Below are 49482 nucleotides of genomic sequence, written 5' to 3'. Positions count from 1 at the left end.
AATCCCTTGCTCTCTGTCTATCTATAACCTTAGATCCACTTGTCGTTTTACGCCACTCAGAAATGAAAAAAAGTAATAGATAATAATTTGAGCTTGCCTAGGTGGTGATGCCCGGACGCTCACGTTTTAAGTACTGTTGCTGCGTTAGCTGCGGTTGCTGCTAATAGTAAAGGCGCGGCAAGAGTGAAAATAATTTTTTTCATGTATTACGTTCCTTATTTAAGTAGAGGAGTGCATGTATTTATTTGTATCGCACGTTGTTGTTAAATTTAAGTTTCTCTATTTTGTATTGTTTTTCCTTCTTTACTGCCTAGTTACTGATTAGATGTCTTAATCGATAAACTTATTTCTTGAGATTTTTTAGTATTTTTTACCTTCTTTGCACATTCGGCCGGTATTTATAAAATCCAACTAAAAGTGCAAGATCTTGACGTTTTACCTTTGTAAAAAATACCTTTATTACATTAAAAATTAATAAAAAAGATAACTAAAACAATGACTAAAATTTATTAGTGTTTTGTATTGATTTGTCGCCAAGTCAGCTTCTAGCAAAGCTATTAGCAATCAATACGCTCGTTTTGCACATCATCACTTTTAGAATGCTTTGTGATAACCTGTAAGTAAAGGTAAGTTTTTGTAATGAAATGTCATTTTTTATGATTTATTTTGTTTTTATTTGATTCTCATTTTGTGTCTTCTTTAAAGATATTGCGTAAATTAAGTCGGACCGTAGTCTTTATTTTTTTGATGATTTTTTGGTGTGCGGCTAAAAACTGGTATATCTTGATAGTGTAAGGCTGCACTGGTCTTCGCCTTGGGTGTGCAAGGTTTTATGTTTTCTTTTGAATAGTGAGTGTGAGTTTTTATGCTAAAAGTCATCCAGCTTCTATCCATACTAATCGTCCCTTTTTATTTACTAGGTTGCGCGTCTGGCTCCTATGAATTAACGGGAAACAAGCGTCCCGCTATTAAACCTGAGCAGGTCACTATTTTTTCTCATAAACCTGATTTTACTTACGAAAGATTGGGTAAAGTGAAGGCGTCGAGTGAAAAGGGCTTTTCTGATGCCGGACGGCTGGAAAAGGCTAAAGAAGAGTTAAAAGATCAAGCCGCCAAAATTGGTGCTAATGGCATTATTTTAGACAGTATTTCAGAAGGTTCTTTTCAAAGCTTAGGGACTGGCTTGGGACTTTCACTTGGGACGGGTGGGCTAGGAGCCTCAATTGGTTCTGGTTTTTCTTTGCCAAAAGCGAAAGTATCAGGCGAAGCCATTTTTTATAGCGAGCCAGTCGAGAAAAGCCAAGAGCTTGTTCAATAAATAGGTGCTTACTTCTTTTACACATGGGTTTTCTAATGATATGGGTTATTAGTTGAACGGCTGGAACATCACCCGCTCAAAGTGGTTGATGTTCAGTGTATTTTGTTTTGATAGGTGCGTGAGAGACGGAGTCTTATATGAGAGTCAGTGAATGCATTCACCTTCCTGATATTTTAGAGTTGATGCTCGATGCTGTCTGCGTGGTTGATCGTGCGGGCAATTTTGTTTTTGTCAGTGCCGCGTTTGAAGATATGTTTGGCTATACGCCGGATGAAGTAATTGGTAAACCGATGGATATCATGCTGTTTTCAGAAGATGTAGAAAAAACTCATGAGGTGGTTGAGCATCTTTTAAAGGGAGAATTAAAGCCTCGCTTTGAGAATCGTTGGGTGCATAAAAGTGGTCGTGTTGTTCATGTTTTATGGTCTGCTCGATGGTCGGAAAAACACCAGTATCGCATTGCAGTTGCCCATGATATTACCGAGCGTAAGCAAATGGAGGCGCGTTTAGAGCGTATGGCGCGTCATGATCCTTTAACCGATTTGCCTAATCGTTCGTTGTTTTTAGATCGTTTACAAAATGGATTAAATCGAGCCCGTCGCGAAAAGACCCTGCTGTCTTTGCTGTTTATCGACATAGATGGTTTTAAAGAAATTAATGATGATTATAGCCATGCAATGGGTGACAAACTCTTGCAAGCGATTGCCGGTCGCTTGGCTTTGAGTGTGCGCGAATCGGACAGTGTTGCTAGGCAAGGCGGGGATGAGTTTCTGGTATTGCTAAATGGTATTAGCGTAACGAACGACAGCGATAAGGTAGCAGAGAAAATTCGTAAGGAAATTGCCGCTCCGTATTTCTTAGAGGGTTTTGAATTCAATGTAACGGCAAGTATTGGTATTGCTCATTATCCTGAGCATTCCAATGATGTGTTGGCTTTGATTCAACATGCGGATCATGCTATGTATCAATCCAAGCATGCCGGAGGTAATCAAATTTCTGTGTTTACCTTGTAACGCTCGTTGGGTTGTTAGTTCCCATGTTGTTTGTCACTCGTGCTTCATTCTTTTTATATCTCGCCTTTTGAGCTCTCTTAAATTGTTCAAATACGCAAAAATACTGAAAATAATTCATTTACGGGCAATGCTCTTTCTGATTCGCTTTCTTGCGGCACTAATCTGATTTACTATCGTTCATCATCGGGTGGGCTTTTTATACTAGGAGAGCTTTTTACCCGTTTATCAAGGCGATATTAGATCGTATTCATCTTACTTAATAGGACACAATAATGGCGGCTTTTGGTAGCGTGTTTTTGCCTAAGATGGCAATGACAACATTTGAAAATAATCAGTGGAGTAAAGCTGAGCTTGTTTCTGCAGAGAGTATTCAGTTACACCCAGGTGCTCATGTTCTACATTACTCAAGTACTTGTTTTGAAGGCTTAAAAGCATTTCGTCATGCAGATGGAAGTATTCATGTTTTCCGTATGGATCAAAACATCAATCGTTTTGCTCAAAGTAGTGAGTTATTGGCTTTGCCAGCGGTCGATAAAGAACAAGTCTCTCAAATGATTTTAGATGTCGTGGCCGAATACGCTGATGAAGTGCCTGAGCCACCAGGGTCTTTGTACATTCGCCCAACCCACATTGGGACTGAAGCCGCCATTGGTAAAGCTGCGACTCCTAGTATTGCTTCTATGATGTACGTTTTGTTGTCGCCAGTAGGAGACTATTTCACCGGTGGTGTTAAAGCCTTACGTTTGCTTTTGGAAGAAAATGGTATGCGTTGTGCACCACATATGGGCATGATTAAGAGTGGTGGTAACTACGCCAGTGCATTGGGCCCAACGATGAACGCCAAAGCAGAAGTGCAAGCGGACCAAATCTTGTTCTGCCCAAATGGCGACGTACAAGAAACAGGCGCGGCGAATTTCTTGCTAATCGATGGCAATGAAATCATCACCAAAGCACTGGATTCTAGCTTCCTTCATGGCGTAACACGTTCTTCTGTATTGACCTTGGCAGCGGATCTAGGGATGACGGTTACTGAGCGTGATATTACGGTTACTGAATTGCTTGAGCGTGCGGCAAAACCGGGTGTTGAAGCGGCATTGTCTGGTACGGCGGCCGTACTAACGTCTGTTGGCACTTTTATTCATAATGGCGAAGACATCAAGGTGGGTTCTGGTGAACCTGGGCCGGTTGTTGAAAAATTGCGTAAAGCATTGAATGACATTCAATGGGGCAATGCGCCAGATACGCATAACTGGTTAACAAAAATCGCTTAACTTGCGTGCATAAAATCGTGTTATAAAAAAGGCTAGAGGTTGTGTTCTCTGGCCTTTTTTTATGTTTTTTTAACCGTCGTAATCAACATCAGAAAAAAGGTGTGATATATGGGTAAAACCGCCGTGGTAATTGGCGCGACTGGTTTAGTAGGGCGTGCGCTGGTGGATCAGCTCGCGCGCATTGAATCGATTGATAGAATCGTAACCTTAACGCGCCGAGCTGTGTCTCATCCAGCGGCTAAGGTGGATAATCTACTGGTGGATTTTGATCGGCTGGAAGAGTATGAAGCGTATTTTAAAGCGGATATCTTGTTCTCTTGTTTGGGTACCACATTGAAACAAGCGGGATCGCTTCAGGCGCAGAGAAAAGTCGACCTTGATTATCAGCTGAATGCCGCGAAGCTCGCCTTTAAGCAAGGTGTATCACATTATCTTTTGGTGTCTTCAAGTGGTGCAAATGCCAGCAGCAGAAGTGCTTATTTATGTATGAAAGGTGAGCTTGAAGATCAAATTAAAGCGTTGTCTTTTCCTCGTGTCAGTGTCTTTCAACCATCTTTGTTGTTGGGGGAACGTGCGGATTTTCGTTTGGCTGAGACACTGGCAAGTTGGTTGACTCCGGTGATTGCAGGGTTGCCTTGGTTGCGCCGTTATCGTCCAATACTAGGCTCGGAGGTGGCGATGAAAATGGTTCAAGTGAGTCAATCCTCAGGGAGTAAGTTCGAATTATTAACGTTGAGCGACGTTTTTGTCGATTAGAGTATTTGTTTTTGAGTATCGGCATTTTTCTTGCTTGGTATTATGGTTACTTACTGTATTAACTATTCTAAGGTTATTATGAAAGCGTTATTAAAAAAATTATGTTCACCGCTGTTGGTGTCTTTTGAGAAAGGTGAAGGCGAGTATGTTTATAAGGACTCGCATAGAAAAATATTAATCATAATGGGACTGTTATTTCTTGCTATCTCGCTCGCCTCTTTGTTTTTAGCGATTAAATTTACGGAAGCAGGTGGGATTATTCCAATCGTTGTTTTTTTAGGTGTTGGTTTAGTTTGTGAAATAGTGGGCTTTCTAGGCAGTGATCGCGCTGTTTCTAAAATTTGGAAAAATAAGTAGCAGACTCGAATCTATTAAAAGCAAAAACTCGTTGGGATTAACGCTTAACACAAACAAAAATGGCATTACCTGAAACCTTGTTCCATGGTGTTATGCTCTCGTAATTATGCTCGAAAACATGGACGTCGAAATACGGCGTTAATAATGCTTCTAATTCATCAAAGTTGAGCGCCACCATGGGGTGTTCGTCTTGCCAGGTGAGTGTTTGTTGGTCAGTGGTTTTGTCGATCCGCACATTGAGTGTTTGTTTTTCGCTATCACCGACATAGTGCCAAGCGGAGCTAAAATGAAATAGATCTTGATCTTGTTGCACGCTGTGTTTGGCAAACAGGGTATTATCAATCTGACGTTTGTCCACTACGTTAAAATAAAATACTCCGCCGCTGGCGAGCGCTTGATGTGCGCTGGTTATGCAGCCTTTTAAGTTATTTAAATCCCCGCTGTAATGAATCGAATACAAGAAGCAGGTGATTAAATCAAACGTTTCTTCCGTATAAAAATCACACATATTGCCTTGCGCAAAATTAGCATCAGGACAACGTTGTTTGGCGATGTCTAACATGGGCTGATTAATGTCTAAACCACGACAAGTGAAGCCGTTTTGCGCTAGGTGAGCGATGTGAGGGCCAGTGCCGCAAGCTAAATCTAAATGCTGTTTTCCACCATTGCCAAAAATCTGATGAAGGCGCTGAGCGCTGCTACTTTGACCTTGATAGTCAATGTCGGCACACATGAGGTCGTAATAACCAGACAAGTCAGTGTATAACGCGTTATAAGACATAATTACCTTGCTAGGTGCCATGTAACCTATAGTGACAACGGCGATGAAAAAACAGTGGCGCATAATATATCAATCGCCGCCCTTTGCGAAGTCAAAATACGAGGAGTGAATGAATGGACGAGTTACTGGAAAGGGACATTTCTTGTCCTTACTGTGGTGAGGTTATTAGCGTGATGGTAGAAGTGCTAGAGGAAGAGCAGGAATATATAGAAGATTGTCAGGTCTGTTGTCGCCCAATAGTTTTTCATGTGGGTATCGGGTTTGATGGTTTGCCGATTGTGTCTGTGCATACAGAAAACGAGACTTTTTAGTCTCGTTGATTAAATGTAAAAAAGCGTCGCGGATTAAAGTTTTTCGATTTGATAACCGCTGGCGGCTAATTTGGCCAAGAGTCCATCTGGACCGGCAAGGTGCATGGTACCCACCATAATAAATTCAGTACCGTTGTCGTTGAGCATGGTTTTAATTTGCGGCAACCAATGATTATTTCGTTCTACCAAAAGCGTTTGGTAGATCTCTGGATAGTCTTCTTTGAAGTCGGTAATGGTGGCATCTGCCATGGCGGTCATATTGCCATCGCGCCAAATCTTTCGTAACTCATTAACTGTACTAGGCATGTCTTTTATGTCTTGCAGAGAATAGTCGATCATCTTACTTTCATCACCAGCGCCTAAGCTTTCTAATACATTGATTTGATCTTGTGGGGCTTCTAACCAAGCTTGGTTTTTATCATCCATAACGGCTTTGGCTGAATAGAATTGATCTACGCCTTCACTGGTAAAGCCAAGAGATTGCAGTTCTATCATGCTGAGTGTCATGGCGATAAGGCTGGGCTTCAATGTCGCCATTTTATCCATAGGGATATGGCGCTCTTCCAGAAACCGAGCCAGCGCCTGATAAGTGTCTGGCTTTAGTACTTGATCAATAGTGGTGCCGTCGGAGTAAGACAGCTGATTGACCAGTTTTTGCTGAAATTCACGGGAGTTAAGTGCTTGAATGTCCGTTTCGAATACCACTTTATCTGAGGCGCGATAGGCCTCATCGTACGCTTGTGGAAGAGGGTAGTCTTCTGGCGCTAAAATGTGAATGGTACCACCAAGATACAGGGTATGAGTGCCTGACATGACTTTCCAAACCGACGCTGCTTGAGTTTGAAACGCCGCGGCTGCAAACAATGTCAAACCACATTTTTTAATAAATGACATGTTGTGTACTCGTAATAGTGGCATAAAGATAAGCAGCATAGCGTGAATTGAATGGCCGGAGCAATTTTCATCTAGTGCTTGCGAGGTGTTGCCTTATTGATAGGAATTGATCAAAAGAATGATATGATTTGTCCTTTTTCATAGCGCCTTTTTTGTGGTGCTTCGTTATCTTAAGGTCTATTTACCCCACATGAATACTGATTTTGTTGCGATTGGATTAACAAACCCGAAAAGTACGTCTAATGTCGGTTCGGTGATGCGTGCGGCTGGCTGTTATCAGGTGGATCAAGTTTTGTATTCAGGGCAACGCTATGATCGCGCGGCTAAATTATCGACGGATACTAAAAAAGCCCATGCCTCGATCCCTTTAATTAATATTGAGTCGTTGGGTGCGCATGAATTGATTGATGCTGTGGATGCTGAGACAAAAATTGTCTGTGTGGATTTGATTCAAGGTGCAACACCACTGCCTGCCTTCGAGCACCCAGAAAAAGCCTTGTATGTGTTTGGACCTGAAGACGGCACTATCAGCCAAAAAGTCGTTGATCGTGCTGATTATGTGGTGTTTGTGCCAACGATAGGTTGCATGAACTTAGCGGCCTCGGTGAATGTTTTATTGTATGATCGCTTGGCGAAATCCGCTCGAGCAGTCGCCGATGATGAACTGATCAAACGCAGTAAAGATGTGAATAATAATGTCAAAGTGCGCACAACACGAGCGTAGTGTTTTGTTGTTTTTGTAGGAGTAAAAATGCGATATCAAGGTATTAAAGTTACCCTAATTACTGGGTTTTTAGGCGCGGGTAAAACCACCTTGATTCGTGACTTATTGGCTCAGGCGCCCCCTTATGAACGGTGGGCGGTGCTGGTTAATGAGTTTGGTGATATTGGTCTAGATGGGGCTTTACTTTCTGATACGGGTGTTGCCATCAAAGAAGTTCCAGGCGGTTGCGTTTGCTGTACGACGTCGGCGGCGTTTGCGCAGGGATTAAACCAATTGATACGGCAACAAAACCCAGATCGAATTATTATTGAGCCCTCTGGGTTGGGTCATCCTAAGCAAATTATTGACTCTTTAAAAGCGCAACAGTACCAAGATGTACTTTTGGTTACTGGTGTGTTTTGTGTGCTTGATGCGCGTAATTTGTCGGATAATCGTTATACACAGCATGTCACTTTTAACGATCAAATTGATTGCGCTGACACCATTGTTGCCAGCCATGTATCGTCATATCAACGGGCTGATATTGATAATTTAAAAGACTATTGTCAGTTGCGTTCGATTGATTCTGAACGAGTTCTAATCACAGACCCTATGTCGTTATTAAGTGTGAATTTAGACCCTCATCTCCATCGAAATGTCTCGTCTTCAGAAGTAAATAATGTCGAGACGAAGTCTCATACTCACGAACACCACGAACACCACGAACATCACGAACACCACGAACACCACGAACATCACGAACACCACGAACACCACGAACATCACGAACATCACGAACAAGCAGATATTCTCACTGCACATTATTTAAAACAGCAAGATGGTATGAAAGTCATCGGATGGCAGTGGCAACGGGAATGTGTATTTGATGAGTCCTTATTGCGTGTCGGTTTAAATGCTCTGATTTCTCTGTGTGATATTTATCGAATGAAGGGGGTTTTTGTCTTAGATTCTGGGCAAGCGCTTTTTATAAATGGATCTCGTGGTGAATTGTCTGTGAAAGTGTCAGTTTGGCAGCAAGATAGTCGCTTTGAGGTGATCGGTCTTGATGATGAACTTTGGGTGCAGAATGTGTTAGATTTTGTTTCTAAAATCGATTAATTTCTTCTAATATGCCGGTAAATCTTCTTTTAATGTCTTTGGTTTTTTATGCTTAATATTAAGCGGAAAATGCTAGTGATTAATTTTGTCATTAATCTTGGTGCCTTTTGTTATTGAGAGAAACTCGCTTATGGACGACTCTTTCAACCATAGAACTGGGTTTGTTTCATAAACCGAGGCAAGATAAAAACAAGAAGAGGTCAATAGGTTATGCCTGAGTATAAAGCACCCTTACGCGATATTAAATTTGTCACCGAAGAGCTGTTGGATATCCATAGTCATTATTCGACATTGCCTGGTGGAGAAGAAGCGACGCCAGATATGGTGTCTGCCATTCTAGAAGAAGGCGCCAAATTTTCAGAGCGAGTGCTGTCTCCTCTTAATAGAGTTGGAGATCAACAAGGTTGTCAGTTTAACGATGGTGTTGTTACGACACCTGATGGCTTTAAAGAAGCTTACCAACAGTATGTCGAAGGCGGCTGGCCTTCTTTGTCTCATCCTGAAGCGGTAGGTGGTCAAGGTCTTCCTGACTCTCTGGGTATGATGGTTACTGAAATGGTTGCGACAGCAAATTGGTCTTGGGGTATGTACCCAGGTTTGAGCCATGGTGCGATGAATACCATCGAGCAACATGGGACTGATGAACAAAAGCAAACGTATCTAACTAAGCTTGTCTCTGGTGAGTGGACTGGTACCATGTGCCTTACAGAATCTCATTGCGGTACGGATTTGGGTATGCTGAAAACCAAAGCCGAGCCACAAGCGGATGGCAGTTATTCATTAACTGGTACAAAGATTTTCATTTCTGCGGGTGAACATGATATGGCGGAAAATATCGTCCATATCGTATTGGCTCGACTTCCTGATGCGCCAGCAGGCACTAAAGGTATTTCTCTTTTCATCGTTCCAAAATTCAATGTAACAGAAGCCGGAGACATGGGTGATCGTAACCAAGTGGCTTGTGGTTCCATTGAACATAAAATGGGTATTCACGGTAATGCTACCTGTGTGATGAACTTCGACGGTGCTAAGGGTTTCCTAATCGGACAGCCAAACCGCGGCCTGAACTGTATGTTTACTTTTATGAATACGGCGCGTCTCGGTACGGCATTACAAGGTCTTGCTCATTCTGAATGGGCATTGCAAAACTCAGTCGCTTACGCGAAAGATCGTTTACAAATGCGTTCTTTATCTGGTGCAAAAACGCCTGATAAAGCCGCCGATGCGATTATCGTTCATCCTGATGTGCGTCGTATGCTACTGACACAAAAAGCCTTTGCTGAAGGCGGCCGTGCCATGATCCATTATTGTTCGTTATTGGTGGATAAAACCAAGCACGGTAATGATGATGAAAAAGCAGAAGCCGATGAATTAATGTCTCTCCTTACACCAATCGCTAAAGCTTTCTTAACCGAAACAGGTTTTGAAGCAGCCAACCAAGGTCTTCAAGTGTTTGGTGGTCATGGTTATATTGCAGAATGGGGAATGGAGCAAAACGTTCGAGATTGTCGTATTGCTATGTTGTATGAAGGTACGACTGGTATTCAAGCTTTGGACTTATTAGGCCGAAAAGTACTAATGACGCAAGGGGCGACACTACGACGCTTTACTAAAATTATTCATAAATTCTGTAAAGAGAATAAAGGGGATAAACGCTTTAAATCGTACATTTCTGCTTTAGATAAAGTAAATGGCGAATGGGGTGACCTCACCATGAAAATTGGTATGAAGGCGATGCGTAATAAAGATGAAGTTGGTGCTGCATCTGTCGATTATCTGATGTTTTCAGGTTATGTTGTGTTGGCTTATTTCTGGGCACGCATGGCGGTTACCGCACAAACAAAACTGGATGAAGGTTCTGACGAGAAAGGTTTTTATACGGCGAAACTGCAAACAGCGACTTTCTATTATGAGCGTTTGTTGCCACGTACCCGAGCTCATGCAGAAGCTATGCTGTCAGGTGCAGGTAATTTACTAGCAATGGATGAAGATGATTTTCTTTTTCTGAATGCTTAAATTACTGATGATAAGTAACGAATAAATAAGAAAGGTGCCCACCGTCTTTTGGGTGGGCATCTTGAAATAGACAAGATTAGAATGAATGAAAGGATGGATTTATGAGCGAAGCTAAAGCTGTTTTTGATGATATGGTAGCGCGTTTTGATGCAGATCAGGCAGATGGTCTGGACGCCGTTTTTCAATTTGATATGGAAGAAGGGGCTGGCTATCATCTGACCATTGATGATGGTACGTGCACGTTAGGCGAAGGTGATCATGACGATCCAACCGTTACACTGAATATGGATTTAGATACGTTAAAAAGTGTAATGTCTGGGGAATTAGATGGCATGGCTGCTTTTATGCAGGGTAAAATTCGTGCTGAAGGAGATATTATGTTGGCCACTAAATTGACGGAAATATTCCCTCAATAACAATATAAAATGAGCACTTCAAGATAGTCATAGCCCGAGCGTCGTTTTTGCGCTCGGGTGTTTTAGATGATGCTTAATTCTCCTAACAAAAAAAATAACTGGAGTAATCAATGCTGACGGACAATGTATCAACTACGTCTAATGAGTCTGGAGCAGAGTCTCTAGAGTCCAAGCAACCTGGAACTTACATTCCAGAGTCTCTTAACCCTAATCACTACAGATCTGTAATGAATGTGTTAGATGCTTCATGTAAAAAATACGCGGATAAGCCTGCTTTCACTAGTGTGGGTTGTACTATTTCTTACCGTGATTTGGCGAGTAAATCTGATCAGTTCGCTTCATATTTGCAAAATCATACAGACTTAAAGCCAGGTGATCGTATTGCTGTGCAATTACCCAACGTGGTTCAGTATCCCGTGGTGGTTTTTGGTGCAATAAAAGCCGGTATGATAGTGGTTAATACCAATCCACTTTACACCTCTCATGAACTTGAACATCAGTTTAACGATGCGGGTGCGAAAGCGCTTGTCGTGTTTGCCAATATGGCGAGCGAAGTCGAAAAAATCATTCATAAAACGTCTGTCAAGCATCTTATCATTACGGAAATTGCAGATTTTCACAGCGCGCCAAAGCGTTTGTTGATTAATGGTATTGTTAAGTATGTAAAAAAATTAGTCCCAGCCTATCATTTGCCACAAGCTATTTCTTTGAATCAAGCCTTAGCAAAAGGGGCGAGTAAAGCGGCGATCCCTTTTAAATCAAACCCTGTAGATATTGCTGTTTTACAATACACCGGTGGCACCACCGGAGTGGCGAAAGGGGCTATGTTGACGCATGCGAACTTGTTGTCAAATATGCATCAACTTAGTTTCAGGTTGAGCGATGTTTTGGAAAAGGGCTCCGAGGTTTTTGTTGCTCCTTTACCTCTCTATCATATTTACGGTTTTTTAATACATGGATTAACCATGATCGAGGCGGGAGGACATTCTGTTTTGATCCCAAATCCACGGGATATTCCAGGGTTTATTAAAGAATTGAAAAAGTGGAAGTTCACCGGTTTTGTTGGTTTGAATACGCTTTTTGTTGGTTTATGTAACAACCCTGAATTTTCCAAATTGGACTTTTCTGCTCTTAAAATAACGTGTTCCGGTGGTATGCCATTGACACACGCCGCGGCCAATCGTTGGAAAGACGTTACCGGCTGTACAGTTGTAGAAGGTTATGGTTTAACCGAGACATCTCCTGTTGTGTCGTTTAATCCATATGGAAAAGAGCGTATTGGAACGATTGGTTTGCCTGTAGCCGAAACAGATATCAAAATCCAAGACGAAGCAGGTAATGAATTGCCACAAGGAGAGTCTGGCATGTTGTGTGTTCGAGGCCCACAAGTCATGAAAGGCTATTGGCAGCGACCAGAAGCCACGGCAGAAGTCATGACACCGGACGGGTTTTTGATGACGGGTGATATTGCGATGCAGCATCCTGATGGCTATTTGCAGATTGTAGATCGTGCTAAAGATATGATTATTGTATCTGGTTTTAATGTTTATCCAACGGAAGTGGAAGAGTGTTTATCTGGTCATCTAGATATTTTAGAGTCGGCTGCGATTGGCGTACCTGACGATAAAACCGGAGAGGCTGTAAAAGCCTTTATTGTATTGAAAGGAACACTAAATACTTTAGACATAAAAGAGCTTCGACTCTACTGCAAAGAAAATTTAGCCGCTTATAAAGTGCCAAAATACGTTGAAATTCGTCAAGAATTGCCGAAAACCAATGTGGGTAAAGTGTTGCGTCGAGCTTTACGAGATGAGCGAGCTTAATCAAAGGGGCAGATCATGTCGCAGTCAAATCGAAAGCTAATGCACCGGCGTCGAATAGAGTCAGATGCCTATTTGCGTGATGATGGGCTTTGGGATATCGAAGCTCACATGAAAGATTTGAAACCTTATGATGTTTATCGAGAATATGATGGGAGCCTAGTGCCAGAAGGTACTTCATTTCATGATATCAGCGTTAAGCTCACAGTAGATGATCGTTTTTTAATTCACGCCATTGAGGTGGAGATGGCCGCTTTTCCATTTCCATCTTGTAGTGGGGCAGTTCCGAGTTTCGAAAAAATAAAGGGGACGCGTATTGGACCAGGCTGGAGCCGTTGGCTAAAGAAAACATTTGAAGGTAATGTTGGTTGCACTCATGTCTTAGAGTTGCTTCCTGTTGCCGCGACAACCGCCTTCCAAGCCATGTGGCAGCCACTTGGGAAAAAGTATCCAGAGCAGGTGCCTGCAACACTACTAACCTTAGTGAATACTTGTCATGGTTGGTCAGAAGATGGCCCTATGGTACAAAAATTAGTTAAAGAGCAAATTATTCAACTGCCTGATAAGGAGTAAGTTGTGAGCGAATTTGTTAGAGAACATATTGAGTCTGGTATACAGGTATTATGTCTAAACCGATCGAATAAGAAGAATGCAGTCACCATCGATATGTATCAAACTTTATGTGATGCATTGCATAAAGCTGAGTTGGATGATTCGATTAAGGTGACTTTGATTCATGGGGAAGGTTTAAATTTTTCGTCTGGTAATGATATTAACGAATTTGTACAAATAGCTCAGAATCCAGAGAAAATGTCATCCGTTATGGCTTTTTTACAAATACTCAGTAGCTATAAAAAACCTTTAGTTGCTGGTGTTGAAGGGCAAGCGATCGGCATTGGCGCTACTTTATTACTGCATTGCGATATGGTGTTGGCTGCTCGTAATAGTCGCTTCCAATTCCCTTTTGTGCAATTAGGCTTAGTACCAGAAGCGGCCTCAAGTCACTTATTACCTCTTCTCGTAGGGCACCAAAAAGCTTTTGAAAAACTCATCTTAGGAGAAGGTTTTTATGGGCAAGAAGCGCTAGATATAGGCATGGTTAATCATCTTTGTGAGCCTGGTGAAGCATTTGATTTGGCTTTGCTTTATGCCAACAAAATTGCGGCATTGCCTGTAGAGGCGGTAACTTTAAGCAAAGACTTATTGAAGTATCGGGCCCAAGACGATGTACAAATGGCACTGATGCGTGAAGGCCGAATTTTTAAAGATAGATTGCGATCTCAAGAGGCTCGAGATGCTTTTATGGCTTTCTTATCACGAGGTAAAAGTTAGCATTTAATTGATGTCCTCACTGGAATTTTTTTTTAAAAGCCTTATCTATTTTGATAGGGCTTTTTTGTTTGGTTTGTCCCGTCCTTAAAGCTCTGTGTTGAAATTGTAATGTTGTCTTTAAATGAATGCCTTATTCCTAACAAGACGTTAAGTCTGTTTAGCTTAAAGATTGTGTCAGTTATGTCGAAGAATTAACCATTTTTCTTTTTTGTGATTTTTTTTGTTAGTTAACTGAGGCTTTTTTGTTATTGATGAAAATCGCCTGCAAACTAGTATTAGGGTATTGGTAAACAAGTGACGTACCGCGTTTGTTCAGAAAGGTACGTAAACAGAATTAAACTGATGATTAGAATCAGTTGAACTTAAATGACAGAGCTTAATTAAGAAACATGAGGAGCTTATGAAAATATTAGTATCCGTAAAACGGGTTATTGACTACAACGTTAAAGTCCGTGTCAAAGCTGATCATTCAGCCGTTGATCTTACCAATGTAAAAATGTCTATGAACCCTTTCTGTGAAATCGCAGTAGAAGAAGCGATTCGTCTAAAAGAGAAAGGTGTTGCTGATGAAGTCGTGGTGGTTTCTGTTGGCTCTAAATCTTGCCAAGAAACATTGCGTACCGCATTAGCGTTAGGTGCAGATCGAGCGATTCAAGTAGAAGCAGAAGACGGTCTTGATTCCCTATCCGTGGCTAAGTTATTAGCGGCAGTAGCAAAAGAAGAAGCTGCAGATCTTATCATTCTTGGTAAGCAATCTATTGATTCAGATAATAATCAAACGGGTCAAATGGTAGCGGCTTTACTAGATTATCCACAAGCAACGTTTGCCTCTGAAGTGATTATTGAAAATGGCGAAGCGAAAGTGACTCGTGAAACAGATGGTGGCTTACAAACCTTGTGCGTGACATTGCCAGCGGTTGTGACTACGGATCTACGTTTGAATGAACCACGCTTTGCCTCTTTACCAAACATCATGAAAGCAAAAAGAAAACCATTAGATGTGAAAACACTGAGTGATCTTGGTGTAGAAGTGGGTTGTAACGTGAGTGTTGTTTCTGTGACACCACCGCCAGAGCGAGCAGGTGGTATTAAAGTTGGTTCAGTTGCGGAACTGGTTGAAAAACTTAAAAACGAAGCGAAGGTGATCTCATGAGCGTTTTAGTTATAGCGGAACATGATAATAAGTCATTAAAGCCAGCGACGTTAAATACAGTGATGGCAGCCACACAAATTGATGCTGATGTACATGTATTAATAGCAGGCTTTGAATGTCAGACCGTGGTTGAACAAGCTGCAAAAGTAGCGGGTGTGACTAAGGTATTGATTGCAGATAATGAAGTGTATGAGCACCAGCTTGCTGAGAATATTTCTAAGCTGATCGTTGATGTGGCCGCTGAGTATAGCCATATTGCGGCGCCAGCAACCACTACAGGCAAAAACACCATGCCTCGCGTTGCTGCCTTGTTGAATGTTTCTCAGCTATCCGATGTGATTAAAGTTGAGTCACCTGATACGTTCGTTCGCCCTATTTACGCAGGTAATGCCATTGCTACCGTCAAAACCACGGATGCAGTGAAAGTATTAACGGTCCGTATTACTGGTTTCGATGCAGTAGCAGCAGAAGGTGGCAGCGCAGAACGCCAAGTGCTTTCACAGGTTATTTCAGCAGATAAAAGTCGTTTTGTGAGTGAGCAATTAGCTGAATCAGATCGACCAGAATTGACGTCAGCCAGTGTGATTATTTCTGGCGGCCGTGGTATGGGAAGTGGCGACAATTTCAAATTACTTGAAGGTGTAGCGGATAAGCTAGGGGCGGCAATTGGTGCTTCTCGAGCGGCGGTCGACGCAGGTTTTGTACCAAATGATTTGCAAGTCGGTCAAACCGGTAAAACGGTAGCACCGGATTTATATATTGCCGTAGGCATTTCTGGGGCTATCCAGCATTTGGCAGGAATGAAGGGATCAAAAGTCATTGTCGCAATTAATAAAGACGAAGACGCTCCTATTTTTCAAGTTGCCGACTATGGGTTGGTTGCAGATTTATTCGATGCTATCCCAGAGTTAGAAAGTAGTCTTTAAACTGTCAGCTCAACTGTGAAGAGCATGATTCTTAGTACTGGTTTGCAGTGGCTTTTTAAATGCCACTGCAATCACAATAAAAACAAATGGAGACCAGCATGATATTCGAAGGGCAAGCCGTAAAAGTCGCAATGGACGACACCGGTGTAGCAACAGTTACACTGGATTTGGTGGGCGAATCGGTCAATAAGTTTAACAGTTTGACGTTGAATGAATTGGCTGAAGCCATTTCTATTCTTAAACATACTGATGATTTACAAGGGGTTATCTTTGCCAGCGCAAAAAATGTTTTTGTGGTGGGGGCAGATATTACTGAGTTTACATCTTGGTTTAAACTGGAGAATGAAGAACTAACCGACAAGCTACGCCATGCGCATAGTATTTTTAATGACATATCAAACTTATGTTGCCCAACGGTAGCGGCCATTAATGGTATCGCTCTTGGTGGTGGAATGGAGCTTTGTTTGGCATGTGATTACCGTGTTATGGCGGAGACCGCCAAAATAGGTCTTCCTGAAACTCAGCTTGGTATTTATCCAGGTTGGGGCGGTACGGTACGCCTTCCTCGATTAATTGGTCCTGATAATGCTTGTGAATGGATCTGTAGCGGTGCGCAAAAACGCAGTGCCGATGCGTTAAAAGACGGTGCAGTTGATGCCGTCGTTCCAGCGGATAAAGTGCAAGAATCAGCTCGTCATTTAATGCAGCAAGTGTTAGATGGAAAACTGAATTATCGCCAGCGTCGACAAGAATTGCGCGCGCCAATGCAATTTTCACCAATCGAAAAAATGATGGTGTTTGAATCCGTTCGTGGTGTGGTGGGTGCGAAAGCAGGCAAACATTATCCAGCGCCAATGGCGGCCATTAAAACTATCGAAAAAGGCATTAGCCAAGAGATAGACAAGGCGATCGAAACAGAGATTAAAGGTTTTGTTAAACTGGCAAAAGGTCCAGTGGCAGAATCCTTGGTTAACTTATTCTTGAGCGATCAAGCCATTAAGAAAAGTGCCAGTAAATACGCTAAAAACGCGACGCCAGTGAAACAAGCGGCGGTATTAGGTGCGGGTATTATGGGCGGCGGTGTGGCGTATCAATCAGCGTCGAAAGGCACGCCTATTATTATGAAAGATATTCGCCAAGAAGCCTTAGAGCTTGGCTTGAGCGAAGCGAATAAACTGCTGAACGGACAAATCGAACGTGGTCGTTTGACGCCGGCGAAAGCATTGAAAGCCATGAATGGCATTACGCCAGCCTTGAGTTACGGTGAATTCGGTCATGTAGACCTTATTGTTGAAGCCGTCGTAGAGAACGTCAATGTCAAAAAAGCCGTGTTAGCAGAAACGGAAAAACACATTTCAGAAGACGCTATTTTAGCATCTAACACCTCGACTATTTCGATTACTGAATTGGCAAAAGATCTAAAACGCCCAGAAAACTTCTGTGGTATGCACTTCTTTAACCCTGTGCATCGTATGCCTTTGGTTGAAGTTATTCGTGGCGAGAAATCCAGCGATGCAGCAATTGCCAAAACCGTTGCGTACGCACAAGCAATGGGTAAAACGCCAATCGTGGTCAATGATTGCCCTGGTTTCTTGGTCAACCGTGTCTTGTTCCCATATTTTGCTGGCTTCTCTTTGATGATGAAAGAAGGCGCAGATTTCCAACTCGTGGATAAAACCATGGAGCGTTTTGGCTGGCCAATGGGTCCAGCTTACTTGTTGGATGTTGTGGGTGTTGATACGGCCTTTCATGCGGATCAGGTGATGGCAGAAGGCTTCCCAGATCGTATGAAGCATGACGGTGTGAACGCGGTTGATTGCTTGTTTAAGTTAGAGCGTTTTGGTCAGAAAAATGGCAAAGGCTTCTATGCTTACGAGCCAGATCGCAGAGGCAAACCGAAAAAAGTTTTTGATGCCGACATAGTGGATATTTTAGCACCAACAGTAGAGTCTCATTCTGAGTTATCAGAAGAAGACATTATTGCTCGTATGATGATTCCGTTGTGCATCGAAACAGCGCGTTGCTTGGAAGAAAACATAGTCGCGTCTGCGGCAGAAGCCGACATGGGATTGATCTACGGTATTGGTTTCCCTCCATACCTTGGCGGTGCATTGCACTACCTAGACCAAATGGGACTGCAGGCATTTTGTGAGCTTGCAGATAAATACAGCCAGTTAGGTAAGTTGTACGAGCCAACCGCAAGAATGCGTGAAATGGCGACCAACAACGAAACTTACTACGGCAATTAATTACCCTAGGTCAGAATAGGATAGAGGAGAAAATCGATGAAATTGAATCCAAATGATGTCGTGATTATCGACGCAGTTCGCTCACCAATGGGTAAAACAAAAAATGGTGTGTTTCGTAATGTTCGTGCCGAAAATTTGTCTGCCGAACTAGTGAAAGCGTTATTTAAGCGTAACCCTGATGTGGACCCTAAAGATGTAGAAGACCTAATTTGGGGTTGTGTAAACCAAACCCTAGAGCAAGGTTTTAACATGGCGCGTGCGGTGTCTTTGTTGGCAGGTTTGCCGATCACCACAGCGGCGCAAACCGTGAACCGTCTGTGTGGCTCGTCCATGTCAGCGATTCATACTGCGGCACAAGCGATTATGACGGGCCAAGGTGATGTGTTTGTTGTCGGCGGCGTTGAACACATGGGCCATGTTGGCATGATGCATGGTGTCGACGTGAACCCTGCGTTGTCAAAGCACATGGCGAAAGCGTCCATGATGATGGGTGTAACCGCTGAGATGCTGGGCAAAATGCACGGTGTGAGTCGTGAAGCGCAAGACGCCTTTGCGGTGCGTTCTCATCGCTTGGCACACGAAGCGACTTTACAAGGTCGTTTTGATAACGAGTTGGTGGCCATCGAAGGGCACGATGCCGTGGGCAATAAAATCTTGGTAGAAGTGGATGAAGTGATTCGTCCAGAAACCTCGATGGAATCGCTTGCTGCCTTGAAACCTGTGTTTATGCCAAAGGTCGGTACGGTAACAGCAGGTACGTCTTCTGCGTTATCCGATGGCGCGTCTGCGATGTTGATGATGTCTGCTAAGAAAGCCGAAGAACTTGGCCTGACGCCGATTGCCCGTGTACGCAGCATGGCGGTGGCAGGTTGTGATCCAGCGATTATGGGTTACGGACCAGTACCGGCAACGAAGAAAGCGCTTAAACGTGCCGGTTTAACCATTGACGATATTGATATTGTTGAATTAAACGAAGCCTTTGCCGCGCAATCTATTCCAGTGTTGAATGATCTGAAACTGATTGATCTGGTTGATCAAAAAGTGAATTTGAACGGTGGTGCGATTGCTCTTGGTCACCCTCTGGGTTGTTCAGGTACGCGTATTTCTACTACCTTGCTTAACGTCATGCGTGACAAAGACGCCACCATGGGGCTGGCGACTATGTGTATCGGCATGGGGCAGGGTATCGCCACTGTGTTTGAACGTATCTAATGTGTTATAGAGTGCCCCCGCGCTCTAGAATTCTCTTTTCTTAGCCTCACTTTTGTGGGGCTTTTTTGTGAGGCCTTTTTATGCGTTTTTTCTTTCTTTTGACAGTCAGTCGCTGCCTCATCCACTATGCTTAGGTGAAGTCTGACAGCCTGGCTATTGGCTTGTTAGTTTTTATTTATTAGATATAGAGAAAAGATAAGGATATAACTATAGCTACAAGATGCGAGGCAGGGTAAGTGCTTTGTTTCAACAAACATTATAGAAAAACTAAAATACACAAGTAGGAGAGCGTTATGTCTAACGAAGGTAAATGTCCATTTGGTCACACAGCGGCAGGGTCTAACCAAGCTGCGAGTCGTGGTACTACCAACAAAGAGTGGTGGCCAAACCAATTAAACATCAACATTCTTCACCAGCATTCGGCAAAATCGAATCCAATGGGTGACGATTTTGATTACCCTAAAGCCTTTAACAGTCTTGATTTAGCCGCTCTTAAAAAAGATTTAACAGACCTAATGACTGATTCACAAGATTGGTGGCCAGCTGATTACGGTCATTATGGTCCGCAATTTATTCGCATGGCATGGCACAGCGCAGGCACGTATAGAACGTCTGATGGTCGTGGTGGTGCAGGTTCTGGTTCGCAGCGTTTTGCTCCGTTAAACAGCTGGCCAGATAACGTGAACATCGATAAATCACGTCGTTTACTTTGGCCAATCAAGCAAAAATACGGCAGTAAAATTTCGTGGGCGGATTTGCTCATCCTAACAGGCAACGTTGCGCTTGAATCTATGGGCTTTAAAACCCTTGGATTTGCTGGTGGCCGTGTTGATGTATGGCAGCCAGAAGAAGATATTTACTGGGGCGCTGAGAAAGAGTGGCTAGAAGAAAGTGGCGGTAAAGAAAGCCGTTATTCTGGCGAGCGTGATTTGGAAAACCCTCTTGCCGCCGTGCAAATGGGCTTGATCTACGTTAACCCTGAAGGCCCAGATGGTAAGCCTGATCCATTAGCGTCGGCGTTGGATATTCGCGACACTTTTGGTCGTATGGCGATGAACGACGAAGAGACAGTGGCTTTGATTGCTGGTGGTCACACCTTTGGTAAAGCTCACGGCGCTGGCGATGCCGCTCAAGTGGGTCCAGATCCTGAGGCGTCAGACATTACTCAGCAAGGTTTAGGCTGGGCAAACAGCCAAGGCACAGGCAACGGTGTGGATACCATTAGTAGTGGCCTTGAAGGCGCTTGGACGAAAAATCCGATTAAATGGGATAACGGCTTCTTTGAAAACTTGTTCGACTACGAATGGGAATTGACTAAGAGCCCTGCAGGCGCTTGGCAATGGTCGCCAAAAGGCACCGCAGGTTCTAACAGCGTGCCAGACGCTCATGATGCGACAAAACGCCACGCACCTATGATGTTTACGTCTGATATGGCGTTGCGCTTAGATCCGATCTACGGGCCTATCTCAAAACGTTTTTATGAGAATCCAGATCAATTAGCAGAAGCGTTTGCTAAAGCTTGGTTTAAACTGACACACCGTGATATGGGTCCTGTAGCGCGCTACTTAGGTGACGAAGTCCCTGCTGAAGAGATGATTTGGCAAGACCCGATTCCAGCAGTGACGCATGAACTTGTTAATGAGCAAGATGTAGCGGATTTGAAAGCGACGGTATTGGCGTCTGATCTAACGGTTGCTCAGTTAGTGGCAACGGCTTGGACCTCGGCGGCTACCTTCCGTGGCTCAGACATGCGAGGCGGAGCAAATGGCGCTCGTATTCGTCTAGCACCACAAAAAGATTGGGCCGCGAATGAGCCTAAGCAACTTGCTAGCGTGCTTAGCGTATTGGAAACCATCCGCAGTGAATTCAATGCGGAACAAGGCAATGGTAAGCAAATTTCGTTGGCTGATTTGATTGTATTGGCAGGTAGCGCAGCGGTTGAGAAAGCAGCAAAAGACGCTGGTCAAGATGTGACTGTACCATTCACTCCCGGTCGTGCTGATGCGACACAAGAGCAAACGGATGTTGAATCATTTGATGTCATGGAGCCAGAAGCAGATGGTTTCCGTAACTACAAACGTGGAAATTACACCGTAACGGCTGAAGAGATGTTGGTGGATAGAGCGCAATTACTAACGCTTTCTGCACCAGAAATGACGGTTCTTGTCGGTGGTATGCGAGCATTGAATGCCAACTTTGAACAAACAAAACACGGTGTGTTAACCAATCGTCCAGGAGTATTAAGCAATGATTTCTTTGTTAATATACTGGATATAGACACCAAATGGTTTGCTCAATCCGATGACCAAAACGTGTTCGATGGACGTGATCGCAAGACTGGGAAAATTAAAGCCACAGCGACTCGAGTGGACTTAATTTTTGGATCAAATTCACAGCTTCGCGCTTTGGCAGAAGTCTACGCAAGCGCGGATGCACAAGATCGTTTCGTCAATGAGTTCATTGCAGCTTGGACGAAAGTGATGGAGTTGGATCGTTTCGATCTAGCGTAACCAACCTACGTAACTCCTCAAAACCCCACTTTCAGGTCTGAAAGTGGGGTTTTCTTTTTAATTCCACTTTATTGACCCTATAGTCTCTTCCGCTGTTATTCTTTATACCAATAATACCACTGACTCGTAGAACAAAATGTTTTGCTAGCGAGTGTGTTGATGTTGGCATACATAACAATGGCCTGCTTCGTTCATTGATCCTGTCTAAAAAAGAGCCTTTTATGAATATGTCTGGTTTGGGTGCTATTGCGGTATTAGAAGCCTGTAAAGGGGTACTGGCTTTATTGGTTGCGGTCGCCGTGCATGTATTGGCGGGAACCAATCTTCATCAAGAGGCTTTGAATCTATTTGCCTATTTTCATCTCGCGTCGAACAATCATTATGTTGAAATGTCATTAGGAGGCATAGATAAGATTACCCACTCTGGATTAACCGTAGTGACAGCCATTGCTATAGGGTATGCCTTGATTCGGTTTATTGAATCCTATGGATTGTGGCATCGCATGCGTTGGACTGAATGGTTTGCTTTTTTGAGTGGCGCTGTGTATTTGCCGTTTGAGATTTATGAGGTGATTAAAGATCAAAATGCGATCACGATTGGTGTATTGGCTATCAACCTAGTCGTTGTGGGCTATATGTATTTTGTCTTGAAGACAGGCTCACGTAAGCATAAGCCAAAAGAAGACGAGTCAGTCGTATCTGCCTCAGTGTAATGCTGGGGTCTCGTCATTGGCTTTACTGATTTTTTGTTTTTCTGCTTTATTGTTTTTCTGCTAAATAGTCCTATCGAGAATTAGCCTTAACTTCTTATCGAAAACTTACCCTAATCCATGACTTGAGTACCAATGCGAAGAATAAAAGGTGGTTATTTAACCCTTATATTCGTAGGTGTTTTAGGGTATCTTGAATAACATTAGAAACATACGTTTCATATTTATATTAATGAAATTATTGTGTCTTTTGATTCAGGTAGCCTATGAAGCAAATTGCGCAACATCGATTTATATTGTGATAGAGGATAACTAGCTATGAAAGCATTGATCATAGGCGCAGGTATTGGTGGCATGGCCGCCGCCGCGGCATTAAAGCAGCAAGGCATTGAGTGTGAGATTTTTGAAGCGGTGAAAGAGATTAAACCCGTTGGTGCAGCGATTTCTGTTTGGTCGAATGGGGTGAAGTGTATGAATCACCTTGGTATGGGGCACATCATGGATGAGCTTGGTGGCCCTATGCTTAACATGGCATATCAAGACGGTAAGAGCGGTGACATCATGACGCAGTTCAGTCTTAAGCCGTTAATTGATGCAGTGGGCGAACGACCTTGCCCTGTGTCTCGTGCTGGTTTGCAATCAATGATGGTCGATTGCTGGAGCCGAGAAAAGGTTCAGTTTGGTAAGCGAGTTGAGCGAGTAGAAGAGACAGATCAAGGCGTCAGTGCGTATTTTACTGATGGCAGCGTGGTTCATGGAGATTTCATGATTGCCGCTGACGGCGCACGCTCTGTAGTACGAGGTTATGTGCTTGGTATCGAGCTTGAGCGCCGTTATGCAGGCTATGTAAATTGGAATGGCTTGGTGGGCGCGGATGCGACCATTGCACCGCTTGACCAGTGGACGACATTTGTTGGTGATGGCAAACGCGTGTCTGTGATGCCGATTTCAGACAACCGCTTTTATTTCTTTTTTGATGTGCCGCTACCTGTAGGCTTAGAAGAAAATCGGGCGACCTTAAAAGACGATCTGAAAGGTTATTTCAGTGGTTGGGCTGACCCTGTTCAAACGCTCATTGACGCGTTGGACCCTGAGACCACCAATCGTATTGAAATTCATGACGTGGAACCCTTTGATACTTTTGTAAAAGGGCATATTGCGCTGCTGGGAGATTCGGCTCATTCCACCACCCCAGATATTGGACAAGGTGGCTGTTCTGCGATGGAAGATGCCGTTGTACTGGGCATGTCTTTTGCGGACAACCAAGATATTGACACTGCGTTATTAGCCTATCAATCTAGGCGTCATGAGCGAGCCAAAGATTTGGTGCTCAAAGCTCGTAAGCGTTGTGATGTGACCCATGGGAAAGATATGAAGGTGACGCAAGCGTGGTACGACGAGCTAAAACAAGAACAAGGCGATAACATTATGGCTGGTCTAAAAGACACTATTATAGGAGGGCCGTTAGGCTAACGTCATAATACGTTATTTAATTCAAAGCGTTTAAGGCGATACCTTAACGAGAGCTAATACAATGAGCACCTATTTGGCTTTGTGTTGAATAGGTGCTTTGTGCTAAATAGATGCTTTGTGTTTAATAGAGGCTTTGTGTTGGTAGGTGATTTGAATAAAATTTTGATATCTTCAGTGTCACACTATTCATTATTTCATCGGGGGTAGACTGATATGGCGAGCGGTTGGGCACATGATGGCGCAGTGCAAGAGCAAATTGATGCAACAGTAGATTCAGCTGTAGAACAAGCCAAACAACGCATGCCGAAAGGTGAGAGCCTAACGCATTGTAGTGAATGCGATAACCCTATTCCGAAGCGTCGACGACAGGCCATTCCCGGTGTACATTTATGTATTCAATGTCAAACCCAATTAGAAAAAGAAGACCAAGGAACCGCTTTGTATAATCGCAGTGGTAGTAAAGATAGCCAACTAAGGTAAAGTATTTCTAACCATCTGTTTCGAATAGAAAAAGGTGTATTATTTAATCCATTGGTACTGGTTTACGCTGAAATGGCTCTACATTTTATCCAGCGAGATCAAAGAGGGTTGTTCTTTAGCGTAAAGATGTTTTTAGTTCTCATTTACTACGTTTAATTTCTCTCTATTTTTTGTATGCTATGCGCAAAGTTTGAGCTGTAGGGTAAGTATGAATTTTCGTTATTTCATTATCGCACTATTTTTTATGGCAAGCGTTGCTTGGGGGGCACCTGATTGCGAATCGCAAAAAAGTAATCAAGCATTTAACGCTTGTTTGATCAAATCGTTGTCATCTGATTTCTTCTCTCCAAAAGTGGATAATGGCCAATGGGTTTACAGTTTGCACCCAAATTCAAAAAATCAAAAACGCTCTACGTTTGTTGCGACGTTACTTTCTTCTTCTAAAATTCATTACCTCGATAAACCTGTCGCAATGACCATTCGCTGTAATGAGAAAAAGACGGAATTAGCCATTCATTGGGACGGCGTTAAAATAAAAGAAGGTAGCGCTGAAATTACCTATCATCTTGATAACGGCGCAGTGTTGCCCGCTAGCTGGCCATTATCCGTTGCTCAGCAGTCTGTATTTGTAACGAATCCAGGACCCTTCATTCAACAATTAGCGACGAAAAGTGCTTTTCGTGTTCAGGTATCTTCTCTTAGTGCGCCGACGATAAGTGCAACCTTTTATTTAAAAGGCTTGGCAAATTTATTACCCGATATGAAAGGTATTTGTTTTTAACGCATTTTTGATTCGTGACACTAGAATCGGAAAGGGCTTATTTACAGGCTAAAGCACCAAAAATTAATACTGTAAGGACTGACTAGATCCAGTTTCGATAATGTTGGAAAATCCTTTAGCTTAATTTTTCCACCGTTGAATTTAGGTTTAACACCGTTAATACGTACTTCTGCATCGAGCAAATTATTAGCGGTTATTTCAAATCGTTTCTTTTTGATGCCAAAACCTTGGTTGTGAATACGCTTAGGAAATGGGCTCATATTAATAATTAGCAGGGTGCATTTCCCCATTTTTTTAGCACTGTGACAGTAGGTTAATACCTGGTTGTCATTACTTGTCACCTGAAAAACGCAATCTCCCATTAATTTATTCCATAACCAACTTACCCAGTAATCAGGATTTGGCTTCAAGGTGTTTTTATTGATTAAGGCATAGTCGCCACCAATGAGACTTTGTCGAATCATCACTTTTTGTCCCAGACGTGCCCCTCTACCTAATTGATCAGCCCACCAAAATGATGAGACAAAACGATCGGAGAGATTGGCTTCTCCGCCACATTGAGCGGAGCCTGTTTCTCCTGTCCATATTTCGGCATCTGGTTGAAAACGCTCACGATACCGAATCAGCTGAGATAGGTATTTTTCATAATCTAAAAATGATCGCACCGACAATAAGTTTTTTAATGTCGCAGAGCGCGTTTTTAGCGGAGAGCGACGACTCTGAAAAGGGTAATAATGCCAATCAACAATGTCTAATTTCTCTTCAATTGCCGCTAAAAATTTTGGTGTGATATTACTAATAGGTTTGATTGTTTCTCCTAATCTTGGCCAAAATGCACTACCAGGGCCGGCGATTTTACTTTCGGGGCTGAGATCTCTAACGACTCGAATAAAGGTGTCATAGTCTTTGGCGAGCTTACTCGCAACGGGTTGTGAATTTAGACCATGAAACGCCCAGTATGCGTTTAGTTCGTTGCCTAACTCACAGATAGCAATTTTTTGTTGATTGGCATTGCTGTACTTCAGCAATTTTTGTACTTGGTCCGTTTGCCAACTACCGTGTAGAGACTTACGAAATAGCCCATATTTAAAGGTAAACATTAAGTCTAACTGGTTTTTTTGACAAAAATGATGAAGATTATTCCAAATTTCATGAGTTAAAACGAGAGCGTTAGGTTGCTCAGGAGGGGGCGTAAAATAGTGAAGGTTATCCGCTTCAGAGCCACCAACACGCAGGTATGCAGGGCCAAGGGCATTTACTAATTTGTTTAATTTTCGTTGTTGTAAATCCAATGGGGTGGTTTTTTCGGTTCCAAGCCCTCTTTGAGTACCTTGGCTGCCTTCCCACCAATAACCACCGGCTAAAACGGAAATGTCGATTGAAAATGAAAGATATTTTTCATCCACTTTATGCGTGTATTTTGTTTTTTTTAGGCAGATAGATACATGCCTTTGATTTCTGATCACGCCACGTTTGTAGACGCGAAATTTATCTGAGTTTGGTGTAAGCAAGGCAACATTCTCCCACAGTGATGACCGTAAGCATGCTAGAGAATGATGACACTTATATTATTGGGCTGTCAGTCAGCGAAAATAGGATATGTATTTTGGTTAGAAGGTTTTGATGACGCTAGGGTAAATAGCCTAAAAGGAGCAGGTTGTTGTCTTTTTTAGACTAGAAGAGGAGCAAACTCGGCTATAAGCATTTGAGTCTTGGAGCAGCTGGTAGTGAGTGTTCGAATCTCGGCATATTGCAATGAATTGAGCATAGACTTCATCATAATGCTGTTTCTTGAAAAAAAGTTTATGGGGTTTTATACCATTATCTTTTCTCTCTCTTCGGTCTATTTTTTCTTCTGCGCGGTCGGTTAATGCAATGAGTCTATTATAGCGAATCCGAATCTCATGACAGTAGGCGCTATTAGGCGCAACTTCTTGGCAATCTTTTAAATCTGATGCAAGTTCATTGATCTGTCTGTTATAGGATTCTAGGTTTTTGCGCGCGCCATTGTAAAAGTATTTAGAGCCATTTTCGGTGAATTCTGCATCATCTATTTGTTGTTTTAATGTCCCCAAATAGCCTTCTTGTTTCAGGCAGTTTTGACCGAAGGCGACTAAGTCCATGGCATGTGCTTGGCTGGCCGCACCAATTAACGCACCGATAAAAATAACGGTAAACAATGTTTCTGTCTGACAAGGAAAATAACGATTCATAACTTATTCTGCATCCGACTGAAGTTCCTTTAAGTTTATCTCAATATGGTGTCCATTTAATACTGCCATTTTATTTTATAAAAAAAGCGATAAATCTGCCTAAGTTACTCTGTTTTAGAGACAGCTGTGTTTAATAACATGAAGTTACCTACCTTTATGGTGTTGCAATTTATTGCTTTTCATCGAATGATTCACAGCCCTCTTGAAAAATACTGTCTGGATAATAATGTGAACACAGAATCAAATGCTTATGGACTGTCAATACACCCTATGCGTGAGGTGCTTTATGCAGAATTGCATTCGCGACCATTTCAGGTGCTTCCTAGTCCTGCGAGAATTAGTTATTTAGCCGTCATGGTTGGCCCTGATCATAAACAAAAAGAGTTTGATCATTTTTGTGATTTATATGAACAGTTTCAGCAGCTACCTCCTAGTGAAGACGGTGTTTGCTATGAAGTAGACTTTGGGACATTACGGGTGCGTCGAGAAAAGCATTTAGAATTCACTTCCTATATGTTCATTAACGTTGAGACAAATGCACTTATTAGCCCTTTTGATGACAATGCGTTGTCATCTCTACCACAAGATTGGTTAGCGACGTTGCCGGGTACCGTTATCGCCGCCTTTCATGTAGCGGTTGAGGATGCCCGAACACAACCAGAGCCTGATTTATTATCCGTAAAAAGTGGTTTTGAAAGCATGCGTTTAGTTGGTAGTCGGCCACAAAATGGTGATGCTCAGGTGTGGACTACATTCCAACTGCACAGCGATGGCTGTGGTCGTTTTTTGATATATAACAAGAACATGAGTGACAGCCAGCTGGGTCGTATGGTGCAGCGTGTGGTGGAGATTGAAACCTACCGTCTAATGGCCTTATTAGGTCTGCCCATAGCCCGTAAATACAACTCACAACTGGCTAAGATGGATGAACAGCTTGCCACGACGACTGCGCGTTTAGCGGATGCAAATGAGAAGCTTGATGAGCAAGTATTATTAGCCGAGCTGATTGATATGGCCGCTTGGGTAGAAGCGGCAAGAGCGCAAACAACCTTTCGATTCAGTGCGACGAATGCGTATCATGATTTGGTACTAAAGCGCCTAACAGAGCTCAAAGAAGACGAAGTGTCTGGTCATTTAACCATCACCGAATTTATGACGCGTCGTCTTACCCCCGCAGTGAGAACCTGTAAAGCAACAGGGGAGCACTTAGAAAACTTGTCACGACGCATTGATCGCGTCTCTGATATGATGCGAACCCGTGTGGAAATGACGATTCAGTCTCAAAACCAACATCTATTAGCCTCTATGGACCGGCGTTCAAAAATACAATTAGCCATGCAACATACTGTAGAAGGGCTCTCTGTTGCTGCGATCAGTTATTACTCAGTTGGCCTGCTCAAATTTATGATTGAAGCGGTTTATGACAAAGGAGTACAGTTTGATAAAAGCCTCGCCATAGGTATTTCTGTACCACTGGTCGTTGGTGGTGTTTGGTTTACCACACGGAAAATACACCAGCGCTTTTTGTTGCTTGCCAAAGCAAAAGAAGAACAAGAAAAGCGCAATAAAGAAGAGTAACTCGGCTCGAAAATGACTTCTAGAGGCCAGTTACTTTACTCTAGAAGATCAACGAATCGCATGCAGGCTTCTTATGTACATATTCTTATTTTGTTTGATCATTGATATCGGGATTTATGCGTTTAGCCATCCTCCATTATTAGTCACCTCGATCATTAGATTTTTATTTGGTTCTACGGGGATGATTGTTTTTAGTGCGGGCATTTGGTGGGTGCTAACCATCGTTGGTGTGGGCGCCATGATTCGTTTAAAAACCAGAATCGGTGGGATGATAGTTGTCGCTGTATCACTAGTGTTGTGGTTGTTTAATATTTTAAGCCCACTGGGCTCTATGACCATAGCACTTGAATATCCTAACTTCGTGTGGGGCGTGTTAGAGCTGTTTTATGTGTTGATATTGGTTGCTATAGAGTTGATGGTTTTCAAGCGATGACGTGCTGTATCAAGATTATTTCTTCTAGGTCGATTGCAAAAAAATGCCGTTCACAGTGAACGGCATTTTTAGTAGCGCTATTAATGACAAAAACGCTTTGTTTCCTATGAAATGATTTTCACCTACATAATAGGGAAAGTCTGATCATAAATTTTACCCTGACCTTTTTCAGCATGAAACTCACTTAAGTATTTATCGTCCTTAAGTTTAATAATGCCTTGTTGAAGAAGGGTGTCGATGAGCCTTGTTGATTGTTGCTGAACTTCTGGAGACTCAACGGGAGCAAACATTTTTTTCGCGACGTATTGCTTCATAAGCGTATCAAGCAAGGGTTTATCTGCTTCAATATTTGCGTTGATAATAGCGTTATAAAGCCAAAATCTAGGGTCATTTAATTCCGCGAATGTTGGTGCTTCTACGTCCGCCAATTTGCTGTTTAGGCTAGAGGTAAAGTGACCATCTTTTGTTGAACCACTAAATTCCACGATATTAAATTCAGGTTTGCTAGAAAGAATAGGTTCAATATTATCCTGCAAGAAGCCAAATTGTTGTCTTGGTGTCAAATTAGTCGTGCTTTTTACTAGCTGTCCATAATCAAGAAAAACTTGGTTATTTAGATTGTCCAATTCTGTTACGAGATTGAGATCGTTCGCTTGGAATCCTGCCATGGTGAGTTTTTTGATGGCGTAGCCAATCTGCATGCTGCCAAGTTGAGTTTTATCATCAAGTTTGGTTTTTAAAGTGACCGTCAAGCCATCTAATTCGCCCTTAGGCTCAGTAGAAACCTTGCCTACTTTAAGACTCATGTCGCCATTGTAAAAACCTTCACTACGAATAGTCGCCCAATTAGCGTCAAGGTTTAACGCTAATTTAACATCTTTAATAGTCGTAGGGATTTGATCATTTGATGTTGCTTCTTTAAAGCCGCCATCATAAGTAAGTTTTTTAGCTGTTAATTTACCGTGACCAGAATATTGACTCACCATCAGTGTTTTCATTTTATTACTGAAAGCAGGCACGTTATCAGCAAATTTTAGGTCGCCGAATAAGCCACTCACGATAGATGCGTTATACAGTGGTGATTTTGCATCCCAGTCTAAGTACTGGCGTTGCTTTTCTCCTTGAAGTTGGATATCCGTTGCGAATAAACCAATGATACCTTGGCTAGAGAATAAAAGAGGGCCGTAATGGGTGTTTAAAACCAGTTCCGTTTCAATGTTTTTACCTTGAAAAGACGGATCAAAATTCGTCATGTCGAAACTAAGAAGTACTTTCGTTTTGGAGCCGAACCAGCTTGATTCGGTAGATTCGATCGTCGCACTGTATCCGGTTTCATTGTCTATGTTCTTAACAATATCAGTGACTTTTTCTTGGTATTTACTGGCAATAAACTTAGGGGCAACTAAGCAAGCAGCGACTAGCGCAAAAACGAGCGCGATCAGTACTTTTTTCACAGGAACTTCCTTTTCATTTGATTAATTAAATTGCGTGCATCATACAAGGAAGTACGTATAAATAGTGTAAAGATCAGCTCTCATGGAAATAAAAAATTCTAAAACAAGATATTTGATCAACTAAGGTGTCGATCAAGTCTAAATACACCCTGTTGCCAGGTCGAGTCATGGCAGGCTCTGGTTCTATGTTAAGAGGGGCTTCTGAGTTATTTCCTCTAGCTAACGTACTCCATATTCTCTTTCGAATTTAAGACAGCATGGATGGCTGTACCAACTATCTGTCTTATCGGGAAAATATTCTCTATGGTTCGTGCGTACAAAGACAATTAATGCGCATAAAAAAGTCACCATCTACTTTTTGACATCATATTGTCAATATACTGATGTAGTCTCTATAGCAGCTATCATCCAATTGCCGTGCAATTGTTCTTTTTTATTCGACATTTTTTTCGCGGAAAACATGGGATGATAAAAGGGAGGATCTTTAGGCCTAATCGGCAATCAATTATTGTAACGGAGTATCTATGGTACCTTTTTTATCGGTTGTTCTGCCCGCCAAAAACGAGCAGGGTAACATTGGGGTATTGATTAAAGAAATTCATGCGAGTTTATCGTCTGAATATGAATTTGAAGTAGTGTTGACGGATGACGGCAGCGACGATAATACCGCGCAGGTGGCTATCGACACGGCGAAAGAAATAGGGTGTCAGTTACAAGTGGTCTATCACGCCAAGAGTTGTGGTCAAAGTACGGCATTGTCTTCAGGAGTTCGTCATGCAAAAGGAGAGTGGATCATCACCTCTGACGCAGATGGTCAGAATGATCCTATAGACTATCCGAAACTGATTAACGAAGCTCAGAGGCTTACTAGTCAGCATTTTTGTGTGGCAGGCTATCGTAAAAAACGTCTTGATACCGCATGGGTGCGTTTTCAGTCCCGTGTCGCGAATAAAATTCGTCAAAGCTTATTAGATGATGGCGTGCCAGACTCTGGTTGTGGCCTAAAATTGTTCCCCAAAGAAACCTTTCTAAGGTTGCCTTACTTTGACCACATGCATCGATTTTTACCTGCACTAATCAAACGTATTGATGGCGATATTGTAGTTTGCCAAGTAAACCATCGTGATCGTAATGCGGGCGTGTCTAATTACAATGCGTGGAACCGTGCTTGGGTAGGGATTATCGATATCGTAGGGGTTATCTGGCTGAAAAAACGCGCGAAACACCCAACGATTGCGAATGTCTATTCTAATCAGGACGAATGAATGAAGTGGGTCAAATTGGCGTTGTTGTGTGCATTCGCTGGTCTGTTATTTTCAGGCGTTCTTAATCCTATTCTTGGTAACCTTTCAGATAAAAATTGGTTGTCTATGTATCTGGCAAAAAATGGCTATTTAGGGCAATCACTTATTGCTCTCTCAGCGTTTTTTCTGGTTGCGATCGGTGGGCCAAAGCAAGTTGTTGCGTTCCTTTTTGGTTACTTATACGGTTATGTATTAGGGACATTTGTTACCTTGCTGATTTGTTTGCTGGCTGCTTTAGTGAATTATATGGCCGCGAGAATGCTATTGGCTCATACCTTAGCTCGATATTTCCCCGTTAGAATGAATAAGTTTAACCAGTTTGCGAGCAGAGCGCCTTTCATGAAAATACTCATGCTTCGCTTATTACCCGTTGGTAGTAACTTAGTGACGAATTTGTTGTCTGGCAGTGTTGGAGTGCCGTTATTGGCGTTTATCTCGGCCAGCTTGATTGGTTATTTTCCGCAAACGTTGATTTTTACTCTCGTTGGACACGGTATAAACGGCGCCAATCACGCGATGATTTATCTCAGTGTTGGTTTGGCTGTATTAAGCTTTATTTTGACGGCGTTGATCTACCGAGATCATCTCAAACATAAACTCTCTACCTTACATGTTGAAGGCAAGACATCATGACGACCCCGAAAATGTTCGACAATGACGACTATACAAAAACACTTTGGCTTCTGTTGCTCATTGCGGCGGTGGTTATTTTAGCGGGCACCGGTTTACGTGACCCTTGGCCAGCGGATGAACCTCGCTTCGTAGAAGTCGCAAAAGAAATGGTAAACTCAGGAAACTGGTTTTTCCCGATGCGTGGTGGAGAGTTATACCCTGATAAACCCCCTGTGTTTATGTGGGCTATCGCTGCACTTTATTGGCTGACTGGAAATTTATCCGCTACCTTTTTGATTCCTAACGCGCTAGCGAGTTTACTGTCTGTCTTTTGTGTATTTGATATCGCGGCTAAGCTATGGAATGTGAAAACAGCTCGAAATGCGGCTTTGTTATTACTAATTGCACCGCAGTTCATTGTACAGGCGAAAACCGCTCAGATAGATGCCATGGTAGCCTGTTGGATTACGGTGGCCATGTACGGTTTATTGCGGCATTTTTTTTATAGAGCGAGCTTAGGCTGGTATTTAGTCAGTTGGGCCTTCATGGGCTTAGGGATTATTACCAAAGGCGTAGGTTTTCTGCCGTTATTTTTTCTTTTCCCTGTGCTTATTATGCATTTTACGGGTAAGCACCGTTTTACAAAAGAGCAAGTCAATTGGCGCTTATTACTCGGCCCTATTGCCATGTTATTGGTATTGGCTGCTTGGTTGTTACCAATGCTTTATATCGCTGATAGCAGTAATAATCCTGATTTTATTGCTTACCGAGATAACATTTTATTTAAACAAACAGGGCAGCGATATGCGCATTCTTGGGGGCATATAAACCCTTGGTACTACTTTGTTGTTAGTGTTATCCCTGCTTTTTGGTTTCCTTTATATGCTTTCTTGTTCAGCAAGCCCTTTTGGCGAGACCTTAAAGCCTCTCCAGTAATGATTAGCCTGCTGACGTGGATTGTGCTGGTGGTTTTGTTCTTTAGTATCAGCCCCGGTAAGCGTGGTCTTTATGTTTTGCCAGCGTTACCTATGATGGCATTGTTGATGGGAGCTCATATAACCAATGTAGGTATTCGACCTTGGTTTAGGCGTGTACTCATTGCTGGAAGCATCGCTTTTGGTTTGTTGTTTTTAGTGGCGGCAGGGTTGTGTTTTGCACATTCTCATGTGGTTGCGAAGGAGCTTGGCAACGATACTATTAAGTTTGCTTGGCTGTTTTTAGTGACTGGAGTTTCGTGGTTAGGGATTTTAATTTGGAAGTGGAAGTCTATGGACTTGTTCGCTTTTGGAGCATCTTTTGCCATTACATGGGTAATCTACAGTACAGCGGGTTATATTCTATTAAACCCAATTAGAACCCCTGCTAAAGAAATCATGAGTACAGTTCAAAAAGACATAGGGCCAACAGGGGAGCTTGGCTTAACGCGCTTTAAAGAGCAGTTTTTATTATTCAGTCATATTCCATTAACGCATTTTAGTTACTTAAGTTCGACGCAAGAACAAGATAGAAATGCTTGGTTGTGGATGAGTGAAAAAGCAAATCGTTTTGTGATGACAGAAGATGATTCGTCTATTCAGTGTTTTGATACCAGTAAAGCAATTCAACTGGGTGAGGCTCATGGTCGCGATTGGATACTATTAAGCGAAAGCGATATGTCGCCAACGTGCGCTGCGCCAAAAACGATTAAACGCTATCATTTGCCAATGAAAACGACGTATCAGTAACGGCGTCTAAAAGCGTTAATATACATGGCTAAAAAAGCCGTTGTACTTTTGGTACAGCGGCTTTTTTATTGGGTTTAAGGGCGTTTTAGTTTGTTTAAAAGCACTTACTTTTTGGGAAATAAAGTGTTCAGCAAGGCGATGCCAGCGTCTTCACCACCTTGGTTATAGGCATCCAATAAAGCTGAACCTAAAATAGCGATGTCTGCTTTGCCGATTAAGGCTTCAATCTGATGACGTTCACGAAGCCCAAATCCCACGCCCATTGGTGCCTTTGCATGGGCTTTAATATGTGCCAAATATTCGTCCATCGGGGTCAGGTTGCTGGTGCCTTCATGGCTCGAATGACCGGTTACACCTGAGCGCGCCACACAATACAGAAAGCCAGACGCTTTGCTTGCCAGCATTTCTAGGCGTTCTTTGGGTGTCACAGGCGTAACGAGCCAAATGGGATCAATCTGGTTGGCTTCACAAGCGGCGATGTAATCCGCAGACAATTCAATCGGCAAATCTGGAATGATCAACCCCGGCATATTGATCTCAGCGGCACGTTTTGCAAGCTTGTCCAAACCGTAGCGATACATAGGGTTTAAGTAGCTCATTAAGACGATGCGGCTGTCTGGGAAATCACGAGCGAGCACGCCCATGTCGGTTAAAAAGTCTTCTACCGTGAGCGTTTGCTCTAGCGCTTTATGACAAGCCGCGACGATACTTGGGCCATCGGCAACCGGATCAGAAAACGGAAACTGGACCTCAATAAAGTCCACGCCCTCAGTTAATAAGCGCGTCATCCAAGCCAAGCTTTGTTGGCGTGTCGGATAGCCATAGACGACGTGAGTCATCGATAAAATGGGTTTTACTTGGCGTTTTTGTTGAATAAAGTCGGCAAGTTGGCTCATGCTTTTTTCTCCATATCCGCGTGGTAAGTGGCAAGGTAGCTGCTTAAGAATTGTGGGAAGGTCTCGTCTTCAACGGCTTTTGCCACGTTGAATATGTCCTTGTCACCACGCCCTGATAGGTTGATTACAATATGGCTGTCTTTCGGCAGATTTGGCGCATCTTTAAAGGCGCCTGCTAAGGCATGAGACGATTCCAATGCGGGAATAATGCCTTCTTTTTTCAGCAATAAGGTACAAGCTTTAATCACTTCATCGTCCATTGCGTAGGTCATTTCGATGCGACCGGTGTCTGCAAGGTGCGCGATAATAGGTGACACACCCACGTAATCTAGCCCTGCGGCAATGGAGTGCGTGTCTTGCAATTGGCCATTACTGTCTTGGATGAATTTGGTCGCGAAACCTTGTGCAATGCCTTTGGAACCAAGGTCATGGGACAATCTCACTGAATGATCACCTAGCTTGATGCCACGACCGCCAGCTTCTACGCCAACCATGGCGACATTTTTTTCATCAAGGAAGGGCAAGAACAAACCACAAGCGTTTGAGCCACCGCCAACACAGGCGTACAAGCGATCTGGAAATTGGCCAAACTGTTTAACACTTTGTTCGCGAACTTCGTCACCAATCACAGATTGAAAGAAGGCGACCATTTCAGGGAAGGGCGCGCAACCACAAGCTGTACCGATTAAGTAATGGCTTTCTTCATGGCTCGATGACCAGTCACGTAGGGCTTCGTCTAGGGCGTCTTTTAGGGTTTGTGAGCCTGTGGTAACGGGCACAACGGTGGCGCCAAGTTGACGCATCCAGAACACATTTGGGTATTGGCGTTCTACGTCTTTGGCACCCATATAGATGGTGCATTCCAGACCTAAACGCGCTGCCACAAGTGCTGTGGCGATACCATGTTGACCCGCGCCAGTTTCGGCAATAACGCGTTTTTTACCCATGCGTTTGACCAATAAACCTTGTCCAATCACGTTGTTCATCTTGTGCGCGCCGCTGTGGTTTAAGTCTTCACGTTTTAGGTAAATTTGCGCACCACCAAAGTGTTCGGTTAGGTTAGCGCAGTAGGTCAGTGGCGTGGGTCGGCCAGAGTATTGTTGCCATTGTTTGTGCAGCTCAGCGAGAAACTCAGGGTCTTTTTTGGCTTCTTCATAAGCCGTCAGTATTTGCTGTTGGCTGGCATAAAGTATCTCTGGGATGTAGCTACCACCGTATTCCCCGTAGAAACCGTTCTCGCTTTGCATGGTGTTCTCCATTTAATTATTTAACTATACCGTTTAGTTAATATAATGGAGGTTAACGGTTCACGTCAAGGGTGTTTTGTTACATTTAGTGAGAGTGTTTCGTTGGCTACGGTCGCTCTCATGAATAACACCTCCGCTCCCCGCGTAAGCGCGAAGAATCGCTCTGGTGTTATTCGTGAGAGCTTCTGCGTTTAGCTGAGCAGTTTACTGATTTCTTATCAGGACAGGCACGTTTAAATCCTTATCTATGAGAGAGCTTTTGATAGGTCATTTGTGAATCAACAGAAGAGGGTGATTTGTTGGTTACTGTCGCTCTCATGAACAACACCTCCGCTCCCCGCGCAAGCGCGAAGAATCGCTCTGGTGTTATTCGTAAGAGCTTATGTGTTTGGCAGAGGAGCAGTTTACTAGGACAGGCATGTTTAAATCCCAGTCGTGGCGGGTGTTAGAGCTATTGTTGAAGGATGTTATTTATCAGGACAGGCATGTTTAACTGTCGATCTCATGAACAACTCCTCCGCTCCCCGCGCAAGCGCGAAGAATCGCTCTGGTGTTATTCGTGAGAGCTTATGTGTTTGGCAGAGGAACAGTTTACTAGGACAGGCATGTTTAAATCCCAGTCGTGGCGGGCGTTAGCGCTATTGTTGAAGAATATTTATCAGTGCTATTTATCAGGACAGGCATGTTTAACTGTCGCTCTCATGAATAACACCTCTGCTCCCCGCGCAGGCGCGAAGAATCGCTCTGGTGTTATTCATGAGAGCTTAGGCGATTAGCGGTGCTCCCCGCATGTTTGCTAAGGTATGTTGGTATTTTCTGAACATACTCTATGAATATAGGCAAATCCGAGATTGTAAAATCAAATATGACTCCAAGAAAGTATCTTCTTATTGTTGATTCCTAACGCCTCAAACACTGGCGCAGCCTTGCTGCGTCCGAGTGCTTTGACTTGTTAAAGTTTGATTGGCAACTCTTTCTTCCTTCATTTTTTATGAAGGCATCATTAAGGCTCTGGCACATCAGGATCACGCTCTTCAAAGCTCAGGGCTGGTCTTCTTGATTTTTTAAGAAGCTTAAAGAACGTAGGTTTTTCGCGTAATTTAACCTGCTCCGTATACACCATATGTGTCGTCTTTAGCTTATCCTCTCCAATATCTTCTTGCCCTAAGTGAAGGCTTTTTCGAGAGTAGACTTTCTTCCCATAGAAAGATGCACGTAATTTTTTCAGATAACTCGCCATATAAATTGATTTGAAAGCTATAAATGAACGAGCATTTCGCATTTGCAGCTGATTTAACCAATACACATCGCCTTTTTCTTTCAACTCGGAAATATTAGACGATCTCTGCCCATATTTATAAACTTTCGAGTCATATGCGCACAGGCAAATCTTGTCCGAAAGTGGAAGGAATAGTTGAACACCTTTCGCAAGCATGCTTCCAATACGCGGATCATTCACACCACGATAGAGCCAGTTATATCTGGTTATCGCATGATCTGAAAGAACAAACTCCTCATTGGTTTTATTTATTAAGATATGAAAATCAAGATCCTCCATGCCTTTTGAATAGATGACTCCCTTTAAAGCTTGAACAGCGTTAAAATACCGCATCGAATCTTTATCTGACGGCCTTACCTTAAAGCTTCCTGGATCTGTGATTCCTAAATCGTTAAGCTTGTTTAAATCTGAAAATATTGGCTCGAAGTAAGCGTTCATAAAATTCAAGGCATCTTCTCTTCCTTCAACTGTTCTTGTGTTTTGGCAACACATGAATTTTATTAATTCAGTTCCGCCGTTGCCTAGAATGCTGAAGTCATTATTCCTTATTCTGTTAATTATATCTGATGCAGGCCCTTCGATATTCAATGACAGAAAATTCTCAATTTCATTATTTTTGTCGTAAAAATAATTTTGAGAAAAAACCTCTTTAACCGTCTGGTTTTGGCGAACAACATTCCTCTCTACATCAAAAATATGTACTTTGGGTTTCACCGCTCCAATCGAGTCAAACCCTCCGAGCAAAAATTGGGGGACATAATGTTGGTTTTTTGTAGTTTGATCAGCCAATGAACTCTCCGTGCAGCCGTAGGAGCTTTAAAGAGGCTGTAGAATTTATCATTCTCAGCCTATTTTATTAATATAAAACCACAATATTTCACATACGCCTAGGATTCAATAGGCCATTCGATTTTCAATCGTAGATTGCTGATATCGAGCCGTAAAGGAAGTGTGTGCTTAAGGATCGAACAGTGAGTAGCTACATGGTGTGAGAGGCTTACTTTTTGCTTAATGAAGGCTGTTCCTAAGCTTTTCGATGTTATGAACGAGGCAATACATTTGCCATTGGGTGTTCACTTTTTCTTGGCCGCGTAAAGTAAATTTATTCATGCCTTTATTAACAGTAATGTTACCAAACACTGGTTCGATGGCGCCTAGCCTTTTACTGTATTGTCGCCGTCCTATTGGACTATCGATCTTAACTTTCATTTTGTCGCCATAGCTTAGTTTTTTCCGTGATTCATCGTGTTTAAATTGGACTTGCCTTCCTCTATCCTTCGGTGGTTTGCGCATGCATTGCTGTTGTAGAGGGCATATCTTACAGTCTTTTAAGTAACCACAGAATCGAGTGTATTGTTGCTTGTGACTATTTACATTTATCCCACTTCGCCACATTTCATTACCTGCTCATCCTAGCCTTGGAAGAAAAAAGGGGAAGGGACAAGTCATCGTATCGATTCCAATCTGTGGCAGGCCTAAACTGTTGATGACGGTCTACGAAGGCTTTGCGAAAGGTTTCACTGATTTTGCTTTGTAAATCCATCATCGCAATTCCTATCTTGAAGATTAGTTTTTTTTTACTTTTGATTAACCCCAATGCCTTCTTAACACCCTTTGAATGCATCTCTTCTAAATAAAGATGACAAAATACTGACAAACTGTCATTTAAATGTCACTTCGTAAGTTTATTGTGATGATTCTTTATGTCTACGATAATTCAAAGGTATCTCCAATGTTCATGCTACAAAGTACTCACATGTTGAAAGCGCTTACTCTGTCTATCGGTGCTGCTTTGCTGACAACTACGGCTTACGCTACACCGATTCAGGTGATTAACGGTAAAGACAGTGGCGAAGGGTCAATGCGTGCGGCACTGGAGGCCGTCGCCTCAGGTAAAGCAAATAATATCATCGTGATGACTAAGGAAGAGATCGAGATTAATTCAACTCTTGTCTATAACGGTCAAGCCCCAATCTCTATTTACGGTAGCGGACAGACGATTGAAACTGACAAAAATATTAACCTGCTGTCTATCACGGAAGGTGCTGATGTCAATATCAGTGGATTGAAATTCGAAGGCCCAGGTGGTTTTAGCATTGAAAACCGTGGCGACCTTGATGGTGAAGCTGGTAAAGGTATCTTCGTAAACGTTCGAAACGATCAAACTGGCACTCTGACAGTAACGCTAAATGATGTTGAGGTAAGCGGTGTTGCGGGTCACGGTATCCACGTGTCTGATTGTGATATCGCCGAGAACTGTGGTGCTGGCGCTGGCGGCGAAGGCGGTGGTTCACCAGCTTCGATCGCGGTGAATGCATACAATGTTCATGTTCACGACATTGGTTATGGCCGAGTCGATGGCGATGGTCTACGTGTAGACGAGCGTAATACAGGTGATATCCACTTCACTGCACATCAATCTAGGTTCGTTAAAGTAGGTGCGGATGGTGTTGAGCTTGATGAAGGGCAGGACGGTAGTGTCATTGTTAACGTCAGCAACGTCGACTTTTCTAATAATGGCGGATACTGCCAGAAAGACCTATTAGAAAACTTACTACCATCACCGGCCGAAGCTGAATTTAAGCAAGGCGTAATGATGGCCAGCAATGTGCCTGTAGCCATTACGGGTTCTCCTGATGACAAATGTTTTGAGCGTGAAGTAGAGCTATACAAAGACGGTTCTGTAGAAGCCTATGAGTTCGGTATCGACTTCGATGATGGCTTTGATATTGATGAAGCTGGAAATGGTGGTATTCAAGCGGTGATCTACGCTTCCACTATTCGCAACAATTTGGATGAAGGTCTGGATTTTGATGAAGAAGGTGACGGCAGCATCGATATCACTATTGTAGGAACTGACGCAAGCGGCAATACCGATGATGGCTTTAAAGTAACGGAAGAAAACAACGGCAATCTAAACGCTCTGATTTCTTCTGTTAACTCTAAAAAGAACCACGGTAAAGGTATTACTTTGGAATCAAAAGATGACGGTACTGTCACCGCATTAATTGAAAATAGTGAAACGGAAGGAAACGACACTGGTAAAAAATCTGGGCTTAAGGTCAAAGGTCAAGGTGTCATCACGTTGAAAGGCTCTGAAATCAAAGACGGCTTCAAAGCGAAAAATGCAGAGATAGTCCAGCGCTAAACGGCATAGCTTAAAATTCTGTTCGCTTAAGGGCCGAATTTAATTAAGTCGCCACAGAAATCCGATTAAGCTTTCTTAATCGGATTTTTTGTATCTATCAACCGTTAATTCTCAGAATTAATGAGCTTCATTTGTTCTCAAGCCACTCGGCTTTCACCCAGAATATTTCTGCTGAATGGATGAATACACGTTAACCCTTTTTCTAGAAACTAGCGCCAGACGGTAACACTCACCGAATAATTACTTTCGTGTTATTCATGAGAGCTTATGGTCGTTAAATTTTATTAGCCGACTCAATGGTAATCTTCGCTGGCGACTTCTCCCCAGAGGCTTTCGATTTTGTTGTCGCGGCCACAGCTGCTGCGGTAGAAGCGGTAGCGGTATGAGTTCTTTTTGTAGTAATCCTGATGGTAATCTTCCGCTAAGTAGAAGGTTTTGGCAGGTAGGATTTCGGTGACTATTTTGGCGCTAAAGGGCTTGTTGGCTTCTACTTTTGCTAATGAAGTACTTATCAGGACAACCATGTTTGAATTGGGGGGCAGAGGCAGCACCTGCGCTCCCGGCGAAGAATCGCTTTGGTGTTATTCGTGAGAGCTTCTGATAGGTCATTTGTGAATCATCAGAAGAAGGTGATTTGTTAGTTAGGGAATATGCCCGAATAAATCATATTTCTAACTTCTGTGGGCAAATAATCACATAAAATATGAATTAAATATATTCGTATCTAAATAGTGAAAACGACTTATGAGTAGCCTCCTTAGGGTGTTTCGCTGACCATGGTCGGTTTCATAACTACGTGCGCAACAAAAGGCTAATGCTAAACTCTGTTTAATTATAGCGGATAACCTATCATCTTTTATGATTATTTTATATATATTTTTTAGTTAAAAGTGATTTTATTTATATGATATGTAGTTTATTTTTCAATATAATTGTATTATTATTTTTGATTTTAATTAGGGAAATAACATGAAAATGGGACGAGTTTTATTAGTTTTTTTATCTGTTTTGTATCTTTCTGGTTGTGTATCAAGTACTAATGTTGAGAGTGTTGCTTATAAAGGTGTAGAGATAACATACGCAAAGGAGTTGAAAAACAATATAGTTTTATCCTCTGTTACTGGTGGAGAAGATGCTAATCCTTTTAAGATTAGTAATGAAGAGTTTTTAGATGCATTAAGACTGAGCCTTATTAATCAAAAATTATTTTCTGGGGAAGGTGTATATAGGCTCTCTGTTAAATTGATTAAAATAGATCAGCCTGTATTTGGTTCGAGCTTTGAGGTTAAAACATATGTCCAATATACATTAAAAAACACATTAACTCATTCTACGGTTTTTAATGATACGATTTCTGCTCCATATACTGCGACATTCGGTGATGCCTTTTTGGGTTTTAAACGCCTTCGTTTAGCAAATGAAGGATCAGCAAATAAAAATATTGAGATGTTTCTAAGTGAGTTGGCAGATTTAAAAATAACTCCTACTCAAATATTATTGTAATTTTAATATATAATTAATGGAGAAGTAACAAAGTTGGCTGAAAATTCACCTTTTTTAAAAGTTATCACGGAATATCAATTTATTATCGAATAGCTCTAGTTTTTCGGATAGTGTCTAACATTAGAAATAGTAGGATAGACCTATTCTGGTTTTTGGCTTGCTATTTTTACTTTTAGATATTCTAAACTCATAGCCAAAGTTATTGTTTTCTCTTTTGTAAAAAGTTAAAGAGTTTTCTTTTAAATCTTTTGTTTCATACTTGATTAATAGTGATTTACTTTTAAAGTAAATTCCAGAATAGACAGGAAAGTTTAAAGATGATTTTAATTCAACACTTGGTAATGTATAAAATATAAAATCTGATAATGAAAATGATGCTCCAACACCAAAGCTAGTAAGTGCTCTTAATTTGTTTTCATTATCACGCTCAGCTCCTATTCTTAACCTCCATGAAGGCTCTTTGGTTACAAAGTCAATTGGTATTAATGTTCTTATATTTAAAAAAGACAGAGATTCTATATGTACTCCTTCCCTTTTTTTAATTAACTCAATAGTTCCAGCTGAAAGTTTAGAAAACATAAAATGTTTCGGACGCTGTTCTAGATGGTTGAAATCAATGGCTGATAGTTTTAAGTTTAAGGAATCTTTTTCTTTATATATTTTTATTGATGAATAGTTTAAATTATCAGATGTTGTTTTTTTATTTTTTTCGAAATAAGGTATACGTCTTAGTAATGAACTATCTTTTCCGTATTCATCTAATATTTTTTTATATCCAATATTAGGTGTTTTATAACTTTCAAAGCTTAATCTTGATGCGAGTGCTGCAACTACTCCTGCATTATAATTTTTTTGTAAGTGTTTTTTGTTATTTGAAAATATTTTTTTAGTTGTGTTTTTTTCATTTTTATTTAGTTTTTCAAATTTAATATTGAATTCATAGTACAGCGAGTTTATTTCAAACTCACGGTTTTCTTGTTCTAATGCTTGTATTCTCGTTTCTAATAAAGAAGGGGTTATGATCATAGGTTTTTCTTTAAAGCAATTACATGAATAGTTTAATGCTTCATAAAGATAGGTAGAGCAATTTTGGTAAAAGAAGTTATAGCTAAGATTTTTAGATGATTCCATCTTAAAGTATTGTATTAATTTTTCTCTATTGAATATGTGATCGGATAAGTGAATAAATTTTAATTTTCGTGATTCCTTGTGACCATAATAGTCAATTATTTGATGAAGTGGAGTTATATTTATGTTCGCTTCTATATGGGAAAATCCGCCTTTTGTTATTTGTTCAAATGCAGTTAGGTTGTCTGTAGGTGCTGAAATTGAGACAACGGGAGAAAAATAAAAATCTTTCTCATCTAAAAACAAAATAAGCGAATGCCCGAAATATGACATTGGAGATTTTAAGCTTTCTTCAGAAATTATTAAATAAGCTTCTTTGTTTTTTAATAATGACTCTATATCTTTACTTTTACTTTTACTTTTACTTTTACTTTTGCATTTTTCTATTTCTTTCGAGAATTTTTTGCTAAATAAATAAGGGTTTTTTTCATTTAACAGATTTTTTGAAAATATATTTTTTGGTTTGCAATCAAGTAGAATAATTTGGTTTTTTAAGCTGATGTAGCCTAAACCTTTTTTTTCTTTAATTTGATAAGCCAATGAAGAAGTGTTTTTTAGAATGAATTCTGTTATTTCAGGGTTGAAGGTTTTGTTTTTTGCTGACACATATGAAGTGAATGTTAAAATGACCAATATAATTGTCCCAATAAAAAGAGTCTTATATTGGTCATTTTTAAACATATTTTTATTCTTTTATTGGCATTTCTACATAAATAGAGTTTGGTTCATATTCATATACTGCACCAGTAATAAAATCAGTGGTGGATAGATCCCAGAAAATGTCTAGTAAAGCGACAGGATCAAATTTCTTTGTGATACTTCTTATAACCGTTTCATAGCCTTTCTTCTTAAACATAACGGTTTGGGCTTTATTCTTTTTAAATGAAACACTGACGGGAGTCTTACCTATCAAAGCACCATCGACATAGACATTTACACCCTCAACATTAGAGTTAAAAGTTAGAGTCTGATTTGTACCAGAGATAATTGATGCACAGCCAGACAATAGTATGGTTACGCAAGCAAGTGCCGTAAGAATGATTTTTTTCATCTTAATTCCGTTTAGATTGTTAGTAATAAGGATTTTAGGTCCTTATTGTACCTATTTGATCACTCTTTTGTAACTATCTGCATCTTTTTTGTTAATTTATTTTGTTTCTGTATCAGTGTTTATTTATTTGTGACATTCGTTTTTCTTAGCCGGCTCAATGGTAATCTTCGCTGGCGACTTCTCCCCAGAGGCTTTCGATCTTGTTGTCGCGGCCACAGCTGCTGCGGTAGAAGCGGTAGCGGTATGAGTTCTTTTTGTAGTAATCCTGATGGTAATCTTCCGCTAAGTAGAAGGTTTTGGCAGGTAGGATTTCGGTGACTATTTTGGCGCTAAAGGGCTTGTTGGCTTCTACTTTTGCTAATGAAGCATCGAAAACGGCTTTTTGTTTTTCGTTTTGATAAAACATGGCGGTTTTGTATGGAGCGCCTTTGTCACAGAATTGACCGTTTGGGTCGGTTGGGTCGATGGTTTTCCAATAGTAGTCTGATAAGGCCGCTAGGGAGGTTTTTGTGTCGTCGTATTTGATTATGACGGCTTCAAAATGACCTGTGTGTTTGCCTGATACTTGACCGTAAGTTGGGTTTTTAGTGTGGCCGCCAATATATCCGGACTCTACGTCTAATACGCCTGGTACTTTTTCAAAGTCAGATTCGACACACCAAAAACAGCCACCGGCGACTATCATGCTTTGTGTTTCTGCTTTCGCGGCGCTCATATAAAAAGTGATGCCGGCGAGTACGCCGAGCCCGATCGCTGTTTTTAGTCGTTTTGTTATTGGCATAATGAAGGCCTTGTTTGTCTTAAGATGATACTTTGACGTAGGGGAGGGGATGTTTATTACAGTTGAAGTCAGATAAAAATTCCCCCCGTTGGTTTTGATCGCTTGTTGGCTTCTAAGGTTCGTTGTTTCGGTCGCTCTCATGAATAACACCTCTGCTCCCCGCGCAGAATCGCTTTGGCGTTATTCTTGAGCGCTTTATGGCCGGTCATTAGCTAAGTCTTGATAGAGTGTGATTTGTTGTTTTCGGTCTACTTCATGAGTAACTCCGTCGAGCTGGTAGTGACGAAAAACGACACGTTAATAGTGTGAAATATTTGGTAATTTGGTAGGGCTTTGTCTTGGAATGGCCTAAATGGAAACATGTGACTTTGACAAAAATGAAACTATTTTGAATCAATAGGTTAGAATGTTTTACAAGACTAATACAGTATAGGAGAAGGGCGTGGCTCGAGGAAGACCCAGTAAAAAGGGCGTGATTGTTGAGGCGGCGGCGGGGCTGTTTACATTGAAGGGCTATCAAGGCACGAGTATCGATCAAGTGGTGATCACGGCGGCGGTGTCTAAGCCCACGGTCTACAGTAATTTTCCCACGAAGTTGGTGTTGTGGGAGTCTGTGCTTGAGTACTTTATTGAGCAAGCAGACACCGAGATGACGCAGACTTTAGCGGATCAACAGCAAGCTCAGTCAGCAGTGAACCATAAGGCTATAGTGAATCATCAGGCTTTTTTAGTCGGTTGGATTGCCTTGTGGAAAGCGTGGTCGAGTCGTTCTGAGCGTTTGGCTGTGTATCGTATTTTACTGGGTGAGCAGCATAAAATGGCCGCGTCTACCGTGGCGTTGTTTGCTCAGTTTGAAGCGGTTTTAGAGCGAGTATTGCTCGCTTGGTTAGAAATACACCAGGTGTCTTCTGAGTACTTTTTCGCGCTGAAAGCAATCAGTAAAGAAGCGGTGTTAATGCCCAGTTTACTGAATCAAACAAGCTTGCCTGTCGAAGCATTAGAGCGCCAGTTAGCGGTGTTTATTGATAAAAAAGCGGAGTAACACGACTCGGCTTTTTGCTTTTTATGGTAGCTGTCTATAGATCATGCGCTATTTATAAATAGCGGCTAATAGTCTCACTAATAGATAGAAGCCTATTAGTGAGTTTAAACAGATTCAGCTTCTTTAAGTTCGTCTTCTTTAAGTTCGTCTTCCGTTTCTTCTATTCTGCCTTTCTCAGCCCAATACATGATCCCCAAGGCGATGCCTCCGAATAGGGTAAAACCACTGGCGATGGGGATGAGGCTGTTGTCGTACATCTGGCCAATAATAGTGCCTATGATCATCGACATGATCGAAGACACAGAGCCAATAACGGCAGAGGCGATACCTGCTACGTGCCCCATGGGTTCCATGGCCAAGGCATTGATGTTGCCAAACAACAAACCAAAGCAGAAGAAAAATACCCCAGCGTAGATTAAGAACATCCATAGGGTAATGGTGACAAAGGCGTGTAAGAGGAGAAACAGGGCGGATGCGATGACCACGCTGTAGATGCCCCGAAAAGCAATGTGTTTTGCGCCATGTTTCTCGACGATACGAGAGTTGATCAAGGATGAAATCCCCAGTACCACGGCCAGTAAGCCAAAGTAGAGAGAAAACAGAGTGCCGGTTTTAAACTGTACTTGGAAGATCTGTTGAGCGGAGTTTAAATAGCCGATGAAGCTACCAAAAAATAGCCCCATACAAATGGTGTAGCTCGCGGTAATACGATTGGTCAGTACTTCTTTAAAACCTTCGTAAAAGCCTTTTTGAGTGAAAGGAATACGGTTTTCTTTGGGTAAGGTTTCTTTTAATCGGAACAGAATCCAAACGATTAAAATAACGGCATACACCAAGTACATTTCAAAAATACCACGCCAATCATCGAGTAATAAAATGGCTTGGCCTAGTGTTGGTGCGATGGCGGGAACCAACATAAAAATCATCATCACCAATGACATAATGCGTGCCATTTGCGAGCCGTGGTACAAATCTCGTACGAGAGAAATGGCGGAAATATAAGGTCCTGCAACGCCGAGCCCTTGAATAAAACGACCAACCATGAGCGTTTCCAAGCTGGTTGCTTGATAACAAATAACCGTGCCAATCAAATAAATGGCAAAGCCACCAAAGAGCACCGGACGACGTCCTAGTGAATCCGACAGTGGACCGCAGATAAGTTGGCCAATCGCCATGCCTAAAAACAGCATACTAATCAGCAGTTGAGGTTGGTTGGCGGACACGGCATTAAGGTCTTTGCCGATAATGCCAAGGGCGGGTAGTAGGGCATCAATTGAGATGGCAACAATCGACATGAGCAGCGCAACCAGAATAGTAAATTCTTTCGATGACATGCCTGACGTCGTACTGTTTTGATGATTTTCCATAACGTATCCAAGTAGATGGCAATAAATAGGGTCCGTCGAAAAAACGGGCCTGGCATTATAACCTAATATTGTTCTCAAGCAGGAGAGCGTTATAAGGAAATTGATACTTAGTTGAGGCGATGAGCGCTAATATGCGTTTGAGTGAGAGCTGTTCTTATGACGCATTTGGGGGTTTAATAAAGTCAGGTGATACTTGATTGAGTATTTTCTTCTATGCTTTATTGATGAAAAGCACCAAGAGAAAAGTCTCCATGCCGTAGTAAAGGGAGGATTTATGTCTCACAGCGAAGAAGAAAAAATTGCTTTAGAGCATCAAGCTGCCAAGTTATTTATGCGTTGGTATGAGCGTAATACAGGCAAGAAAATTCGCCATATTTGGCATAATGATCCGATTCGCCCAGATGTTTCTTGTCTCTTAGAAGGCGAACTTTTAGATTTAGAAATCGCTCATCTTTACGGGGATGAGGAAGAAGCCATGGCGATTTTAGGGCGTGATTTAACCAGTAAAACTCGCGAAGTATTGCATAAACTTGAAAGTGAGCCAGCGGATACTCGGTTGTTACAATCGCTAAATCGAATTTTAGAAAACAAGTCAGGCAAAAAGTACAAATCGAAGCGTGTTTGGTTGGTCATCCGCAATGCACATCCAGCGTGGAGCAAAGAGGATATTAAATCTCTTGAATATCTGATTCACATCCCCATCCCTCATGCGTTTGAAAAAGTCTGGATTGTCGGCGATATGGCAGGAGAAACAGGTATCGTCCGCTTGTATCCCTAGTGGTAGCGGAACAATTACTTCTTTTCTTTGTGTTTTTTTAGCAGCATTAAGGCAATGGTTAATGCGAAAAAAACAAACAGAATAGCAAATGCGCCAAGCGCCATAATAGCAAGATTCATAATGTAAGGTTTTCCATTTCAATTTGTCGTCATTGTAGCAGAGAGCTTTGCTTGGGTGAATGAGAGCTCATTGAAATAGCACTAGAGTGCTAGAGTTTATGAATTTCCTGCGCGAAATCGTCTACCTTTACCCAATCCGTATAATCAATAACGCTGTCTAGGGCGGTCGGGCCTTTCGTCATCCACATAATCATGCGGATCATCTGGCGATCAAAAAAACGGTA

Annotated in this window: 46 protein-coding genes (1 of these 46 running past the window's edge); 31 read left to right on the top strand and 15 right to left on the bottom strand. The window is 42.0% G+C overall.

The genetic code is table 11. The annotated features are described in order from the left end of the window. The first annotated feature begins 865 nt into the window (after window positions 1-865). The 5 genes from V6259_RS11180 (at window position 866) to V6259_RS11160 (ending at window position 4715) form a co-directional block, all read left to right on the top strand. A complete protein-coding gene (locus V6259_RS11180) occupies window positions 866-1318 on the top strand; it encodes a hypothetical protein (protein ID WP_133010450.1) in 453 nt (150 codons plus the stop codon). 137 nt (window positions 1319-1455) lie between these two features. Further along, complete coding sequence (locus V6259_RS11175) at window positions 1456-2331, top strand: diguanylate cyclase domain-containing protein (protein ID WP_341584569.1); 876 nt, start codon at window positions 1456-1458, stop codon at window positions 2329-2331. A 272-nt stretch (window positions 2332-2603) separates the two neighbouring features. Then, window positions 2604-3602: a branched-chain amino acid aminotransferase gene (locus V6259_RS11170; RefSeq protein WP_341584568.1), complete on the top strand. Its 999-nt coding sequence runs from the start codon at window positions 2604-2606 to the stop codon at window positions 3600-3602. 108 nt (window positions 3603-3710) lie between these two features. Then, window positions 3711-4358, top strand: coding sequence for an NAD-dependent epimerase/dehydratase family protein (locus tag V6259_RS11165; RefSeq protein ID WP_341584567.1), 648 nt, complete (start codon window positions 3711-3713; stop codon window positions 4356-4358). A gap of 78 nt (window positions 4359-4436) precedes the next feature. Next, window positions 4437-4715 carry a hypothetical protein gene (locus V6259_RS11160; protein WP_133010454.1) on the top strand — a complete coding sequence of 93 codons (279 nt, stop codon included), beginning with the start codon at window positions 4437-4439 and terminating at the stop codon, window positions 4713-4715. A gap of 37 nt (window positions 4716-4752) precedes the next feature. On the opposite strand, the gene V6259_RS11155 is transcribed toward V6259_RS11160, so the two are convergent. Further along, complete coding sequence (locus V6259_RS11155) at window positions 4753-5496, bottom strand: class I SAM-dependent DNA methyltransferase (RefSeq protein WP_341584572.1); 744 nt, start codon at window positions 5494-5496, stop codon at window positions 4753-4755. A gap of 113 nt (window positions 5497-5609) precedes the next feature. Here V6259_RS11155 and V6259_RS11150 point away from each other — a divergent pair, with 113 nt between their 5' ends. Beyond that, window positions 5610-5807, top strand: a complete 198-nt coding sequence (locus tag V6259_RS11150) for a CPXCG motif-containing cysteine-rich protein (RefSeq protein WP_133010455.1) — start codon at window positions 5610-5612, stop codon at window positions 5805-5807. 33 nt (window positions 5808-5840) lie between these two features. Here V6259_RS11150 and V6259_RS11145 read toward each other — a convergent pair whose 3' ends face one another. Continuing rightward, the gene (locus V6259_RS11145; protein ID WP_341584566.1) at window positions 5841-6701 is read right to left on the bottom strand and encodes a TraB/GumN family protein; all 861 of its coding nucleotides are present in this window, start codon (window positions 6699-6701) and stop codon (window positions 5841-5843) included. A 190-nt stretch (window positions 6702-6891) separates the two neighbouring features. Between V6259_RS11145 and V6259_RS11140 the strand changes: the two genes are divergently transcribed. The 16 genes from V6259_RS11140 (at window position 6892) to V6259_RS11065 (ending at window position 25601) form a co-directional block, all read left to right on the top strand. Further along, the gene (locus V6259_RS11140) at window positions 6892-7425 is read left to right on the top strand and encodes an RNA methyltransferase (RefSeq protein WP_341584565.1); all 534 of its coding nucleotides are present in this window, start codon (window positions 6892-6894) and stop codon (window positions 7423-7425) included. 27 nt (window positions 7426-7452) lie between these two features. Next, the gene (locus V6259_RS11135; protein ID WP_341584564.1) at window positions 7453-8523 is read left to right on the top strand and encodes a CobW family GTP-binding protein; all 1071 of its coding nucleotides are present in this window, start codon (window positions 7453-7455) and stop codon (window positions 8521-8523) included. Window positions 8524-8733: 210 nt separating this feature from the next. Next, window positions 8734-10539: an acyl-CoA dehydrogenase C-terminal domain-containing protein gene (locus V6259_RS11130; RefSeq protein ID WP_341584563.1), complete on the top strand. Its 1806-nt coding sequence runs from the start codon at window positions 8734-8736 to the stop codon at window positions 10537-10539. 101 nt (window positions 10540-10640) lie between these two features. Then, window positions 10641-10955 (top strand): SCP2 sterol-binding domain-containing protein, encoded by a 315-nt coding sequence (locus V6259_RS11125; protein WP_133010460.1) that lies wholly within the window; start codon window positions 10641-10643, stop codon window positions 10953-10955. Window positions 10956-11065: 110 nt separating this feature from the next. Further along, window positions 11066-12778, top strand: coding sequence for an AMP-binding protein (locus V6259_RS11120; protein WP_341584562.1), 1713 nt, complete (start codon window positions 11066-11068; stop codon window positions 12776-12778). A gap of 15 nt (window positions 12779-12793) precedes the next feature. Then, window positions 12794-13348 (top strand): DUF2889 domain-containing protein, encoded by a 555-nt coding sequence (locus V6259_RS11115; protein WP_133010462.1) that lies wholly within the window; start codon window positions 12794-12796, stop codon window positions 13346-13348. 3 nt (window positions 13349-13351) lie between these two features. Then, on the top strand, window positions 13352-14107 hold the full coding sequence (locus V6259_RS11110; RefSeq protein WP_133010463.1) for an enoyl-CoA hydratase-related protein: 756 nt from the start codon (window positions 13352-13354) through the stop codon (window positions 14105-14107). A gap of 400 nt (window positions 14108-14507) precedes the next feature. Next, complete coding sequence (locus V6259_RS11105) at window positions 14508-15260, top strand: electron transfer flavoprotein subunit beta/FixA family protein (RefSeq protein WP_133010464.1); 753 nt, start codon at window positions 14508-14510, stop codon at window positions 15258-15260. Beyond that, on the top strand, window positions 15257-16186 hold the full coding sequence (locus V6259_RS11100; protein ID WP_133010465.1) for an electron transfer flavoprotein subunit alpha/FixB family protein: 930 nt from the start codon (window positions 15257-15259) through the stop codon (window positions 16184-16186). Before V6259_RS11105 ends, V6259_RS11100 begins: the two co-directional genes overlap by 4 nt. 98 nt (window positions 16187-16284) lie before the next feature. Beyond that, the gene (gene fadB, locus V6259_RS11095) at window positions 16285-18435 is read left to right on the top strand and encodes a fatty acid oxidation complex subunit alpha FadB (RefSeq protein ID WP_133010466.1); all 2151 of its coding nucleotides are present in this window, start codon (window positions 16285-16287) and stop codon (window positions 18433-18435) included. 36 nt (window positions 18436-18471) lie between these two features. Beyond that, the gene (gene fadA / locus V6259_RS11090; RefSeq protein ID WP_341584561.1) at window positions 18472-19647 is read left to right on the top strand and encodes an acetyl-CoA C-acyltransferase FadA; all 1176 of its coding nucleotides are present in this window, start codon (window positions 18472-18474) and stop codon (window positions 19645-19647) included. Between the two features lie 293 nt (window positions 19648-19940). Further along, window positions 19941-22157: a catalase/peroxidase HPI gene (gene katG, locus V6259_RS11085; RefSeq protein WP_341584560.1), complete on the top strand. Its 2217-nt coding sequence runs from the start codon at window positions 19941-19943 to the stop codon at window positions 22155-22157. Between the two features lie 221 nt (window positions 22158-22378). Continuing rightward, window positions 22379-22870, top strand: a complete 492-nt coding sequence (locus V6259_RS11080) for a DUF2127 domain-containing protein (RefSeq protein ID WP_341584559.1) — start codon at window positions 22379-22381, stop codon at window positions 22868-22870. A gap of 315 nt (window positions 22871-23185) precedes the next feature. After that, the gene (gene hpxO, locus V6259_RS11075; protein ID WP_341584558.1) at window positions 23186-24340 is read left to right on the top strand and encodes an FAD-dependent urate hydroxylase HpxO; all 1155 of its coding nucleotides are present in this window, start codon (window positions 23186-23188) and stop codon (window positions 24338-24340) included. A 213-nt stretch (window positions 24341-24553) separates the two neighbouring features. Continuing rightward, entirely contained in the window at window positions 24554-24820 is a 267-nt protein-coding gene (locus V6259_RS11070) for a DksA/TraR family C4-type zinc finger protein (RefSeq protein WP_133010471.1), read from the top strand. Between the two features lie 208 nt (window positions 24821-25028). Further along, complete coding sequence (locus V6259_RS11065) at window positions 25029-25601, top strand: hypothetical protein (protein ID WP_133010472.1); 573 nt, start codon at window positions 25029-25031, stop codon at window positions 25599-25601. Window positions 25602-25642: 41 nt separating this feature from the next. Here V6259_RS11065 and V6259_RS11060 read toward each other — a convergent pair whose 3' ends face one another. After that, window positions 25643-27112, bottom strand: a complete 1470-nt coding sequence (locus V6259_RS11060) for a glycoside hydrolase (protein ID WP_341584557.1) — start codon at window positions 27110-27112, stop codon at window positions 25643-25645. A 132-nt stretch (window positions 27113-27244) separates the two neighbouring features. Then, window positions 27245-27814: a hypothetical protein gene (locus tag V6259_RS11055; RefSeq protein WP_341584556.1), complete on the bottom strand. Its 570-nt coding sequence runs from the start codon at window positions 27812-27814 to the stop codon at window positions 27245-27247. Window positions 27815-28084: 270 nt separating this feature from the next. Here V6259_RS11055 and V6259_RS11050 point away from each other — a divergent pair, with 270 nt between their 5' ends. Then, window positions 28085-29392 (top strand): DUF3422 family protein, encoded by a 1308-nt coding sequence (locus V6259_RS11050; RefSeq protein WP_240536933.1) that lies wholly within the window; start codon window positions 28085-28087, stop codon window positions 29390-29392. A 73-nt stretch (window positions 29393-29465) separates the two neighbouring features. Continuing rightward, a complete protein-coding gene (locus tag V6259_RS11045) occupies window positions 29466-29825 on the top strand; it encodes a hypothetical protein (protein ID WP_133010474.1) in 360 nt (119 codons plus the stop codon). A gap of 122 nt (window positions 29826-29947) precedes the next feature. Here V6259_RS11045 and V6259_RS11040 read toward each other — a convergent pair whose 3' ends face one another. Further along, window positions 29948-31279 (bottom strand): YdgA family protein, encoded by a 1332-nt coding sequence (locus tag V6259_RS11040; RefSeq protein ID WP_133010475.1) that lies wholly within the window; start codon window positions 31277-31279, stop codon window positions 29948-29950. Window positions 31280-31803: 524 nt separating this feature from the next. Here V6259_RS11040 and V6259_RS11035 point away from each other — a divergent pair. From V6259_RS11035 to V6259_RS11025, 3 genes are read left to right on the top strand one after another with little or no spacing between them, the layout of a single operon-like run. Further along, complete coding sequence (locus V6259_RS11035) at window positions 31804-32544, top strand: glycosyltransferase family 2 protein (RefSeq protein ID WP_341584555.1); 741 nt, start codon at window positions 31804-31806, stop codon at window positions 32542-32544. Further along, window positions 32545-33216 (top strand): TVP38/TMEM64 family protein, encoded by a 672-nt coding sequence (locus V6259_RS11030; protein WP_341584554.1) that lies wholly within the window; start codon window positions 32545-32547, stop codon window positions 33214-33216. Continuing rightward, a complete protein-coding gene (locus V6259_RS11025; RefSeq protein ID WP_341584553.1) occupies window positions 33213-34919 on the top strand; it encodes an ArnT family glycosyltransferase in 1707 nt (568 codons plus the stop codon). The genes V6259_RS11030 and V6259_RS11025 overlap by 4 nt, the downstream gene beginning before the upstream one ends. Window positions 34920-35023: 104 nt before the next feature. Here the strand turns inward: V6259_RS11025 and trpA are convergent, their stop codons facing one another. The 4 genes from trpA to V6259_RS11005 all read right to left on the bottom strand — a co-directional run bounded on the left by trpA (window position 35024) and on the right by V6259_RS11005 (window position 39736). Next, window positions 35024-35815, bottom strand: a complete 792-nt coding sequence (gene trpA / locus V6259_RS11020) for a tryptophan synthase subunit alpha (protein WP_341584552.1) — start codon at window positions 35813-35815, stop codon at window positions 35024-35026. Further along, window positions 35812-37062 carry a tryptophan synthase subunit beta gene (gene trpB / locus V6259_RS11015; protein ID WP_341584551.1) on the bottom strand — a complete coding sequence of 417 codons (1251 nt, stop codon included), beginning with the start codon at window positions 37060-37062 and terminating at the stop codon, window positions 35812-35814. The genes trpA and trpB overlap by 4 nt, the downstream gene beginning before the upstream one ends. Window positions 37063-38065: 1003 nt before the next feature. After that, window positions 38066-39130: a DUF4238 domain-containing protein gene (locus V6259_RS11010; protein WP_341584550.1), complete on the bottom strand. Its 1065-nt coding sequence runs from the start codon at window positions 39128-39130 to the stop codon at window positions 38066-38068. 219 nt (window positions 39131-39349) lie between these two features. Continuing rightward, complete coding sequence (locus tag V6259_RS11005) at window positions 39350-39736, bottom strand: transposase (RefSeq protein ID WP_341584549.1); 387 nt, start codon at window positions 39734-39736, stop codon at window positions 39350-39352. A gap of 337 nt (window positions 39737-40073) precedes the next feature. On the opposite strand from V6259_RS11005, the gene V6259_RS11000 reads away from it, so the two are divergent. After that, entirely contained in the window at window positions 40074-41489 is a 1416-nt protein-coding gene (locus V6259_RS11000; protein ID WP_341584548.1) for a hypothetical protein, read from the top strand. 293 nt (window positions 41490-41782) lie between these two features. On the opposite strand, the gene V6259_RS10995 is transcribed toward V6259_RS11000, so the two are convergent. Next, window positions 41783-42040, bottom strand: a complete 258-nt coding sequence (locus V6259_RS10995; RefSeq protein WP_341584547.1) for a peptide-methionine (S)-S-oxide reductase — start codon at window positions 42038-42040, stop codon at window positions 41783-41785. A 418-nt stretch (window positions 42041-42458) separates the two neighbouring features. Between V6259_RS10995 and V6259_RS10990 the strand changes: the two genes are divergently transcribed. After that, entirely contained in the window at window positions 42459-42992 is a 534-nt protein-coding gene (locus tag V6259_RS10990; protein ID WP_341584546.1) for a hypothetical protein, read from the top strand. Between the two features lie 120 nt (window positions 42993-43112). Here the strand turns inward: V6259_RS10990 and V6259_RS10985 are convergent, their stop codons facing one another. The 3 genes from V6259_RS10985 to msrA all read right to left on the bottom strand — a co-directional run bounded on the left by V6259_RS10985 (window position 43113) and on the right by msrA (window position 45952). Continuing rightward, window positions 43113-44801: a lipoprotein N-acyltransferase Lnb domain-containing protein gene (locus V6259_RS10985; protein ID WP_341584545.1), complete on the bottom strand. Its 1689-nt coding sequence runs from the start codon at window positions 44799-44801 to the stop codon at window positions 43113-43115. Window positions 44802-44805: 4 nt separating this feature from the next. Continuing rightward, entirely contained in the window at window positions 44806-45171 is a 366-nt protein-coding gene (locus V6259_RS10980; RefSeq protein WP_341584544.1) for a PEGA domain-containing protein, read from the bottom strand. Window positions 45172-45325: 154 nt separating this feature from the next. Then, window positions 45326-45952 carry a peptide-methionine (S)-S-oxide reductase MsrA gene (gene msrA / locus V6259_RS10975; protein ID WP_341584543.1) on the bottom strand — a complete coding sequence of 209 codons (627 nt, stop codon included), beginning with the start codon at window positions 45950-45952 and terminating at the stop codon, window positions 45326-45328. A 442-nt stretch (window positions 45953-46394) separates the two neighbouring features. On the opposite strand from msrA, the gene V6259_RS10970 reads away from it, so the two are divergent. After that, window positions 46395-46994 carry a TetR/AcrR family transcriptional regulator gene (locus tag V6259_RS10970; RefSeq protein WP_341584542.1) on the top strand — a complete coding sequence of 200 codons (600 nt, stop codon included), beginning with the start codon at window positions 46395-46397 and terminating at the stop codon, window positions 46992-46994. Between the two features lie 104 nt (window positions 46995-47098). On the opposite strand, the gene V6259_RS10965 is transcribed toward V6259_RS10970, so the two are convergent. Further along, the gene (locus tag V6259_RS10965) at window positions 47099-48361 is read right to left on the bottom strand and encodes a multidrug effflux MFS transporter (protein WP_341584541.1); all 1263 of its coding nucleotides are present in this window, start codon (window positions 48359-48361) and stop codon (window positions 47099-47101) included. Window positions 48362-48635: 274 nt separating this feature from the next. On the opposite strand from V6259_RS10965, the gene V6259_RS10960 reads away from it, so the two are divergent. Further along, a complete protein-coding gene (locus V6259_RS10960; RefSeq protein ID WP_341584540.1) occupies window positions 48636-49139 on the top strand; it encodes a hypothetical protein in 504 nt (167 codons plus the stop codon). A gap of 208 nt (window positions 49140-49347) precedes the next feature. Here V6259_RS10960 and hemG read toward each other — a convergent pair whose 3' ends face one another. Next, window positions 49348-49482 carry the 3' end of a menaquinone-dependent protoporphyrinogen IX dehydrogenase gene (hemG, locus tag V6259_RS10955; RefSeq protein ID WP_341584539.1) on the bottom strand. 408 nt of this gene lie beyond the right edge of the window, so 135 of the gene's 543 nt are visible here — the last part of the coding sequence; its start codon lies beyond the right edge, outside the window; the stop codon is at window positions 49348-49350.

Origin of the sequence: Marinomonas sp. TI.3.20 (genome assembly GCF_038155025.1) — a bacterium.
GTDB lineage: Bacteria > Pseudomonadota > Gammaproteobacteria > Pseudomonadales > Marinomonadaceae > Marinomonas > Marinomonas flavescens.
This window is presented reverse-complemented; position numbering and strand designations above follow the sequence as displayed.

Excerpts from the sequence above, each read along its gene's own strand:
- V6259_RS11050 (WP_240536933.1), top strand. The coding sequence starts at position 28,085 with ATGCGTGAGGTGCTTTATGCAGAATTGCATTCGCGACCATTTCAGGTG.
- V6259_RS11170 (WP_341584568.1), top strand. The coding sequence starts at position 2,604 with ATGGCGGCTTTTGGTAGCGTGTTTTTGCCTAAGATGGCAATGACAACA.
- V6259_RS11080 (WP_341584559.1), top strand. The coding sequence starts at position 22,379 with ATGAATATGTCTGGTTTGGGTGCTATTGCGGTATTAGAAGCCTGTAAA.
- V6259_RS11115 (WP_133010462.1), top strand. The coding sequence starts at position 12,794 with ATGTCGCAGTCAAATCGAAAGCTAATGCACCGGCGTCGAATAGAGTCA.
- V6259_RS11140 (WP_341584565.1), top strand. The coding sequence starts at position 6,892 with ATGAATACTGATTTTGTTGCGATTGGATTAACAAACCCGAAAAGTACG.
- V6259_RS11165 (WP_341584567.1), top strand. The coding sequence starts at position 3,711 with ATGGGTAAAACCGCCGTGGTAATTGGCGCGACTGGTTTAGTAGGGCGT.
- V6259_RS11070 (WP_133010471.1), top strand. The coding sequence starts at position 24,554 with ATGGCGAGCGGTTGGGCACATGATGGCGCAGTGCAAGAGCAAATTGAT.
- V6259_RS10965 (WP_341584541.1), bottom strand. The coding sequence starts at position 48,361 with ATGGAAAATCATCAAAACAGTACGACGTCAGGCATGTCATCGAAAGAA.
- trpB (WP_341584551.1), bottom strand. The coding sequence starts at position 37,062 with ATGCAAAGCGAGAACGGTTTCTACGGGGAATACGGTGGTAGCTACATC.
- V6259_RS11030 (WP_341584554.1), top strand. The coding sequence starts at position 32,545 with ATGAAGTGGGTCAAATTGGCGTTGTTGTGTGCATTCGCTGGTCTGTTA.
- V6259_RS11120 (WP_341584562.1), top strand. The coding sequence starts at position 11,066 with ATGCTGACGGACAATGTATCAACTACGTCTAATGAGTCTGGAGCAGAG.
- V6259_RS11135 (WP_341584564.1), top strand. The coding sequence starts at position 7,453 with ATGCGATATCAAGGTATTAAAGTTACCCTAATTACTGGGTTTTTAGGC.
- fadB (WP_133010466.1), top strand. The coding sequence starts at position 16,285 with ATGATATTCGAAGGGCAAGCCGTAAAAGTCGCAATGGACGACACCGGT.
- V6259_RS11150 (WP_133010455.1), top strand. The coding sequence starts at position 5,610 with ATGGACGAGTTACTGGAAAGGGACATTTCTTGTCCTTACTGTGGTGAG.
- V6259_RS11100 (WP_133010465.1), top strand. The coding sequence starts at position 15,257 with ATGAGCGTTTTAGTTATAGCGGAACATGATAATAAGTCATTAAAGCCA.
- msrA (WP_341584543.1), bottom strand. The coding sequence starts at position 45,952 with ATGCCAATAACAAAACGACTAAAAACAGCGATCGGGCTCGGCGTACTC.
- V6259_RS10985 (WP_341584545.1), bottom strand. The coding sequence starts at position 44,801 with ATGTTTAAAAATGACCAATATAAGACTCTTTTTATTGGGACAATTATA.
- V6259_RS11005 (WP_341584549.1), bottom strand. The coding sequence starts at position 39,736 with ATGTGGCGAAGTGGGATAAATGTAAATAGTCACAAGCAACAATACACT.
- V6259_RS11000 (WP_341584548.1), top strand. The coding sequence starts at position 40,074 with ATGTTCATGCTACAAAGTACTCACATGTTGAAAGCGCTTACTCTGTCT.
- V6259_RS11055 (WP_341584556.1), bottom strand. The coding sequence starts at position 27,814 with ATGAATCGTTATTTTCCTTGTCAGACAGAAACATTGTTTACCGTTATT.
- V6259_RS11145 (WP_341584566.1), bottom strand. The coding sequence starts at position 6,701 with ATGTCATTTATTAAAAAATGTGGTTTGACATTGTTTGCAGCCGCGGCG.
- hpxO (WP_341584558.1), top strand. The coding sequence starts at position 23,186 with ATGAAAGCATTGATCATAGGCGCAGGTATTGGTGGCATGGCCGCCGCC.
- V6259_RS11175 (WP_341584569.1), top strand. The coding sequence starts at position 1,456 with ATGAGAGTCAGTGAATGCATTCACCTTCCTGATATTTTAGAGTTGATG.
- V6259_RS11155 (WP_341584572.1), bottom strand. The coding sequence starts at position 5,496 with ATGTCTTATAACGCGTTATACACTGACTTGTCTGGTTATTACGACCTC.
- V6259_RS11160 (WP_133010454.1), top strand. The coding sequence starts at position 4,437 with ATGAAAGCGTTATTAAAAAAATTATGTTCACCGCTGTTGGTGTCTTTT.
- katG (WP_341584560.1), top strand. The coding sequence starts at position 19,941 with ATGTCTAACGAAGGTAAATGTCCATTTGGTCACACAGCGGCAGGGTCT.
- V6259_RS10990 (WP_341584546.1), top strand. The coding sequence starts at position 42,459 with ATGAAAATGGGACGAGTTTTATTAGTTTTTTTATCTGTTTTGTATCTT.
- V6259_RS11130 (WP_341584563.1), top strand. The coding sequence starts at position 8,734 with ATGCCTGAGTATAAAGCACCCTTACGCGATATTAAATTTGTCACCGAA.
- V6259_RS11025 (WP_341584553.1), top strand. The coding sequence starts at position 33,213 with ATGACGACCCCGAAAATGTTCGACAATGACGACTATACAAAAACACTT.
- trpA (WP_341584552.1), bottom strand. The coding sequence starts at position 35,815 with ATGAGCCAACTTGCCGACTTTATTCAACAAAAACGCCAAGTAAAACCC.
- V6259_RS10960 (WP_341584540.1), top strand. The coding sequence starts at position 48,636 with ATGTCTCACAGCGAAGAAGAAAAAATTGCTTTAGAGCATCAAGCTGCC.
- V6259_RS11180 (WP_133010450.1), top strand. The coding sequence starts at position 866 with ATGCTAAAAGTCATCCAGCTTCTATCCATACTAATCGTCCCTTTTTAT.
- V6259_RS11125 (WP_133010460.1), top strand. The coding sequence starts at position 10,641 with ATGAGCGAAGCTAAAGCTGTTTTTGATGATATGGTAGCGCGTTTTGAT.
- V6259_RS11105 (WP_133010464.1), top strand. The coding sequence starts at position 14,508 with ATGAAAATATTAGTATCCGTAAAACGGGTTATTGACTACAACGTTAAA.
- fadA (WP_341584561.1), top strand. The coding sequence starts at position 18,472 with ATGAAATTGAATCCAAATGATGTCGTGATTATCGACGCAGTTCGCTCA.
- V6259_RS11045 (WP_133010474.1), top strand. The coding sequence starts at position 29,466 with ATGTACATATTCTTATTTTGTTTGATCATTGATATCGGGATTTATGCG.
- V6259_RS11035 (WP_341584555.1), top strand. The coding sequence starts at position 31,804 with ATGGTACCTTTTTTATCGGTTGTTCTGCCCGCCAAAAACGAGCAGGGT.
- V6259_RS10980 (WP_341584544.1), bottom strand. The coding sequence starts at position 45,171 with ATGAAAAAAATCATTCTTACGGCACTTGCTTGCGTAACCATACTATTG.
- V6259_RS11065 (WP_133010472.1), top strand. The coding sequence starts at position 25,029 with ATGAATTTTCGTTATTTCATTATCGCACTATTTTTTATGGCAAGCGTT.